The organism is Enterobacter sp. C6 (genome assembly GCF_008122455.1).
GTDB classification, from domain to species: Bacteria; Pseudomonadota; Gammaproteobacteria; order Enterobacterales; family Enterobacteriaceae; genus Enterobacter; species Enterobacter pseudoroggenkampii.
On the sequence record NZ_QPFW01000235.1, the window covers coordinates 1 to 56,710 of the forward strand.

The 56,710-nt window shown below is 56.8% G+C and carries 53 protein-coding genes, 1 other RNA gene and 1 other annotated feature; of the genes, 30 read left to right on the plus strand and 24 right to left on the minus strand.

The window, feature by feature from the left end:
* On the minus strand, positions 1 to 137 hold a 137-nt coding region (locus DOU50_RS15940; RefSeq protein WP_148769733.1), incomplete at its 3' end, for an SgrR family transcriptional regulator.
* 101 nt (positions 138 to 238) lie between these two features.
* Here DOU50_RS15940 and cof point away from each other — a divergent pair.
* Entirely contained in the window at positions 239 to 1,057 is an 819-nt protein-coding gene (gene cof, locus DOU50_RS15945) for an HMP-PP phosphatase (RefSeq protein ID WP_148769734.1), read from the plus strand.
* Positions 1,058 to 1,098: 41 nt separating this feature from the next.
* On the opposite strand, the gene DOU50_RS15950 is transcribed toward cof, so the two are convergent.
* Entirely contained in the window at positions 1,099 to 2,145 is a 1,047-nt protein-coding gene (locus tag DOU50_RS15950) for a PLP-dependent cysteine synthase family protein (protein ID WP_148769735.1), read from the minus strand.
* A 115-nt stretch (positions 2,146 to 2,260) separates the two neighbouring features.
* Between DOU50_RS15950 and DOU50_RS15955 the strand changes: the two genes are divergently transcribed.
* The 5 genes from DOU50_RS15955 to amtB all read left to right on the plus strand — a co-directional run bounded on the left by DOU50_RS15955 (position 2,261) and on the right by amtB (position 8,180).
* Complete coding sequence (locus DOU50_RS15955; protein ID WP_023310581.1) at positions 2,261 to 2,719, plus strand: Lrp/AsnC family transcriptional regulator; 459 nt, start codon at positions 2,261 to 2,263, stop codon at positions 2,717 to 2,719.
* Positions 2,720 to 2,749: 30 nt separating this feature from the next.
* Complete coding sequence (locus DOU50_RS15960) at positions 2,750 to 4,522, plus strand: SmdA family multidrug ABC transporter permease/ATP-binding protein (protein WP_148769736.1); 1,773 nt, start codon at positions 2,750 to 2,752, stop codon at positions 4,520 to 4,522.
* A complete protein-coding gene (locus DOU50_RS15965; protein ID WP_061715868.1) occupies positions 4,515 to 6,296 on the plus strand; it encodes a SmdB family multidrug efflux ABC transporter permease/ATP-binding protein in 1,782 nt (593 codons plus the stop codon). Before DOU50_RS15960 ends, DOU50_RS15965 begins: the two co-directional genes overlap by 8 nt.
* A gap of 220 nt (positions 6,297 to 6,516) precedes the next feature.
* Positions 6,517 to 6,855 (plus strand): P-II family nitrogen regulator, encoded by a 339-nt coding sequence (glnK, locus tag DOU50_RS15970; RefSeq protein ID WP_008503304.1) that lies wholly within the window; start codon positions 6,517 to 6,519, stop codon positions 6,853 to 6,855.
* 35 nt (positions 6,856 to 6,890) lie between these two features.
* Positions 6,891 to 8,180 (plus strand): ammonium transporter AmtB, encoded by a 1,290-nt coding sequence (amtB, locus tag DOU50_RS15975; RefSeq protein ID WP_061715867.1) that lies wholly within the window; start codon positions 6,891 to 6,893, stop codon positions 8,178 to 8,180.
* A gap of 191 nt (positions 8,181 to 8,371) precedes the next feature.
* Here the strand turns inward: amtB and tesB are convergent, their stop codons facing one another.
* Positions 8,372 to 9,232, minus strand: coding sequence for an acyl-CoA thioesterase II (gene tesB / locus DOU50_RS15980; RefSeq protein WP_032641972.1), 861 nt, complete (start codon positions 9,230 to 9,232; stop codon positions 8,372 to 8,374).
* A 200-nt stretch (positions 9,233 to 9,432) separates the two neighbouring features.
* Here tesB and DOU50_RS15985 point away from each other — a divergent pair, with 200 nt between their 5' ends.
* On the plus strand, positions 9,433 to 9,960 hold the full coding sequence (locus DOU50_RS15985) for a YbaY family lipoprotein (protein ID WP_024906833.1): 528 nt from the start codon (positions 9,433 to 9,435) through the stop codon (positions 9,958 to 9,960).
* A gap of 30 nt (positions 9,961 to 9,990) precedes the next feature.
* Here DOU50_RS15985 and DOU50_RS15990 read toward each other — a convergent pair whose 3' ends face one another.
* Entirely contained in the window at positions 9,991 to 10,302 is a 312-nt protein-coding gene (locus DOU50_RS15990) for an MGMT family protein (RefSeq protein ID WP_061715865.1), read from the minus strand.
* 170 nt (positions 10,303 to 10,472) lie between these two features.
* Here DOU50_RS15990 and ffs point away from each other — a divergent pair.
* The 3 genes from ffs (at position 10,473) to DOU50_RS16005 (ending at position 11,294) form a co-directional block, all read left to right on the plus strand.
* An RNA gene (gene ffs / locus DOU50_RS15995) (signal recognition particle sRNA small type) lies at positions 10,473 to 10,569 on the plus strand.
* A gap of 261 nt (positions 10,570 to 10,830) precedes the next feature.
* Complete coding sequence (locus DOU50_RS16000; RefSeq protein WP_023310587.1) at positions 10,831 to 11,082, plus strand: hypothetical protein; 252 nt, start codon at positions 10,831 to 10,833, stop codon at positions 11,080 to 11,082.
* Positions 11,079 to 11,294 (plus strand): hypothetical protein, encoded by a 216-nt coding sequence (locus DOU50_RS16005; protein ID WP_008503298.1) that lies wholly within the window; start codon positions 11,079 to 11,081, stop codon positions 11,292 to 11,294. The genes DOU50_RS16000 and DOU50_RS16005 overlap by 4 nt, the downstream gene beginning before the upstream one ends.
* Positions 11,295 to 11,377: 83 nt before the next feature.
* On the opposite strand, the gene DOU50_RS16010 is transcribed toward DOU50_RS16005, so the two are convergent.
* A complete protein-coding gene (locus DOU50_RS16010; RefSeq protein WP_148769737.1) occupies positions 11,378 to 12,799 on the minus strand; it encodes a PLP-dependent aminotransferase family protein in 1,422 nt (473 codons plus the stop codon).
* 86 nt (positions 12,800 to 12,885) lie between these two features.
* Between DOU50_RS16010 and DOU50_RS16015 the strand changes: the two genes are divergently transcribed.
* The 3 genes from DOU50_RS16015 (at position 12,886) to DOU50_RS16025 (ending at position 17,838) form a co-directional block, all read left to right on the plus strand.
* On the plus strand, positions 12,886 to 13,497 hold the full coding sequence (locus DOU50_RS16015; RefSeq protein WP_032646175.1) for a YczE/YyaS/YitT family protein: 612 nt from the start codon (positions 12,886 to 12,888) through the stop codon (positions 13,495 to 13,497).
* A gap of 78 nt (positions 13,498 to 13,575) precedes the next feature.
* Positions 13,576 to 14,646 (plus strand): LacI family DNA-binding transcriptional regulator, encoded by a 1,071-nt coding sequence (locus tag DOU50_RS16020; RefSeq protein WP_148769738.1) that lies wholly within the window; start codon positions 13,576 to 13,578, stop codon positions 14,644 to 14,646.
* 102 nt (positions 14,647 to 14,748) lie between these two features.
* Complete coding sequence (locus tag DOU50_RS16025; protein WP_148769739.1) at positions 14,749 to 17,838, plus strand: beta-galactosidase; 3,090 nt, start codon at positions 14,749 to 14,751, stop codon at positions 17,836 to 17,838.
* A 38-nt stretch (positions 17,839 to 17,876) separates the two neighbouring features.
* On the opposite strand, the gene DOU50_RS16030 is transcribed toward DOU50_RS16025, so the two are convergent.
* The gene (locus DOU50_RS16030; protein ID WP_148769740.1) at positions 17,877 to 18,683 is read right to left on the minus strand and encodes a nickel/cobalt efflux protein RcnA; all 807 of its coding nucleotides are present in this window, start codon (positions 18,681 to 18,683) and stop codon (positions 17,877 to 17,879) included.
* A gap of 133 nt (positions 18,684 to 18,816) precedes the next feature.
* Here DOU50_RS16030 and DOU50_RS16035 point away from each other — a divergent pair, with 133 nt between their 5' ends.
* Complete coding sequence (locus tag DOU50_RS16035; protein ID WP_024906840.1) at positions 18,817 to 19,089, plus strand: metal/formaldehyde-sensitive transcriptional repressor; 273 nt, start codon at positions 18,817 to 18,819, stop codon at positions 19,087 to 19,089.
* Here DOU50_RS16035 and DOU50_RS16040 read toward each other — a convergent pair.
* On the minus strand, positions 19,082 to 20,647 hold the full coding sequence (locus DOU50_RS16040; protein ID WP_148769741.1) for an EAL domain-containing protein: 1,566 nt from the start codon (positions 20,645 to 20,647) through the stop codon (positions 19,082 to 19,084). The genes DOU50_RS16035 and DOU50_RS16040 overlap by 8 nt on opposite strands.
* A 219-nt stretch (positions 20,648 to 20,866) precedes the next feature.
* On the opposite strand from DOU50_RS16040, the gene DOU50_RS16045 reads away from it, so the two are divergent.
* Together DOU50_RS16045 and ykgO are read left to right on the plus strand one after the other, a co-directional pair.
* A complete protein-coding gene (locus DOU50_RS16045; RefSeq protein ID WP_006176933.1) occupies positions 20,867 to 21,127 on the plus strand; it encodes a type B 50S ribosomal protein L31 in 261 nt (86 codons plus the stop codon).
* A 2-nt stretch (positions 21,128 to 21,129) separates the two neighbouring features.
* Entirely contained in the window at positions 21,130 to 21,270 is a 141-nt protein-coding gene (gene ykgO / locus DOU50_RS16050; protein WP_003859006.1) for a type B 50S ribosomal protein L36, read from the plus strand.
* On the opposite strand, the gene DOU50_RS16055 is transcribed toward ykgO, so the two are convergent.
* The gene (locus tag DOU50_RS16055; protein ID WP_148769742.1) at positions 21,267 to 21,977 is read right to left on the minus strand and encodes a GNAT family N-acetyltransferase; all 711 of its coding nucleotides are present in this window, start codon (positions 21,975 to 21,977) and stop codon (positions 21,267 to 21,269) included. The genes ykgO and DOU50_RS16055 overlap by 4 nt on opposite strands.
* A gap of 101 nt (positions 21,978 to 22,078) precedes the next feature.
* On the opposite strand from DOU50_RS16055, the gene DOU50_RS16060 reads away from it, so the two are divergent.
* The gene (locus tag DOU50_RS16060) at positions 22,079 to 23,539 is read left to right on the plus strand and encodes a PLP-dependent aminotransferase family protein (protein WP_148769743.1); all 1,461 of its coding nucleotides are present in this window, start codon (positions 22,079 to 22,081) and stop codon (positions 23,537 to 23,539) included.
* On the opposite strand, the gene DOU50_RS16065 is transcribed toward DOU50_RS16060, so the two are convergent.
* The 6 genes from DOU50_RS16065 to acrA all read right to left on the minus strand — a co-directional run bounded on the left by DOU50_RS16065 (position 23,511) and on the right by acrA (position 30,345).
* Positions 23,511 to 23,978: a YlaC family protein gene (locus tag DOU50_RS16065; RefSeq protein ID WP_148769744.1), complete on the minus strand. Its 468-nt coding sequence runs from the start codon at positions 23,976 to 23,978 to the stop codon at positions 23,511 to 23,513. The two genes, DOU50_RS16060 and DOU50_RS16065, sit on opposite strands and share 29 nt — an antisense overlap.
* Positions 23,979 to 24,095: 117 nt before the next feature.
* On the minus strand, positions 24,096 to 24,647 hold the full coding sequence (gene maa / locus DOU50_RS16070; RefSeq protein ID WP_090417995.1) for a maltose O-acetyltransferase: 552 nt from the start codon (positions 24,645 to 24,647) through the stop codon (positions 24,096 to 24,098).
* 205 nt (positions 24,648 to 24,852) lie between these two features.
* Positions 24,853 to 25,071 carry an HHA domain-containing protein gene (locus DOU50_RS16075; protein WP_010428174.1) on the minus strand — a complete coding sequence of 73 codons (219 nt, stop codon included), beginning with the start codon at positions 25,069 to 25,071 and terminating at the stop codon, positions 24,853 to 24,855.
* 27 nt (positions 25,072 to 25,098) lie between these two features.
* Complete coding sequence (gene tomB / locus DOU50_RS16080; protein WP_008499288.1) at positions 25,099 to 25,473, minus strand: Hha toxicity modulator TomB; 375 nt, start codon at positions 25,471 to 25,473, stop codon at positions 25,099 to 25,101.
* 509 nt (positions 25,474 to 25,982) lie between these two features.
* Entirely contained in the window at positions 25,983 to 29,129 is a 3,147-nt protein-coding gene (gene acrB / locus DOU50_RS16085; protein ID WP_024906846.1) for a multidrug efflux RND transporter permease subunit AcrB, read from the minus strand.
* Positions 29,130 to 29,151: 22 nt separating this feature from the next.
* Positions 29,152 to 30,345, minus strand: coding sequence for a multidrug efflux RND transporter periplasmic adaptor subunit AcrA (gene acrA / locus DOU50_RS16090; protein WP_048991485.1), 1,194 nt, complete (start codon positions 30,343 to 30,345; stop codon positions 29,152 to 29,154).
* 140 nt (positions 30,346 to 30,485) lie between these two features.
* Between acrA and acrR the strand changes: the two genes are divergently transcribed.
* Together acrR and mscK are read left to right on the plus strand one after the other, a co-directional pair.
* Positions 30,486 to 31,139: a multidrug efflux transporter transcriptional repressor AcrR gene (gene acrR / locus DOU50_RS16095; protein ID WP_024906848.1), complete on the plus strand. Its 654-nt coding sequence runs from the start codon at positions 30,486 to 30,488 to the stop codon at positions 31,137 to 31,139.
* A gap of 113 nt (positions 31,140 to 31,252) precedes the next feature.
* Entirely contained in the window at positions 31,253 to 34,600 is a 3,348-nt protein-coding gene (gene mscK, locus DOU50_RS16100) for a mechanosensitive channel MscK (RefSeq protein WP_048991483.1), read from the plus strand.
* Between the two features lies 1 nt (position 34,601).
* Here the strand turns inward: mscK and rsmS are convergent, their stop codons facing one another.
* Together rsmS and priC are read right to left on the minus strand one after the other, a co-directional pair.
* Positions 34,602 to 34,778 carry a pleiotropic regulatory protein RsmS gene (rsmS, locus tag DOU50_RS16105; RefSeq protein ID WP_048991481.1) on the minus strand — a complete coding sequence of 59 codons (177 nt, stop codon included), beginning with the start codon at positions 34,776 to 34,778 and terminating at the stop codon, positions 34,602 to 34,604.
* 14 nt (positions 34,779 to 34,792) lie between these two features.
* On the minus strand, positions 34,793 to 35,320 hold the full coding sequence (priC, locus tag DOU50_RS16110) for a primosomal replication protein N'' (protein WP_148769745.1): 528 nt from the start codon (positions 35,318 to 35,320) through the stop codon (positions 34,793 to 34,795).
* A gap of 50 nt (positions 35,321 to 35,370) precedes the next feature.
* Here priC and DOU50_RS16115 point away from each other — a divergent pair, with 50 nt between their 5' ends.
* The 9 genes from DOU50_RS16115 (at position 35,371) to DOU50_RS16155 (ending at position 44,740) form a co-directional block, all read left to right on the plus strand.
* Positions 35,371 to 35,748: a DUF454 family protein gene (locus tag DOU50_RS16115; RefSeq protein WP_090417986.1), complete on the plus strand. Its 378-nt coding sequence runs from the start codon at positions 35,371 to 35,373 to the stop codon at positions 35,746 to 35,748.
* A 151-nt stretch (positions 35,749 to 35,899) separates the two neighbouring features.
* Positions 35,900 to 36,451 (plus strand): adenine phosphoribosyltransferase, encoded by a 552-nt coding sequence (gene apt / locus DOU50_RS16120; RefSeq protein ID WP_006176947.1) that lies wholly within the window; start codon positions 35,900 to 35,902, stop codon positions 36,449 to 36,451.
* An 88-nt stretch (positions 36,452 to 36,539) separates the two neighbouring features.
* Positions 36,540 to 38,468, plus strand: a complete 1,929-nt coding sequence (gene dnaX, locus DOU50_RS16125; RefSeq protein ID WP_048030118.1) for a DNA polymerase III subunit gamma/tau — start codon at positions 36,540 to 36,542, stop codon at positions 38,466 to 38,468.
* Positions 37,798 to 37,862, plus strand: a sequence feature (DnaX frameshifting element). Its footprint overlaps the gene before it by 65 nt.
* Positions 38,469 to 38,522: 54 nt before the next feature.
* A complete protein-coding gene (locus DOU50_RS16130; RefSeq protein WP_003858972.1) occupies positions 38,523 to 38,855 on the plus strand; it encodes a YbaB/EbfC family nucleoid-associated protein in 333 nt (110 codons plus the stop codon).
* Complete coding sequence (recR, locus tag DOU50_RS16135; RefSeq protein ID WP_008499298.1) at positions 38,855 to 39,460, plus strand: recombination mediator RecR; 606 nt, start codon at positions 38,855 to 38,857, stop codon at positions 39,458 to 39,460. The genes DOU50_RS16130 and recR overlap by 1 nt, the downstream gene beginning before the upstream one ends.
* A gap of 110 nt (positions 39,461 to 39,570) precedes the next feature.
* A complete protein-coding gene (htpG, locus tag DOU50_RS16140; protein WP_024906853.1) occupies positions 39,571 to 41,445 on the plus strand; it encodes a molecular chaperone HtpG in 1,875 nt (624 codons plus the stop codon).
* Between the two features lie 195 nt (positions 41,446 to 41,640).
* A complete protein-coding gene (gene adk / locus DOU50_RS16145) occupies positions 41,641 to 42,285 on the plus strand; it encodes an adenylate kinase (protein ID WP_006809841.1) in 645 nt (214 codons plus the stop codon).
* A 125-nt stretch (positions 42,286 to 42,410) separates the two neighbouring features.
* Positions 42,411 to 43,373: a ferrochelatase gene (gene hemH, locus DOU50_RS16150; RefSeq protein ID WP_032646187.1), complete on the plus strand. Its 963-nt coding sequence runs from the start codon at positions 42,411 to 42,413 to the stop codon at positions 43,371 to 43,373.
* Positions 43,374 to 43,435: 62 nt separating this feature from the next.
* A complete protein-coding gene (locus DOU50_RS16155; RefSeq protein WP_045909745.1) occupies positions 43,436 to 44,740 on the plus strand; it encodes an inosine/guanosine kinase in 1,305 nt (434 codons plus the stop codon).
* 92 nt (positions 44,741 to 44,832) lie between these two features.
* Here DOU50_RS16155 and ybaL read toward each other — a convergent pair whose 3' ends face one another.
* The gene (ybaL, locus tag DOU50_RS16160) at positions 44,833 to 46,509 is read right to left on the minus strand and encodes a YbaL family putative K(+) efflux transporter (RefSeq protein ID WP_024906856.1); all 1,677 of its coding nucleotides are present in this window, start codon (positions 46,507 to 46,509) and stop codon (positions 44,833 to 44,835) included.
* A 229-nt stretch (positions 46,510 to 46,738) separates the two neighbouring features.
* Complete coding sequence (locus DOU50_RS16165; RefSeq protein WP_024906857.1) at positions 46,739 to 47,959, minus strand: MFS transporter; 1,221 nt, start codon at positions 47,957 to 47,959, stop codon at positions 46,739 to 46,741.
* A 169-nt stretch (positions 47,960 to 48,128) separates the two neighbouring features.
* On the opposite strand from DOU50_RS16165, the gene ushA reads away from it, so the two are divergent.
* Positions 48,129 to 49,781, plus strand: coding sequence for a bifunctional UDP-sugar hydrolase/5'-nucleotidase UshA (ushA, locus tag DOU50_RS16170; protein WP_148769746.1), 1,653 nt, complete (start codon positions 48,129 to 48,131; stop codon positions 49,779 to 49,781).
* Between the two features lie 119 nt (positions 49,782 to 49,900).
* Here the strand turns inward: ushA and ybaK are convergent, their stop codons facing one another.
* From ybaK to copA, 3 genes are all read right to left on the minus strand, one after another.
* Positions 49,901 to 50,380 (minus strand): Cys-tRNA(Pro)/Cys-tRNA(Cys) deacylase YbaK, encoded by a 480-nt coding sequence (ybaK, locus tag DOU50_RS16175; RefSeq protein WP_059311188.1) that lies wholly within the window; start codon positions 50,378 to 50,380, stop codon positions 49,901 to 49,903.
* 199 nt (positions 50,381 to 50,579) lie between these two features.
* Positions 50,580 to 51,374, minus strand: a complete 795-nt coding sequence (locus DOU50_RS16180) for a TraB/GumN family protein (protein WP_148769747.1) — start codon at positions 51,372 to 51,374, stop codon at positions 50,580 to 50,582.
* A gap of 50 nt (positions 51,375 to 51,424) precedes the next feature.
* Complete coding sequence (copA, locus tag DOU50_RS16185; RefSeq protein WP_148769748.1) at positions 51,425 to 53,923, minus strand: copper-exporting P-type ATPase CopA; 2,499 nt, start codon at positions 53,921 to 53,923, stop codon at positions 51,425 to 51,427.
* 108 nt (positions 53,924 to 54,031) lie between these two features.
* Here copA and cueR point away from each other — a divergent pair, with 108 nt between their 5' ends.
* On the plus strand, positions 54,032 to 54,442 hold the full coding sequence (gene cueR, locus DOU50_RS16190; protein WP_024906861.1) for a Cu(I)-responsive transcriptional regulator: 411 nt from the start codon (positions 54,032 to 54,034) through the stop codon (positions 54,440 to 54,442).
* On the opposite strand, the gene DOU50_RS16195 is transcribed toward cueR, so the two are convergent.
* From DOU50_RS16195 to DOU50_RS16205, 3 genes are read right to left on the minus strand one after another with little or no spacing between them, the layout of a single operon-like run.
* Positions 54,439 to 54,891 carry an NfeD family protein gene (locus DOU50_RS16195; protein WP_024906862.1) on the minus strand — a complete coding sequence of 151 codons (453 nt, stop codon included), beginning with the start codon at positions 54,889 to 54,891 and terminating at the stop codon, positions 54,439 to 54,441. The genes cueR and DOU50_RS16195 overlap by 4 nt on opposite strands.
* Entirely contained in the window at positions 54,888 to 55,802 is a 915-nt protein-coding gene (locus DOU50_RS16200) for an SPFH domain-containing protein (protein ID WP_024906863.1), read from the minus strand. Before DOU50_RS16200 ends, DOU50_RS16195 begins: the two co-directional genes overlap by 4 nt.
* 44 nt (positions 55,803 to 55,846) lie before the next feature.
* Positions 55,847 to 56,686: a hypothetical protein gene (locus DOU50_RS16205; protein ID WP_024906864.1), complete on the minus strand. Its 840-nt coding sequence runs from the start codon at positions 56,684 to 56,686 to the stop codon at positions 55,847 to 55,849.
* Positions 56,687 to 56,710: the final 24 nt, after the last annotated feature.

A 56,710-nucleotide genomic window follows, 5' to 3' on the forward strand; every position in this document is an offset into this window, starting at 1 on the left:
TGACGCAGCAGCGTTCGGACATGCCGTTCGCTACAAAAACAGCGGGCGGCCAGCTCGCTGATGGTGACCTGTTGCGTTGCACCCTGGGAAGGCTGCCACAGGCGGTGATACTGGTTGAGTCGATTGAGCTGGCGCATAAGAAACCCGGAACAATAATTATCATCTATTCACTATTACTTCCGTATATCTCACACGATACTGATGCACAAGTTAACCGCATCACATTTCGGGAGTAATCATGGCTCGGCTCGCTGCATTTGATATGGACGGTACGTTGTTAATGCCGGATCACCGTTTAGGGGAAAAAACCCTGAACACGCTGAAGCGCCTGCACGAGCGTAATGTCACCCTGACGTTTGCCACCGGGCGTCATGTGCTGGAAATGCGCCACCTGCTGGGGGCGTTTTCCCTCGACGCCTTTCTGATCACCGGCAACGGGACGCGAATTCACTCCGTAGAAGGCGACGTGCTGCACCGGCAGGATCTCAACCCGGAAGTGGCGGACATCGTGCTGCACAGCACCTGGGACACGCAGGCCAGCATCCACGTCTTTAACGATCGGGGCTGGTTTACCGGAAGCGACATCCCGGAATTATTGCACGCGCATGTTTACAGCGGCTTTAAATACCAGCTTATCGATCTGCGTCGGATCCCCGCCCATGCGGTAACTAAGATCTGCTTCTGCGGCGATCGCGACGATCTGTGCCGCTTACGGATTCAACTGAATGAGGCGCTGGGCGACCGGGCGCACCTGACCTTCTCGGCGGTGGATTGCCTGGAAGTGCTGCCGGTGGGCTGTAACAAAGGTTCCGCTCTGGCGGTTCTGAGCGACCACCTGGGCTTAACGCTGCAGGAGTGTATGGCGTTTGGTGACGCCATGAACGACCGCGAAATGCTGGGCAGCGTAGGTCGCGGTCTGATCATGGGGAATGCGATGGCGCAGCTGAAAGCAGAACTTCCTCATCTGCCGGTTATCGGCCACTGCCGTAATGAAGCGGTGTCCCATTTTTTGACGCATTGGCTGGACAACAACAACCTCCCATATTCCCCCGAATAGTGAGACCCTTCCAGCAAGCCAGACTTCGGTCTGGCTTTTTTTTATTTCACAAGCTGCACAATCTGCGCTTTCCACGGCGTGATGTCGCCAATGTTGGCCTGCACCCACTCCGCGTTGTAGTAGGTCTCAAGATAACGCTCGCCGCTGTCGCAGAGCAGCGTGACGATGGAACCGGTGCGACCCGCTTCGCGCATGCGTGCGGCAAGCTGCAGCGCGCCCCACATATTGGTGCCCGTGGAGGCGCCCACCTTGCGGCCCAGCTGCGTTTCCAGCCAGTGAGCGGTGGCCACGCTGGCGGCATCCGGCACGCGCATCATCTCGTCCACCACGTCGGGGATGAAAGAGGGCTCGACGCGCGGGCGGCCAATCCCTTCAATTTTGCTGCCTACCGGGCTGCGCAGGTCGGCATCGCGGTTTTGCCAGTAGTCGAGGAACACGGAGTTCTGCGGGTCAACCACCATCAGCTGGGTATCGTAGCCCTGACAGCGGATGTAGCGTCCGATCGTGGCTGACGTGCCGCCGGTACCGGCGCTCATGACAATGTACGACGGAACCGGATGCGGTTCGTGGGTCATCTGGCGGAAGATACTGTCGGCAATGTTGTTATTCCCGCGCCAGTCTGTCGCGCGCTCGGCGAAGGTGAACTGGTCCATATAGTGGCCGTTCAGCTCACGGGCCAGCATTTCGGAGGCGGCGTAGATTTCGCAGGCGCTTTCCACAAAGTGGCAGCGACCGCCGTAAAATTCGATCTGCTCGATTTTGCGTTTTGCGGTGCAGGAAGGCATCACCGCGATAAACGGCAGACCCAGCAGGCGGGCGAAATAGGCTTCGGATACCGCCGTTGAACCGGAAGAGGATTCAATAATGGTGGTACCCTCTTTAATCCAGCCGTTACATAAACCGTATAAAAACAGCGAGCGCGCCAGGCGATGCTTCAGGCTGCCGGTAGGATGGGTGCTTTCATCTTTCAGATAGAGCTGAATGCCGTCAAATCCCGGCAGGGAAAGGCGAATCAGGTGCGTATCCGCCGAGCGCTGATAGTCGGCATTGATTTCGCTGATCGCATGTTTAACCCAGGTGCTATTCATCGTCGTTATCCGTTTGTCATTTTGTGCCTAGCATAGCGAAAAGCACAGAAAAAATTGTTGCTATCTGGCCTTTAAAATAGAATGAAGGGAGAAAAATTTTCTCTGTGAGGTGGGTATGCTAGATAAAATTGACCGCAAGCTCCTTTCATTGCTGCAAAATGACTGTACCCTCTCTTTGCAGGCGCTGGCAGATGCCGTTAATCTGACCACCACCCCGTGCTGGAAGCGTCTTAAGAAGCTGGAAGATGACGGCATTCTTCTGGGGCGCGTCGCGTTATTAGATCCTGAAAAACTGGGGCTTGGGTTGACGGCATTTGTGTTGATTAAAACCCAGCATCACAGCAGCGAGTGGTATTGCCGCTTCGTCACTCAGGTGTCTGAGATGCCCGAGGTGCTCGGTTTCTGGCGCATGGCCGGCGAGTACGATTACCTGATGCGCGTCCAGGTGGCCGACATGAAGCGCTATGATGATTTCTACAAGCGGCTGGTGAACAGCGTACCCGGTTTGTCGGACGTCACCTCAAGTTTCGCCATGGAACAGATTAAATACACCACAGCATTACCTATTGAATAACTTCGTAAAATACCTTCAGGAACAAACCGCGTGCGATTATTTGCCCAATTAAGCTGGTACTTTCGTCGGGAGTGGCAACGCTACCTCGGTGCAGTAGCCCTGCTTATTATCATTGCCATCCTGCAGCTGATCCCGCCGAAAGTGGTGGGGTACGTCGTGGATGGCGTCACCGAACAGCATTACACCACCGCACGGGTGTTGATGTGGGTCGGCACGCTGGTGCTGACGGCGGTCATTGTTTATCTGCTGCGCTACGTCTGGCGCGTGCTGCTGTTTGGTGCGTCCTATCAGCTGGCCGTGGAGCTGCGTGAAGATTTTTACCGCCAGCTGAGCCGACAGCATCCTGAATTTTATCTGCGCCACCGTACCGGGGATCTCATCGCCCGCGCCACTAACGACGTCGATCGCGTGGTCTTTGCCGCCGGGGAAGGGGTGCTGACGCTGGTGGACTCGCTGGTGATGGGCTGTGCGGTGCTGATCGTGATGTCCACGCAGATCAGCTGGCAGTTGACCCTGCTCGCTCTTCTGCCGATGCCGATCATGGCGCTGGCGATCAATCGCTATGGTGAACAGCTGCACGAGCGCTTTAAGCTGGCGCAGGCGGCGTTTTCGTCTCTGAACGATCGCACCCAGGAGAGCATGACCAGCATTCGCATGATCAAAGCGTTTGGCCTGGAAGACCGGCAATCTGCGCTGTTTGCGGCCGATGCGGCGGACACGGGAGCGAAAAACATGCGCGTTGCGCGTATTGACGCCCGCTTCGACCCGACGATCTATATCGCGATTGGCATGGCGAACCTTTTGGCGATTGGCGGCGGCAGCTGGATGGTGGTGCAGGGCACGTTGACCCTGGGGCAATTAACCAGCTTTGCGATGTATCTGGGGCTCATGATCTGGCCGATGCTGGCGCTGGCCTGGATGTTTAACATCGTGGAGCGCGGCAGCGCCGCCTATAGCCGCATTCGCGCCATGCTGGCCGAAGCGCCTGTGGTCGTTGACGGCAGCGACGCGGTACCGGAAGGGCGCGGCGTCATGACCGTCGACGTCCGGCAGTTTATCTATCCGCATACGGAGAATCCGGTACTGGAGAACGTCAGCTTTACCCTACAGCCGGGCCAGATGCTGGGCATCTGCGGCCCGACGGGATCCGGCAAAAGTACCGTGCTGTCGCTGCTCCAGCGCCACTTTGACGTCACCGAGGGTGATATCCGCTTCCACGATATTCCCCTGACCAGGCTACTGCTGGATGAGTGGCGTGGTCGCCTGGCGGTCGTCAGCCAGACGCCGTTTTTATTTTCGGACACCGTGGCGAACAACATTGCCCTTGGACGTCCGTCGGCGACGCAGGAAGAGATTGAACATGTGGCGCGTTTGGCCAGTGTACATGAGGATATTTTGCGTCTGCCGCAGGGCTACGAAACGGAAGTTGGGGAACGCGGCGTCATGCTGTCCGGGGGACAAAAACAGCGTATCTCCATTGCCCGGGCGCTGCTGCTGAATGCGGAAATCCTGATCCTGGATGATGCGCTTTCTGCCGTGGATGGCCGTACCGAGCACGAAATCCTGCATAACCTGCGCCAGTGGGGCGACGGACGCACGGTGATTATCAGCGCCCACCGTTTGTCAGCGCTCACCGAAGCCAGCGAAATTCTGGTCTTACAACACGGGCACATTGCCCAGCGCGGGCAGCATGAAACGCTGGCCGAGCAGCCGGGCTGGTATCGCGATATGTACCGCTATCAACAGCTTGAAGCGGCGCTGGACGATGCGCCGGAGCAGGATGAGGAGGCCGCCAATGCGTAAGCTCGGAACGATGTGGCCGACGCTTAAACGTCTGCTGGCCTACGGCTCACCGTGGCGTAAACCGCTCTCGGTGGCCGTGCTTTTGCTCTGGATTGCAGCAATTGCCGAGGTGAGCGGTCCGCTGCTCATCAGCTATTTTATCGACAACATGGTCGCCAAAAGCTATCTACCGCTGGGTCTGGTGGCGGGTTTAGGCGTGGCCTACGTCGGCTTACAGCTGACGGCGGCAGGGTTGCACTATGCTCAGTCGCTGCTGTTTAACCGTGCAGCCGTGGGCGTTGTACAGCAGCTGCGTACGGACGTGATGGACGCGGCGCTTCGCCAGCCGCTCAGCGAGTTTGATATCCAGCCAGTCGGGCAGGTGATATCGCGCGTGACCAACGATACCGAGGTGATCCGCGATCTGTACGTCACCGTGGTTGCGACGGTATTACGCAGCGCGGCGCTGATTGGCGCGATGCTGGTGGCGATGTTCAGCCTCGACTGGCGCATGGCGCTGGTGGCGATCACCATCTTCCCGGCGGTGCTGATTGTTATGGTGATTTACCAGCGCTACAGCACGCCGATTGTGCGTCGGGTGCGCGCTTACCTGGCCGACATCAATGATGGCTTCAACGAAGTGATCAACGGCATGAGCGTCATCCAGCAGTTCCGCCAGCAGGCGCGCTTTGGCGAACGCATGGGCGAAGCCAGCCGTTCGCACTATATGGCGCGTATGCAGACGCTGCGCCTGGACGGTTTCCTGCTGCGACCGCTGCTGAGCCTTTTCTCGGCGCTGGTGCTGTGTGGGTTGCTGATGCTCTTTGGCCTGAGCTCAAACGGTACGATTGAAGTGGGCGTGCTGTACGCTTTTATTAGCTATCTGGGACGCCTCAACGAGCCGCTGATCGAGCTCACTACGCAGCAATCGATGCTGCAACAGGCGGTCGTCGCCGGTGAGCGCGTCTTTGAGCTGATGGACAGGCCGCGTCAGGCCTACGGCAATGATGAGCGACCTCTGCAAAGCGGGGCTATCGCCTTTGATAACGTCTCGTTTGCCTATCGCGAAGACCGTCTGGTATTGCAGGACATCACGCTTGACGTTCCGTCGCGCGGTTTTGTGGCGCTGGTGGGGCATACCGGCAGTGGTAAGAGCACGCTTGCCAGCCTGTTGATGGGCTATTACCCGGTCACGCAAGGTGAAATCCGCCTCGACGGACGCCCGCTTGCGTCTCTCAGCCACACAGTGTTACGCAAAGGCGTTGCGATGGTGCAGCAGGATCCGGTCGTTCTGGCCGATACCTTCTACGCCAACGTGACCCTGGGGCGAGACTACACCCAGGAGCAGGTCTGGGACGTGCTGGAAAAAGTGCAGCTGGCAGAGCTGGCGCGCGGGTTCAGCGACGGGATCAACACGAAGCTGGGCGAGCAGGGGAACAATCTCTCTGTCGGGCAAAAGCAGCTTCTGGCACTGGCGCGGGTGCTGATTGAAACGCCGCAGATACTGATTCTGGATGAAGCGACGGCCAGTATTGACTCCGGTACCGAGCAGGCTATCCAGCAGGCGCTGGCCGCGGTACGCGATCATACGACGCTGGTGGTGATTGCCCACCGTCTTTCCACCGTCGTCGATGCGGATACCATTCTGGTGCTGCATCGCGGACAGGCCGTGGAGCGCGGTACGCACCGCGAGCTGCTGGAAGCAAAAGGGCGCTACTGGCAGATGTACCAGCTGCAGCTGGCGGGCGAAGAGCTGGCCGCCAGCGTGCGTGATGAAGAGTCGCTTAGCGCCTGATGCACTAAAATGAGGCGGCGCGCTAACAGTCATTCCTGTTGGTGCAAAACTGAAACGCACCCTGCACCGGCATGGTGCGTTTTTTTTCACCCGGGCGTTTAACAGAACCGTGTAACGCTCATCACACCGTTGTTCCCCTTCGTTTTCATTTCTGGCACACCCCTTGCAATACCTTCTGCGTAAGCTGCGGCCATTACCGAATTCTGACTGGAGGGGATCTATGAAGCTGGTTACGGTTGTAATCAAACCATTCAAACTCGAAGACGTGCGCGAAGCATTGTCTTCAATGGGTATTCAGGGACTGACTGTCACCGAAGTGAAAGGCTTTGGTCGTCAGAAGGGTCATGCCGAGCTTTATCGCGGGGCGGAATACAGCGTTAACTTTCTGCCAAAAGTAAAAATTGATGTCGCGATTGCTGACGATCAGCTTGACGAAGTCATTGATGTCATTAGCAAAGCGGCCTATACCGGCAAAATTGGCGACGGCAAAATTTTCGTTGCCGAACTGCAGCGCGTCATTCGCATTCGTACCGGCGAATCTGACGAAGCGGCTCTGTAATTAACGCCTGGCACACAGTGATAGGGATCGAGAAAATGAAGATAGCAACACTTAAAACGGGTCTGGGTTCGCTGGCACTGCTGCCTGGCCTGGCGCTGGCTGCTACCCCTGCGGTGGTCGACAAAGCCGATAACGCCTTTATGATGATCAGCACCGCGCTGGTGCTGTTCATGTCCATTCCGGGCATTGCGCTGTTCTACGGCGGCCTGATCCGTGGCAAAAACGTTCTCTCCATGCTGACGCAGGTTGCCGTGACGTTCGCACTGGTCTGCGTGCTGTGGGTGGTTTACGGTTACTCGCTGGCGTTCGGCACGGGCAACGCGTTCTTTGGTAACTTCGACTGGGTGATGCTGAAAAATATTGAGCTGACCGCGCTGATGGGCAGCTTCTATCAGTATATTCACGTTGCGTTTCAGGGCTCATTCGCCTGTATTACCGTCGGGCTGATTGTGGGCGCGCTCGCCGAGCGTATTCGTTTCTCTGCCGTCCTGATCTTCGTGGTGGTCTGGCTGACGCTCTCCTATGTGCCGATTGCGCACATGGTCTGGGGGGGCGGTCTGCTGGCAACGCACGGTGCGCTGGACTTCGCGGGCGGTACGGTTGTACACATCAACGCCGCGGTAGCGGGTCTGGTGGGTGCCTACCTGATTGGCAAACGCGTGGGCTTCGGTAAAGAAGCGTTTAAACCGCACAACCTGCCGATGGTCTTTACCGGTACGGCTATCCTCTACTTTGGCTGGTTTGGCTTCAACGCCGGCTCAGCGAGTGCTGCGAACGAAATCGCCGCGCTGGCCTTCGTGAACACCGTTGTGGCCACGGCGGGTGCAATCCTCTCCTGGGTATTTGGCGAGTGGGCGGTACGCGGTAAACCTTCTCTGCTGGGTGCCTGTTCGGGTGCCATTGCCGGTCTGGTTGGCATCACGCCTGCGTGTGGTTATGTCGGTGTGGGCGGTGCGCTGCTGGTCGGCCTGGTGTCCGGTCTGGCGGGGCTGTGGGGCGTGACCGCACTGAAACGTCTGCTGCGCGTGGATGACCCTTGCGACGTGTTTGGCGTGCACGGCGTGTGCGGTATCGTCGGCTGTATCATGACCGGTATCTTCGCGGCGAAATCGCTGGGTGGTGTGGGCTACGCTGAAGGCGTCACCATGGTTCACCAGCTTCTGGTGCAGCTGGAAAGTATTGCTATCACCGTGGTGTGGTCTGCCGTTGTCGCTTTCATTGGCTACAAACTGGCGGATATGACCGTCGGTCTGCGTGTCCCTGAAGAGCAGGAACGCGAAGGTCTGGACGTCAACAGCCACGGCGAGAATGCGTATAACGCGTAATAAACAGCAAAACGGCAACCTGAGGTTGCCGTTTTTAGTGTTTGTTCCCTCTCCCCGTGGGAGAGGGCCAGGGTGAGGGCATCAGGCCGCACAAGGTAAAAGCAAAACGGCAACCTCAGGTTGCCGTTTTTAGTGTGTATTCCCTCTCCCCGTGGGAGAGGGTCAGGGTGAGGGCATCAGGCCGCACATAATCACCCGCGATTACGCATTACCCCTTCCTGCACCGTTGAAGCGACCAGCACGCCGTCCTGGGTATAAAACTCCCCACGCACAAACCCGCGAGCGCTCGACGCCGACGTACTCTCCACGCTGTAGAGCAGCCACTCATTCATGTTGAAGGGACGGTGGAACCACATCGAGTGATCGATCGTCGCGACCTGCATCCCTTTTTCGAGGAAGCCGACGCCGTGCGGCTGCAGCGCCACCGGCAGGAAGTTGAAGTCAGACGCGTAGCCCAGCAGATACTGATGCACGCGGAAATCTTCCGGCACGGTGCCGTTAGCCCGGATCCACACCTGGCGCTTCGGCTCGGCGGGGTGACCCTTCATCGGGTTATGGAACTCAACCGGCCGGATCTCCAGCGGTTTATCGCAGAGAAACTTCTCTTTGACCTGAGGCGGAAGCAGATGCGCCAGCGCACGGGCGATATCCGTTTCCGATTTGAGATCGTCTGGCGCGGGTGCCGGCGGCATCACTTTCTGGTGTTCATACCCGGGCTCCGGCGCCTGGAAAGAGGCGGTCATGTAAAAGATCGGCTTGCCGTTCTGAATGGCCGCGACGCGGCGCGCGCTGAAGCTGTTGCCGTCTCTCAGGACCTCAACGTCATACACGATCGGTTTCGCGCTATCGCCAGGGCGTAAGAAGTAGCTGTGGAACGAATGCACCAGACGGTCTGCCGGGACAGTCTCCTTTGCAGCGTACAGCGCTTGTCCAACGACTTGCCCCCCGAAGACCTGGCGTAAGCCGAGATCTTCGCTCTGTCCGCGAAAGAGTCCTTCCTCAATTTTTTCCAGATTCAGTAATGTCAGCAGATTGTTCAGTGCCTGACTCATAGTTGTCCTCAATAAACGCCGTAGCGAAAGATAGGCTGAGTATAACGCAGAAATGAAAGTGGTCCGATGGGTAGAATAATCTGAATATCAGGATGATTTCAGGCATTAATCAGTGAGTTGTGCCACACTTAACTACGTTATGTGATTGAAACGACATCGGATGGGATCGATCCCGCTGGTGCATTGATAAGGAGACTTCAATGAAACTCGTGCCCATGCTAAGTGGTGTAGCTATTGCGGTGGCGTTGTCCGCCTGTGCCGGTAAGAGCGCCCAGGTGCCAGTGCCAGCAGCAGACCCGAACGGGATTAATACCCTTTCGCAGCAATCCATTCAGCAGCCTAACGTTTCCGGTACCATCTGGATTAAACAGAGAGTTGCGCTGCCGCCGGATGCGGTATTAACCGTGACGCTGTCTGATGCTTCCCTGGCCGACGCACCGTCGAAAGTCGTGGCTCAGCGTGCCGTTCGTACTGAAGGCAAGCAGGCGCCGTTTAGCTTCGTGTTGCCGTATAACCCGTCGGACGTGCAGCCTAATGCCCGTATCCTGCTGAGCGCAGCGGTAACCATTAACGGTAAGCTGGTCTTCATTACCGATACGGTCCAGGAAGCGATTAACAACGGTGGGACCAAAATCGACCTGAACCTGGTGCCTGTGCAGCAGACCGAAGTGCCGGTCGCGCCGCAGACCAATCAGCCGTCCCTGCCAACCCCACCGACTCAGATGTAATGTGTATCCCCCTCTCCTTCGGGAGAGGGGTCAATATTCCCAGCGAAATTTCTGCAAATCGATCTGACCCGACCCTGACACCTGCACCCCCTCTGAAAGTAACGCCTGACGCTGACGCTGGAGATCCGGCCCGGTGAGCGAAATGGTGCCATGACGATTCACTACCCGATGCCAGGGCAACGTACTGCCTTCCGGCAGCCGTTTCAGGACGCCTCCAACCTGTCGCGCCGCGCGCGGTGAACCGGCCAGGCGTGCGACATCACCATAGGTGGTGACATAGCCTTCCGGAATTGAGGCAACGATTTGCCATACGCGCTGTGGAAAGGAGTCGTGTTCGTCCATACCTTCACCTGTGGGGAGTTTCTGGAAAGCTATGGTAAACCAGGATCTTCATGATTGCTGCGCCTGTTTGCGCAAGAAACCAGCATCCGGTTCCTGGCGGCTTGCAATTGGGCCCTCGCACAGGGATAATGCGCCAGCGCGTTGGTTATCAACGCTCTCAATGGGGGCTCTGTTGGTTCTCCCGCAACGCTACTCTGTTCACCAGGTCAGGTCCGGAAGGAAGCAGCCAGGGCAGACGACGTGTGTGCCGGGATGTAGCTGGCAGGGCCCCCACCCATTTCTGCCCTCATAAGATCTTCCTGCTTTACCTCTCCCTTTAAACCGCTATCCCGCAATAATATTATGCCTATATCGTGTAATATATATTTCATCCCGCTGAAATATTATTGTCATAAACCTGTAATAATAGACTGTCATTTTATAATTGGACGGTTATTTTCTTCCATAACTCAAAAAAATATATATCTGGATAAGATTGTTAACTTCGTGTATTAAATAAAGTACTTATTCCGAAGGGAAGTGACAAACATGGCTACAGCGGTATTAAACGTTAAGATTGATGATGCGCTGAAAGAAAGACTTCGCCACTATGCGGAAGTGAATAACGAGAATTTAAGCGTGACGACAGAGAAACTGCTGCTGCTGGCGTTCGAAGCAGTAGAAGAGGCGGGAGTATCGGAAGAGGATATTGATAATCAGCACACGGAAGAAGAGAGTGTTTCTCCTTTTACTCCTAAAGAAATCAAAGCTCTACGCAAACTTCTGAAGAAGAGAAAATGAAACAACAACTGTCAACTGCCAGTGACTACAAAGAGGCCTGCGATCTGTTGCGTTCAGGCTACGTGAAGCATGTACGTCTTGGCTGGAATGTCGGAAGTGATGAGTTCTTTCGTATTGCGTCTGACTGGTGTGATACCGGCGCAAAAATAAAGAAAGACGGTGAAAACTTCGTTATTTCACTGAAAGGTTTTCCTATTCCTGCTCAGCATTAACTCCTGACTAGTGAAAACTGCTGACTGTATCCGTGACAGTCAGCAGTTTTTATTTTTTATGATCTGCTTCAAAAATTTTAATATTAGATCACGCTGCGTTTTAACGATGGCACGTTTTTATTCAGGGCGAGCCATAGCGGTTTAATCCTCAGCAACGCCTGTTCAAGCTCTGTCGATTCGAGCGAGAAGGGCATCCGTAAATAGCGGTCAAATGCGCCAGATAAACCAAACCGCGTACCGGTTCCCAGATTGATCCCCAGAATTTCAGCCCGCGCGGCAAGCTGTGTCGCCAGCATGCCCGGCAACTCAATCCAGTAAGAGAGCCCGCCTTCCGCTTCATGGAATTTCCAGTCCGGGAAATGTTCGCGCAACAGTTCACCGCATCGATCGCGTCGTTCCGCCAGCATCATCCGGCGCGCGGGCAGAAACGTCTCGCTGTTGTTAATGAGCCACAGCATCGCCAGCTGTTCCAGCAGCGGCGAACCTAAATCCAGAGTATCCCGCGTCTGGGCAAGCGTGGCGATCGTGCGCGAGGAGGCGCGGATCCAGCCAAGGCGCAGCCCTCCCCAGAAGCTTTTTCCGGCAGAACCTAAGGTGATGACGGTGGCCTGCGGGTTAAAAGCGGCCAGCGGTGGCGGGGGAGGCGCGTCAAACCAGAGATCCACCATCGTTTCATCCACCACCAGCGCCGTGCGGGTTTGGGCAGCAATATCCGTGATGGCCCGACGGGTCGCGATATCCATACAGCGCCCGGTGGGGTTATGAAAATCTGGCATCAGATACGCCAGGCGAGGCGCCGTCTGGGCAAGCGTTGCCGCGAAGCCATCCGTATCCCAGCCGGTTTCCGGCAGCGACACCCCCACGGGCCGACACTGCGCACCCTGAATGGCGGCAATCGCCAGCGGATAGGTGGGGTGATCGACCACGACGCGATCCCCCGGCCCGGTCATCATCCGCAGCACCAGCGCGAAGCCGCTGACGGCGCCATTGACCACCATCACTTCGTCTGCCCGGGTAGGAAGACCCCGCGCGGTATAGCGCGCAGCGATGGCCTCCCGCAGCGTGGGCAGCCCAAGCTGATCGTAGCCCGTCAGCGAGAGATGCTGCGTAATGGCCGTGAGCGCATGGGCATAAGCCTGATGGATCTCCGGCCCGGCATTGAGGGCAGCAGTGGAAAGATCCAGTGCGGCACTTGCCGCTGAAAGGGTGGGAACGGCGCGCGTATCCGGGAGGAGCACGCGTGACCCGCTGCCGTGGCGGCTTTCAAGATAACCCTCCTCGCGCAGATGGGCGAGGGCGCTGCTGATGGTGGTTCGGCTCACGTCCAACGCGGAGGCCAGCTCACGCTCGCCCGGTAGCCGTGTATTCAGCGCCAGACGTCCATCAAGGATTAACAGACGCAGCGCGTCGGCCAGCTGTCGCCAGAGCGGGGTACGGGATGAGGCTTGCTGCCAGTGGCCTAAAAGGCGTACCAGAGACTGGCTTCCGAAGCGACGTGATGACATATGCAGTCCACTATTTGAAAACTGGACATTAATCATAGTGCCATTTTAGGTCAGGATGAAAGCCTGGTTCACTGGAGAAGATAAAAATGGTACGTCGTCTGCTACAACTCTATGTCGGTTTAGGACTGTATGGCCTTTCCACCGCAATGTTTATTCGTTCCGATTTGGGTGTCGATCCCTGGGATGTTTTTCACCTTGGGGTGGGGATGCAGCTGGGGATGACGATCGGGACGGTGATCATTGTGACCGGCGCTGCGGTGCTGCTGCTGTGGATCCCCCTGCGCCAGATGCCGGGCCTGGGCACCATCAGCAACGTGATTTGTATCGGTCTGGCGGCGGACGCCAGCATGGCGCTTATTCCGGAACTGGATTCGTTACCTGTTCGCATCGCTTTCCTGGTGTCGGGTATCGTGATGAACGCGATTGCGACCAGCATGTACATTGGCGCAGGTTTTGGTCCTGGCCCACGCGACGGCCTGATGACCGGCATTCATGCCCGTCTGGGGTGGTCCATTCGCAGCGTGCGCACCTCCATTGAGGTGTCCGTCCTGCTGATTGGGTGCGTGCTTGGCGGCACGTTTGGGGTGGGAACCGTACTGTATGCCCTGACCATTGGCCCGCTTATCCAGCTCTGTCTGCCCTGGTTCCGCCAGAAGCCGCGCGTTGCTGAAATCGTGCAGCCGGAGCGGGTTGTCTAATTTTGCGAAGCGCTCACATGTTTTAACGGCGTCGCTGTGCCACAATAATGGGCCACGACTCACGTGATGCCACAATGCATGAAAGCGATCACTCTCTATGATGTCGCCCTCCTTGCGGGGGTTTCTTATCAGACCGTTTCCCGCGTCATTAACGACGCGGAGCATGTCTCTGCCCGCACGCGGGAAAAGGTGCAGCAGGCGATGGCGGAGCTGCACTACGTGCCTAACCTGCGGGCACAGCAGCTGGCGGGTAAACGCACCCGCACGCTGGGACTCATCACCACCGATCTGGCCCTGCATGCGCCCTCGCAAATCGTGTCGGCGGTAAAATCCCGGGCGGCGGAACAGGGGGCGAGCGTCCTTATTTCCATGGTGGAGCAGCCGCAGCAGTGTCAGGCCGCGCTTCAGGCGCTGCTGGCACAGCGGGTAGAGGCGCTGCTGGTGAATGTGCCGCTTGACGATCCTGACGCCGAAGCGCTCAGTGCGCTGGCGTCGCCTGTTCCGGTGCTGTTCCTTGATGTCTCGCCTTCAGCACAGGTAAACAGCCTCGTGTTTAACGCCGGGCAGGGCGCGCATCTGGGCGTTGAGCATCTGCTTTCTCTGGGGCATCAGCGCATTGCGCTGCTGAGCGGGCCGGAGAGCTCGGTCTCTGCTCGGGCGCGTCTGGCAGGATGGAAAGCGGCTCTGGCCCGGGTGGGGCTTGAAGCCGCTGCGGTGGCCTGCGGTGACTGGAGCGCGGCCAGCGGTTATGAGAAAGGGCATGTGCTGCTGTCGGGTAGCGCATTGCCGGATGCCATTCTGGTGGCGAACGATCAAATGGCGCTCGGGGTGATGCGCGCCTGCGCGGAAAAAGGGGTAGCGGTTCCGGGCCAGATATCGGTGGTTGGGTTCGACGATACGGCTGACAGCGCCTGGTTTTCTCCGCCGCTGACGACCATTCGGCAGGCGTTTCGCGAGGCGGGCGAGCGCAGCGTGGAGTGGCTGCTGGCCCCCACCGAAGGCGAGACGTGCTGGCAGGTTCAGCTGCCGGTGACGCTGGTTACCCGTCATTCCACCGCGCGCCGCGCGCCGCAGCAGGCCGAACGCGAGGATCTGGCGCAGCAGCTCAGAAGCCTGGCCTTGCTTGCCGAGCAGCTTGCCCGCAAATAAAACTTTGTGATCGGACTCGCTACCCTGCGATTGGGCGCTTTACCGTCGCAGAGTGCCAGGGCATGTTAACCAAAATTGTGAGCGCTTCGCAAAGAGGTTGATATGTCTCATACATCTTCGCTGACCCTCAGCGACATCCTGGCCCGTCGGGACTGGGAAAACCCCGGCGTTACCCAGTGGAACCGTCTGGCCGCACACGCGCCGTTGCACAGCTGGCGTAATGAATCTTCTGCCAGAGATGACGCTGGTTCCCTCAGCAGGCGCTCCCTCAACGGGATCTGGCGGTTTAGCTACTTTTCAGCGCCGGAGCAGGTTCCTCAGGCATGGGTAACAGAAGATTGCGCGGATGCCATTGCGATGCCCGTGCCGTCTAACTGGCAGATGCAGGGGTTCGACACGCCCATCTATACCAATGTCACCTACCCGATCCCCGTCAACCCGCCTTTTGTGCCGCAGGAAAACCCGACCGGTTGTTACTCGCTCACATTCGACGTGGATGACGCCTGGTTTCAGAGCGGGCAAACCCGAATTATTTTTGATGGCGTGAACTCGGCGTTCCATCTGTGGTGCAACGGGCAGTGGATAGGCTATTCCCAGGACAGTCGATTGCCCGCCGAGTTTGACCTCTCGGCGGCATTACGCCCCGGGCAGAACCGCCTGGCGGTCATGGTCTTGCGCTGGTGCGACGGCAGCTATCTGGAAGATCAGGACATGTGGCGCATGAGCGGCATTTTCCGTGATGTCTCCCTGCTGCATAAGCCGGAGACGCACATTGCGGATTATCATGTGGTCACCGATCTGAATGCGGAGCTGGACCGCGCGGTGCTGAAAGTCGAGGTCGCGTTGACAGGCGCTGACTACGCGGAGTGCGACGTGGCGATAACGCTATGGCGCAACGGTGAACGCTGTGGCAGCACCACCCAACGGCCAGGCTCTGCTATTGTGGACGAGCGCGGCAACTGGGCCGAGCGGTTAACGGCGGCGATCCCGGTTACAGCCCCGGCGTTATGGAGTGCGGAAACCCCGGAACTCTATCGCCTGACGATCGCGCTTTTGGATGCGCAGGGCACCGTGCTGGAGACGGAAGCCTGCGATGTCGGCTTCCGCCGGGTTGACATCAGCAACGGCCTGCTGAAGCTCAACGGTAAACCGCTGTTGATCCGCGGGGTTAACCGGCACGAGCATCATCCGGAAAACGGCCAGGTGATGGACGAAGCGACGATGCGTCGCGATATCGAGATCATGAAGCAGCACAACTTCAACGCCGTGCGCTGCTCGCACTACCCGAACCATCCGCTGTGGTACCGGCTTTGCGACCGCTACGGGCTGTACGTTGTTGACGAAGCCAATATCGAAACCCACGGCATGGTGCCGATGAGCCGCCTTGCTGACGATCCGCGCTGGCTGCCCGCCATGAGCGAGCGCGTGACCCGTATGGTGCAGCGCGATCGTAATCATCCCTCAATTATCATCTGGTCGCTGGGCAATGAGTCCGGGCACGGTGCAAACCACGACGCGCTGTACCGCTGGGTGAAATCCACGGATCCGACGCGTCCGGTGCAGTATGAAGGTGGCGGCGCGAACACGGCGGCGACTGATATTGTCTGTCCGATGTATGCCCGGGTCGATCAGGATCAGCCCTTCCCGGCAGTGCCTAAATGGTCAATCAAGAAATGGATCGGCATGCCGGATGAAACACGCCCGCTGATCCTCTGCGAATACGCCCACGCGATGGGGAACAGCTTCGGCGGGTTCGCGAAATACTGGCAGGCGTTTCGCAGCCACCCTCGCCTGCAGGGGGGATTTGTCTGGGACTGGGTCGATCAGGCTCTGACGAAGCAAGATGAAGAGGGCAATTCGTTCTGGGCATATGGCGGGGACTTTGGCGATAAGCCAAACGACCGACAGTTCTGCCTGAATGGGCTGGTCTTCCCCGATCGCACGCCGCACCCGGCGCTGTACGAGGCGCAGCGCGCGCAGCAGTTCTTTACCTTTACGCGGGTTAGCACCTCTCCGCTGGTGATTGAGGTGCAAAGCGGCTACCTGTTCCGCTACACCGATAACGAAGTGCTGAGCTGGACGGTTGCCCGGGACGGGGAGGTGCTGGCTTCGGGCGAGGTGACGCTGGCGATAGCCCCTGGAGGCGCTCAGCGTCTGGAGATCGCTCTGCCAGAATTGAAAGCCGAGCCGGGGGAAGTCTGGCTGAATGTTGAAGTACGCCAGCCGCGGGCAACGCCGTGGTCACCGGCAGACCACCGCTGCGCGTGGGATCAGTGGCCGCTTCCCGCTCCACTCTTTATTGCTCCGTCAGTCCCGGCGGGCGAGCCGCCGGTGTTAACGCAAAGCGATCGCATCCTGGAGATCGCGCATGGTCAACAGCGCTGGCAGTTCGATCGCGCATCCGGAAACCTGACCCAATGGTGGCGAAATGGCGTGGAAACGCTGATGTCACCTCTGACGGATAACGTCAGCCGTGCGCCGCTGGACAATGATATTGGCGTGAGTGAAGCGACGAGGATCGATCCGAATGCCTGGGTTGAACGCTGGAAAGCGGCGGGCATGTACGATCTCACCTCGCGCGTTCTGTACTGTGAGGCAGAGCAGCATGCGGGCGAAGTTGTGGTCAACACCCTTCACGTCGGGGAGTATCATGGCAAAACGCTGTTCCTGAGCCGTAAAGTCTGGCGGGTGGATGACCAGGGGAGGCTGCACGGCGATATTCAGGTGGATATGGCGTCCGATATCCCGGAACCCGCACGTATTGGCCTGAGCGTTCATCTCGCCGAAACGCCGGAAAATGTGTCCTGGCTGGGGCTGGGGCCGCATGAAAACTACCCGGACAGAACGCTGGCGGCACAGCAGGGACGCTGGACATTACCCCTGGCGGAGATGCACACGCCGTATATCTTCCCGACGGAAAATGGTTTGCGCTGTGATACGCGGGAGCTGGTGCTGGGAACGCATCAGCTACATGGCCGGTTCCATTTCTCGGTGAGCCGCTACAGCCAGCAGAAGCTGCGCGAGACAACCCATCACCATCTGCTGCGGGAAGAGCCGGGGTGCTGGCTCAACCTCGACGCGTTCCATATGGGCGTGGGCGGCGACGACTCCTGGAGCCCCAGCGTTTCACCGGAATTCATTCTGCAGACGCGCCAGCTTCGCTATACCTTTAGCTGGCAGCAGAACCCGTAACGACCATTAAGATGCGGCCACAGGGCGTGGCCGCAGGCTTACGCCAGAATGCCGCTCAGACCGTGCAGGCTCATATAAATTCCTACTACGGTAATCAGCGCAGCGGAAATCCACGGCGCTTTACGGGAAAGCTCGTTAAACCCGGGCCAGCGTTTTGTCGCGTGCTTGAGGCTCAAGGCGGCAATCGCGCCTGAAGCCACCAGGGTTAATGCCAGACCAATACTGAAGCTGAATACCAGCGTTGCGCCGAGGGCAAAATGCTTCAGCTGCAGGCAGATCAGCAAAACGGTGATGGACGCCGGGCAGGGGATAAGCCCGCCGGTCAGGCCAAACATGACGATCTGTCCGGTGGTGACGTTTTGACCGCTAAAACGGCGGTTAATATCCTGCGCGTGCGCGCGCTGGTGGGCGTCCTGCCACTCTTCTTCAATTAGCGAATGTTCATGGTGATGATGATCATGATGGTGGTCATGGTGATCATGGTCGTGATGATGATCGTGTGGCTGGCTCTCTTTCCAGGTTCGCCACGCCATCCACAGGGCGATCGCAACGATCAACACCCCGGAGATCAGCTGGAACCAGGGTTCGGACGTATGCGCATCCCAGCCCCGACCAAACCATAATCCCGCCATAGCAACGAGCCAGACCACCGCCGTATGGGAGAGCGTGGCCGCCAGGCCTAGCAGTACCGCCTGTTTCAGCGTGCCGCGGATGGCCACGATAAAAGCGGCCATCATGGTCTTTGAGTGGCCCGGTTCCAGGCCATGCAGCGCGCCAAGCAGGATAGCGCTGGGAACAAACAGCCAGGCATTACCCTGCTGCAGGAGTGAAGCAAAATCGGTCATGGGGGATTCCGGCGTGGAAAATGTCTGCAAATACTACTCCCCCCCAGTAGTCTAATACTACCCCCCAGTAGAAAAATACTCAGGGGGAGTAGAGCGTGTTATGCTTTAAAAGCCAAAAATAAGGGATAGAGAGATGTCACATACCGTTCGCGACAAGAAAATGTTACTGACTCGCCTGAAGAAAATTCAGGGGCAGAGTAATGCCCTGGAGAAAATGCTCAACAGCGATCACGAATGCGCCGAGGTGTTACAGCAGCTGGCGGCGATCCGCGGGGCGGTCAACGGCATGATGATGCAGGTGATCGAAGGGCATTTAACCGATCATGTGGTGAAAGAACCTGAAGAAGCGCAGCGTGAAGCCGATCTTGGCGTGGTGCTGCAGGTGATCAAATCCTATCTTAAGTAGAATGCGTGCCGAGGTTATTCTCTGCCCAAAGGATAAATTCCATTTTCGGCAGCGCTTTGCTGTAGTACCAGCCCTGTCCGAACTGCACGCCGTGCTGGTGCAGCCAGGCGAGCTGCCCGGCGGTCTCGACGCCTTCCGCAACCATCGCCAGCTGCAGCGACTTCGCCATTTCAATAATGTGCGGCGTCACGTTTTTGTACTCCAGCGCATCCACGAATGATTTATCAATTTTTAGCGTGTCGACATCCAGATCCTGCAGGTAGCTCAGGCTGGAATAGCCCGTACCAAAATCATCTATATAGACAGGGTGCCCCGAACGACGGAATGCGGCGATAGCCGGCGCGCTGATTTTTGGATCGGCAAAGCCGCGCTCGGTGACCTCAAGGGCGATTTGGCTCGGGTGGACCTTCCATTTGTTCAGCAAGTGACTCAGCAGCGGCGGCAGCGTGCCGGAGGTCAAATCGGCGGGCGCGAGGTTGATGGAGATATGCTGATCGGGGTGAAGGTGCAGCCAGTTGCCCATATCCTCGAACACTTTTTCGATAACGAGCTGCGTCAGCTGGGAGATAAGCCCGGTTTGCTCAGCAAGGGGAATAAAAATATCAGGCGAGAGGCTGCTTCCGTCCGGCTGCGGCCAGCGCGTCAGCGCTTCTGCGCCGACAATTTTTCCGCTACACAGCGCCACGATGGGCTGATAGTGAACCACAAAATCGCGGCTGTTAATGGCGTCAAGCAGGCGGTTGCGCGGCGACTGAATGCGACGCAGTATCCGCAGGACAAAGAGCGCGGCAAGCAGGCTTATCAGGATGCCGAAGGGGAGCCATAAAAGCAGCTGCCGGTGCCAGGTTTCCGCCAGTGGTTTGAGCGTAGCCCATGCGACAACGGTAAACCCCAGTTCTGGTACAGGCTTCATAACGTACATTGAACCGTCGTACTGTATGCTGGTCATCTCCTGACCTTTGATCATGTCACGGATATGCGGATCGAGTGTATTGCTGCTGGCGAAGATACGGTGTGTTGTGCTTCCTACCAGGGCAGCATCAATCGCTATCTCGCCGAAAGGGATGACATCCACCAGTGAGGCCGGATCGACCAGGACAAGGTAATGACCTTGCCCCAGCACCGCCATGTAGCGATGAAACCCAAGATCGTTTTGCGTGGTCAGCCATGCGCTGTAACCGTCTTCGGTAATGCGCATCGGCGGGGGGAAAGGGGCGGCATGGCTGGTTTGCTCAAGAGAGGAGCAGAGCGGCCTGAGGTTGTCGATATAAATCACTTCCTGAACGTATCGCCACGAGAAAGCGACCCGTCGCATCTCCCTTAACTGCAACGGGCTGCACGGCACGCCCTCAAAGGCCTGCAGATGATTAAGCGCTTCTTTCGCCTGATCCACGACCTTGTCGGTGCGTATCAGCACGCGTGAGGCATAGTTTTCCAGCGCATCGACAAATTTATCTTCCGCCTGGCGATGGGCCAGCCAGATGCTCAGGCAAATGGGGACCAGCACGGAAAAGATGAGTACGCCAGTCACCAGACTGACCAGATGTCGGGTTTTCATGCTGTCGTGTCCTTCCTCGTATACCCGTTCCTGAGCACTGAGTTCCCTGCCTGAAGAGAAAGATTTTACCGCGAAATGATATAGTTATAGCACGTGGCTGGCCTGGTTTTCATTTTATCTCAGGTAAACCAGAAAATATCGTCAGAAGGAAGGGGTTGTTTTTAGAACCTGTCCTGGATATTATTTTGTTATGTTATAACAAAACATAAAGGATTGACGATGAAACCCAATATCCATCCAGCCTATCGCACCGTGGTCTTCCACGACACCAGCGCGAATGAATACTTCAAGGTTGGCTCAACCATTAAGACCGACCGCGAAATTGAACTCGACGGTGAAACATATCCGTATATCACCATCGAGGTTTCTTCAAAATCGCACCCGTTTTATACCGGTAAGCAGAAAACGTTCTCCACGGACGGTAGCGCAGCGCGCTTCCGCAAGCGTTTTGGCGGCTTTCTCAATGCGAAGCGGGGCTAACCATGCAGGTACTTAACTCATTACGCAGTGCAAAGCAGCGTCACCCGGATTGCCAGATAGTCAAACGCAAGGGACGCTTATACGTGATTTGCAAATCCAATCCGCGCTTTAAGGCGGTTCAGGGACGTAAAAAAAGACGCTAGACGCGCGTTTCTCGCCAGCTTTCCAGGGATCTTTTCTGTTTGCCATCGGCAGTAAAATTGTCGGTGGCAAGCCAGCGTTCAAAGGCGTTCGCCAGCGTCGGCCACTCTTTATCGAGAATCGAAAACCAGTCGGTATCCCGGTTGTGGCCTTTTATCACCAGCGCCTGGCGAAAGCGCCCCTCAAACTGAAAACCCAGGCGCAGGGCGGCTTTGCGAGAAGGTTCGTTCAGGCTATTGCACTTCCACTCATAACGCCGGTAGCCCAGGGTATCGAACACATACCGCATCAGCAGATATTGCGCCTCTGTTGACATGGGCGTGCGGCTTAAAAGAGGCGAGAAGTGAACGTGCCCCACCTCCACGACCCCGTTTTTAGGATCGATCCGCATCAGGGACAGCGTTCCAACGGGTGACTGAGTCCGGTTATCCATAACGGTAAAGTGTATGGGGTCGGATAACTCACTCACGCTCGCCACCCATTCGGCAAATTCCTCTGCGGTGGCATCGGGTTCACGCAGCAGCCATGTCCAGCTGCGCGTATCTCCGGCCAGGGAATAGGCGGAGAACAGCGCGTTGGCATGCTCCACGCGCAGCGGCTCAAGGCGACAATAGTGACCCTGAAGGACCACCCGGGACGGGTGCTGACGGGGTTGCCAGTCGGTAAGCGCTTCGCCCACCGGCTGTCCGAACTGATTGAATGTCTTCATCTTCATTTCCGTGACGTTGAAAAGAGTTTCAGACTAGTGAATTGCTGGTTCCTTAAAAAGAACCACTGCGCTATGTTTTGATGGTGCCACGAGGAGGCGAGATGAATATACCGGGTGATGAATTTTATACCTTGCTCAACGCAGCCCTGAAAACACGCGGGGAAGAGACGCTCCAGCGTGCGCTCTACCTTGCTCTGCGGGAGGCCATACTGTGCGGAAGGCTACGATCCGGCAGCCAGCTTTCCGGTTCGCGAACGCTTGCCCTGCAGCTCTCCCTTTCCCGGAATACCGTCAATGCGGCGCTGGACCAGCTCACTCTCGAAGGGTATTTGCAGCGTAATCGCCAGGGAACGCGGGTGGCACAGTTAGCTCACCGTTCCGTCACCCGGACAATGCCGGACCCTGCCATCACGCTCGCAAAACGGGTCGGGCTGCTGCCTGCGCCAGTGCCCCGGGACACGCCTGTTCTGGCGTTTACCCCAGGCACGCCGGCCATCAACTATTTTCCGCTGCCGCTGTGGCGGCGACTGTACGATCGCGTGATGCGGGAGGAGGGAAATGCTCTGCTAGGGTATGGCGACCCGGCCGGCGAGCCGTCGCTGCGGGCCGCGATTGCCCGACATCTTGCCCTGTCCCGGGGTATTGACTGCGACGCCAGCCAGATTGTGATAACCGAAGGCGCGCTTGAAGGCGTCAACCTGTGTACGATGCTGTTGAGCGAGCCGGGGGATATCGCCTGGGTAGAAAACCCCGGCTATAGCGGGGCAAAAAGCGCGTTTGTTAAAACCGGCCTGGCAATGACGGGAATACCGGTTGATGACGAGGGAATGTGCTGGGAAGGGCTGGATGCGCCTGCACCCTCACTGATTTTTACCTCACCTTCGCACCAGTTCCCTTACGGGAGCGTGCTCAGCGCGCGGCGGCGGCTGGCGCTGCTGGAACTGGCCGGGCAGCACAACGCGTGGATCATTGAAGATGATTACGACAGCGAGTTCCGTTATGCCGGTGAGCCCGTACCGGCGATGCTGGGAATGGTCAACAATGCGCCCGTTGTGTATCTGGGGACGTTCAGTAAAACGCTGTTTCCGTCGCTCCGAATGGGGTTCATGGTGTTACCGCCAGCGCTGGCGAAAGCGGCTCGCCCGGCCATCGGCTCGCTGTTGCGCGGTGGGCATCGTGCCGAACAGCGCACGCTGGCGCTGTTCATTGAGGACGGTCATTACGCTCGCCATCTTGCCGCCATGCGTCGGCTCTACCGTAAACGCTATCGCCAGCTGCGGGAGGTGCTGGGCGCAGAGCTTCATGCGCCGCACCGTATTCTGGCCGGTGAAGGCGGGATGCATCTGACGCTGGCGATAGACGATATTGATGACCAGAAACTGGTGGAGCAGGCGAGGGCGTTTCAACTGGCCCCCGCTGCACTGAGCGGGTACTACCTGGAGGCGAAGCAGGGGCAAACCGGTCTGGTTTTAGGTTACGGCAATACCTCTGCTTCTCAGTTTGCCCCGGGGATCCGACGTCTGCAGGCGCTCATTACGCAGCAGCAGGGCGGGAAAGGCTAAAGACATCATAGAAAGAGAGCTGTCCTTTAGTGGAGACCATTTTCTGCAGCTTCTCTTTTTGCCCGGCTTCAACCGCCGGAGAATGCAGGATGTTTTCGATCAGTTCCGCTGGCACGAAACGCGTGTTGTACCATTCGCCGTTGTAGCAGACCCGGAAATCGAGCACGTCGATATCTTCGTAACGGTAGCGCGGATTCACGTCGAAAAAGAAAAAGGCGTTAAAGACGACAAACAGTACAACCAGCAGCCAGACGGAGTCCACCAGCGTTTCGGATGTCAGCATTACAATAAGCGTCGCCAGCCAGGCGGCATACATGGCGACAAACAGTCCAGGATGTTTGCGAATAAAGCTAATGCTAAAGTGTGGGCGATTGTCGCGCTTTTCGCGGAGGTTAAGATCGTCGATGGTGGCGGTAAGCAGGCGCTGTATCTCGGTCATTTTTTGCCTTCATGAGAGTTGACAATACAGGGTGTCTGCCAATTTTAGGGGAGCCATCAGGCTGAAAAAAGTAACAGTCTGGCGCTAAAAGACCATAACAGTTGGCTCCCCGTAACCTCACAGCGTTTTAATGATTTTGGCCGGGTTGCCGCCAACGACGACGTTAGCCGGGACGTCTTTCGTCACGACGGCGCCGGAGGCCACCACGACATTATCACCAATGGTGACGCCAGGGTTAATGACCGCCCGGCCACCAATCCAGACGTTATCGCCAATGCTGACAGGTTTTCCAAACTCCACGCCGCTATTGCGTTCCTCCGCATCCAGCGGGTGGGTTGCCGTATAAATATGAACACCCGGCGCGAGCATGCAGTTATCGCCAATATGAACAGGGCAGACATCCAGCATTACACAGTCGAAGTTAGCGTAAAAGTTTTTGCCCAGATAAATGTTATATCCATAGTCGCAGCGGAAGCTCGGTTCTATATAAGCGCCTTCGCTTTGTCCCAGAAGTTCCGCCAGAATGTTCTGGCGTTCTGTTTTTTCATCAGGTGCGGTGTGGTTATAGCGATAGACCAGATGGCGGGCTCGCAGTCGGTCGGCCCGTAACGTCTCATCGCCGGGACGATAATGTTCACCGGCAATCATCTTCTGTTTTTCTAAGCTCATTGGAAACCTCGCTGGATGTGATTACCGCAGGGTAATCTGAACAGGCCAGGAGGGGAACGTTCCCGAAAAGCCGATGTGACTGGCGTCACAACATTGCTGCTGAAAAACACGTTTTACACGGAGACCTGGCCTGGGCACAGGGAGTATAACGGGATAGGTAAAAACTGAGAACGAGGCGTAGAACTCTACAGACACCCTTCAAAGATTAACGGACAAATTTCCACACAGAAGTAGGGATTTTGTCATACAGCTTATTCATTGTCAGCTCGGCAAGACGATGGTCAGCGGCTGAATAAAATACCGCCAGCTCATTATCCGAAAGCTCGTATTTATTCTTTTCAATGACGCGCTCAAGCGTGTCAATTGACTGACAACGTCGTAAGCGCATCAAATAATCGACTTTTGTGAGTGGTTTATCAGACATAAATTCACCTTAGTAATTGTAATAATTTTAACAGGAAAGACTAACCGGGTTAGCTCTGCTCACGTTGACGAAACAGCGGAATAGCCGGTTCCCCGATTTACGCCATTTTTGCAAATCCTGGGCGTTAATGCCGTAACTGCTGAACAACATAAAGGTGTCGTCCAGGTATTCATCAATTTGCTCAATGAGCTTATTATCTTCATTGTACTTAATTTTATAATTAAGTGCGAAGGTTGCGATATGCTCTATCAGCTCATTCAACTGTAAATTGATAGCAGACGTTGGGTCGTTTACCCAGCCATGGTTGCTTTCATCAAGGTTGGCAAGGCAGTCATGGTACAAGGATTCGCAGAGAAATTTCAACTGCGCGATATCATGCCTTTTTGGCGAGTACTCGTCCATAGCGCATCCCCTTCTGAGTGATTTCTTACTCACCGAACATCATTGTCGGGATGGATACAACTGACTTAGCTACATGAGTGCTGTGTTCCTGATAACCTAACTATAAGCCACTCCTTCCTGGATTTCATCGCGCGATTACGAAAAATTACAAATAAAACCGCAGACATGCGAGCAAGTACGCAAATGGTCATCCCGGACTCAACTTTTTATCCAAATTAACGAGGGTGCTTTATCGCTTCCTTACGTTTCATCGGCTTAGCAAAATGATGAGAAAAGTTCAGATTCAGACTTATCTTTGTAAGAACTTCTTATTAGGAATATTCCTAATAACTTAAGCGGAGAAATGAAATTAAAAAAATCCTGAATTCACCGATTAAGTTATCAGTTAATTATGATATGTCTATTTAAGATGGCAGAAAATAAATAGAACCACAATAAGCGTAATTTATGATTTTTTCTGAAAATGAAAAAGGCCGCTAATGCGGCCTTTTTATCATGTGAAACCGGTATCAGTGAGGTTCTACCGAATGCGTGTGTTCAATATCCTCATTCTTCCGGCTGAAGCGGCGGCGAACCACCACGAAGAACACCGGTACGAAGAAGATAGCGAGTACGGTTGCGGTAACCATACCACCCATAACGCCTGTACCGACCGCGTTCTGCGCACCGGAGCCAGCACCGGAACTGATAACCAGCGGCAGTACGCCGAGGATAAACGCCAGTGATGTCATCAGGATTGGGCGCAGACGCATACGAACAGCCTCAAGCGTCGCCTCAATAAGGCCTTTACCTTCTTTCTCCATCAGATCTTTGGCGAATTCAACGATAAGTATCGCGTTCTTCGCCGACAAGCCAATGGTTGTCAGCAGGCCTACCTGGAAGTACACGTCGTTGGTCAGTCCGCGGAACGTTGCCGCAAGCAGCGCACCGATAACCCCAAGCGGTACCACCAGCATAACGGAGAACGGAATTGACCAGCTCTCGTACAGCGCTGCCAGACACAGGAAGACGACGATCAGTGAAATCGCGTACAGGGCAGGGGCCTGGTTTCCGGACAGACGTTCCTGATAGGACATACCGGTCCAGTCGTAGCCGATACCCGAAGGCAGTTTACTCGCCAGCTCTTCCATCAGATTCATGGCTTCACCGGTGCTTCGGCCCGGCGCGGCCTGACCCAGGATTTCCATCGATGGCAGACCGTTATAGCGTTCCAGACGCGGCGAACCGTATTCCCAGCGTGACGTTGAGAACGCCGAGAACGGTACCATCTGACCATTGCTGCCGCGCACGAACCAGCTGTTGATATCGTTTGGCAACATACGGTATTGCGCCTCTGACATCACGTACACTTTCTTCACGCGGCCACGGTCGATGAAGTCGTTAACGTAGCTACCGCCCCAGGCGGCGCCCAGCGTGGTATTAATGTCACTGATGGATACGCCCAGCGCCTGGGCTTTCTCCTGGTCGATGTCGATTTTATACTGCGGCGTATCTTCCAGGCCGTTTGGACGCACGCCGACCAGCAGGTCAGGGTGCTTAGCCACTTCGCCAAACAGCTGGTTACGTGCCTGCGTCAGTTTTTCGTGACCCAGACCGCCCTGGTCAATCAGCTGGAAGTCGAAGCCGGTCGCGGTACCCAGTTCAACAATCGCTGGCAGGTTAAAGGCGAAGACCATCGCATCTTTAATCTGTGAGAAGGTGCCCATTGCACGGCCGGTGATGGCTTCAACCTTGTTCTTTTCGCCCGGACGTTCAGACCAGTCTTTCAGAGAAACGAAGGCAATACCTGTGTTCTGACCACGACCCGCAAAGCCAAAGCCGTTAACCGCAAACACGGATTCAACGTTGTCTTTCTCTTTGGTGAGGTAGTAGTCCGTCACTTCATCCAGCACTTTCTGGGTACGCTCTTGCGACGCACCCGCAGGAAGCTGTGCCATTGTCAGGAACACGCCCTGGTCTTCATCCGGCAGGAACGAGCTTGGCAGACGAACGAACAGGAACGCCATCCCCACCACGATGATGATATAGAGCAGCAGGTAACGACCGGTGCTGCGCAGGATGTTGCCCACGCTGTCGGTGTAGTGGTGCGTGCTCTTGTCAAACATGCGGTTAAACCAGCCGAAGAACCCTTTATGCTCGCCGTGACCGCCTTTCTGAATCGGCTTCAGCATGGTGGCACACAGCGCAGGCGTCAGGATCAACGCGACCAGCACCGACAGCGCCATCGCGGAAACGATGGTAATTGAGAACTGACGGTAAATCGCACCGGTAGAGCCCCCGAAGAAAGCCATCGGGATAAATACCGCAGACAGCACCATCGCGATACCGACCAGCGCGCCCTGGATCTGACCCATTGATTTACGGGTCGCTTCCTTCGGCGGTAGACCTTCTTCCGCCATCACGCGCTCGACGTTCTCTACCACGACGATGGCATCATCCACCAGCAGGCCGATGGCGAGCACCATCCCGAACATCGTCAGGGTGTTTATCGAGTAGCCAAATATCGACAGGATCGCAAAGGTCCCGAGCAGAACAACCGGCACGGCAATCGTTGGGATAAGCGTCGCGCGGAAGTTTTGCAGGAACAGGTACATCACCAGGAACACCAGGATGATCGCTTCTACCAGCGTTTTAACCACTTCGTGAATCGAAATTTTGACGAACGGCGTGGTGTCGTACGGGTAAACGATTTTCAGACCTGACGGGAAGAACGGTTCCATCTTCTTCAGCTCTGCGCGGATCGCCGTGGCGGTGTCCAGGGCGTTAGCCCCTGTCGCCAGTTTGATACCCAGACCGGAAGCCGGTTTACCGTTGAACTTCGCGATGATGTCGTAGTTCTCACCGCCCAGCTCGACCTTAGCCACGTCGCGCAGGCGAACCTGGGAACCGTCCTGATTCACTTTCAGCAGAATTTTGCTGAACTCATCGGCAGAGGTCAGACGGGTCTGTGCGATGATCGAGGCGTTAAGCTGCTGGCCTTTCACCGGCGGCGTACCGCCTAGCTGACCGGCTGCCACCTGGGCGTTCTGAGCTTTAATCGCATTGATCACGTCAACGGGGGTCAGCTGGAAGTTGTTCAGTTTGTTCGGATCCATCCATATACGCATCGCGTACTGTGAACCGAACAGCTGAACGTCACCCACACCGGAAGTACGGCTGATGGCGTCCTTCATATTGGCACCCACGTAGTCGGAAATATCCTCCTGCGTCATGGTGCCGTTGGTGTTGATAACGCCGACAACCATCAGGAAGCTGCTGGACGATTTCTCGACGCTCACACCCTGCTGTTGTACTTCCTGCGGCAGCAAAGGCATCGCCAGCTGCAGTTTGTTCTGCACCTGAACCTGCGCAATGTCAGCATCCGTACCTGACTGGAAGGTCAGGGTGATCTGAACTGTACCGGTAGAGTCACTGTTTGAGGACATGTACATCAGGTTATCGATACCGTTCATGTTCTGTTCGATAACCTGAGTGACGGTGTCCTGCACCGTTTTCGCATCAGCCCCAGGGTAGGTTGCGGAGATGGTCACCGCCGGTGGCGCAATCGTTGGATATTGCGCGACAGGCAGCTTCAGGATCGCAAGTCCCCCGGCCAGCATGATGATAATGGCGATCACCCACGCAAATATGGGGCGATCGATAAAGAAATTAGGCATGTCTTAACGGCTCCTGTTTAAGTTAAGACTTGGTTTGTTCTGACTGGCCAGCGGCCGAAGCTTGTTGTTTATCGTCAGATTTCACTTCCTGTGCTTTAACCTGCGCGCCAGGACGAACTTTTTGCAAACCAGAAACAATCACGCGATCGCCATCTTTCAGACCTTCCGTCACCAGCCATTTATCGCCAATCGCCTGGGTGGCGGTGATATTGCGCGTTTCGACTTTGTCATCTGCACCTACAACCAGTGCGCTCGCATCGCCGCGTGGCGTTCGGGTCACACCCTGCTGTGGAACCAGAAGGGCGGTTGGATTCGTTCCTTCTTCCAGACGCGCGCGAACGAACATACCTGGCAGCAGGTTTTTGTCAGGGTTCGGGAAAATCGCACGTAAGGTGATGGAACCGGTGGTCTGGTCGACCGTCACGTCAGAGAATTCCAGCGTACCTTCCTGCGGGAACTTGATACCGTCGTTGGTAATCAGCTCCACTTTGGCTTTGCCGTTTTCCTGTTTCAGGGTGCCGTTAGCCAGCTCCTGTTTCAGGCGTAGGAAATCATTGCTGGACTGCGTCACGTCAACGTAGATCGGATCAAGCTGCTGCACGGTCGCCAGCGCGGTGGTCTGACCGTTCTGCACCAGTGCCCCTTCCGTGACGGAAGACTTACCAATACGACCATTGATAGGGGAGGTCACTTTGGTATAGGCCAGGTTGATGCGCGCGGTTTCGACCGCCGCTTTGGCTGCCACTACGGCTGCGTTAGCCTGCTGCGCATCTGCCAGGGCGGTATCGTAATCCTGTTGGCTGATGTACTTGGTACCGAGCAGTTTTTGATAACGATTCACCGTCAGCTGGGCAATTTTGGCTGCGGCCTGTGCTTTCGCCAGGTCGCCTTTCGCGCTTTCATAATTTGCCTGATAGGTTGCGGGATCAATCTGATACAGAGACTCACCGGCCTTCACATCACCGCCTTCGGTGAAGTTACGTTTCAGGATAATGCCACTAACCTGAGGACGCACTTCCGCAATGCGGTAAGCATTTGTACGGCCTGGTAACTCGGTGGTGATTTGTAGAGGTTCAGATTTGAGCGTCACGACGCCTACTTCTGGCGCCTGCTGAGCTCCTTGTTGAGCTGGTTTGTCGTCACATCCTGTTAGCGCTAAGCTGCCTGAGAGCATCAGAACGACTGCCAGAGGCGTTAACCCTCTGTTTTTGTTCATATGTAAACCTCGAGTGTCCGATTTCAAATTGATCAAGGGTCCTGAGTCTAAAACCCGTTGCTGCGTTTATATTATCGTCATGCTATGGTACATACATTCACAAATGTATGTAAATCTGACTCCTGTAAATTCACCCACCTATGGCACGAAAAACTAAACAACAAGCGCTGGAAACCCGACAACACATTCTGGATGTGGCAATACGTTTGTTCTCTCAGCAGGGTGTTTCGTCAACCTCGCTGGCACAAATTGCTCAGGCTGCCGGTGTGACGCGGGGAGCGATTTACTGGCATTTTAAAGATAAGTCAGATCTGTTCGGTGAAATCTGGGAGCTTTCAGAGTCCAGCATTAGCGATCTCGAGAGTGAGTATCGGGCAAAATTCCCTGATGATCCACTCTCAGTAATGAGAGAAATATTAGTATATATCCTTGAAGCGACGGTAGTTGAAGAACGTCGCAGATTAATGATGGAAATAATTTATCATAAATGCGAGTTCGTGGGCGAAATGGCGGTGGTGCAACAGGCGCAACGCAGCCTCAGCCTCGAAAGCTATGACCGTATCGAACTGAACCTGAACCTGTGTATGCAGGCAAAGCTGTTACCGGCCAATCTCTTGACCCGCCGGGCGGCTATCCTGATGCGCGGCTACATTTCAGGTCTGATGGAAAACTGGCTGTTTGCCCCGCAATCCTTTGACCTCAAAGAGGAAGCCCGCAGCTACGTGGCGATTTTACTGGAAATGCTACAGCTCTGCCCGTCGCTGCGCAGCGACGCGCCATCGCTAACTGCCTGAGTCATTTCCAGGATTTATCTCAGAGGCTCACGTTCGCGCTATTCTGCTTCCGGCGAGCGTGATATTCTTCACGCCGGACTATTTTCGGTCATCTTCTGACATCATTCACAACTATGCTGCCCATCAATCGCTCGCAACATCCTGTTTTTGCATTGCTCTTTGCGATGCTGTTTTTCTTTGCCACGGCGCCGCTGACCTGGGCCCGCGCCGATAACAGCAATGACATTCCCTCGCGTGGCGATGTTCAGTCGCAGCTCGACGCGCTGAACAAACAAAAAGAGCTCTCTCCTCAGGATAAGCTCATCCAGCAGGATCTGACGGAAACGCTGGAAACGCTGGATAAAATTGAACGCGTCAAAGCCGATACCGCCCAGCTTCGTCAGAAGGTGGCGCAGGCTCCTGAAAACATGCGCAAGGCGACGGAATCGCTGAACGCCCTGAGCGACGTCGATAACGATACCGAAACGCGCAAGACGCTCTCGACGCTCTCTTTACGTCAGCTGGAGTCGCGCGTCGCGCAACTGCTCGACGACCTGCAAACCGCGCAGTCCGACCTCGCGACCTATAACAGCCAGCTTGTCTCCCTGCAAACCCAGCCGGAACGCGTGCAAAACTTGATGTACTCCGCGTCTCAGCAGCTGCAGCAGATCCGCAACCGTCTGAACGGCACGACGGTGGGAGAGGGAACGCTGCGCCCGACCCAGCAAACCCTGCTGCTGGTTCAGCAGACGTTGCTCAATGCACAAATCGAACAGCAGCGTAAAAGTCTGGAAGGGAATACGGTGCTGCAGGACACCCTGCAAAAACAGCGCGATTACGTCACCGCCAACATTAATCGTCTTGAACACCAGCTTCAGCTGTTGCAGGAGGCGGTTAACAGCAAGCGCCTGACGCTGACGGAAAAAACCGCCCAGGAGGCCGTATCGCCTGATGAGACCGCCCGCATTCAGGCGAATCCACTGGTGAAACAGGAGCTCGACGCCAACCACCAGCTTAGCCAGCGCCTGATACAGGCGACGGAAAAGGGTAACTCACTGGTTCAGCAAAATATCAAAGTGAAGAACTGGCTGGATCGCGCGCTGCAGGCTGAGCGCAACATCAAAGAGCAGATCGCGGTCCTGAAGGGCAGCCTCCTGCTGTCGCGTATTCTCTACCAGCAGCAGCAGACGCTCCCGTCCGCTGATGAGCTGGAAGACATGACCAACCGCATCGCGGATTTGCGTCTGGAACAGTTTGACGTCAACCAGCAGCGCGATGCCCTTTTCCAGAGCGATAGCTTTGTCGCCAAAATTGAAGAGGGCCATTCCAGCGACGTGAACCCGGAAGTGCACGACGCGCTGCTCCAGGTCGTCGATATGCGTCGCGAGCTGCTGGACCAGCTCAACAAACAGCTGGGTAACCAGCTGATGATGGCCATTAACCTGCAAATCAACCAGCAGCAGCTGGTGAGCGTCTCGAAAAGTCTGCAGGAGATCCTGACCCAGCAGATTTTCTGGGTAAACAGCAACAAACCGATGGACTGGGACTGGATTAAATCCTTCCCTGAGACGCTGAAAACGCAGATTAAGAGCATGAAGATCACCGTAAACTGGGAGAAAGCCTGGCCTGCGGTGACGATTGCCTTGCTCGCGGGATTACCGCTGCTGCTGATTGCTGGCCTGATCCGCTGGCGTCTGGGCTGGCTGAAAAAATACCAGGCGAAGCTGGCCTCCGAAGTGGGGCAACTGCGTAACGATAGCCAGCTTCATACGCCAAAAGCGATTCTGATCGATCTCATTCGCGCCCTGCCGGTGTGCCTGATTATTCTGGCTGTGGGCCTGATTCTGCTCACCATGCAGCTCAACGTCAGCGATCTGCTGTGGGCGTTCAGTAAAAAACTGGCGCTGTTCTGGCTGGTGTTTGGCGTGTGCTGGAAGGTGCTGGAAAAAGACGGCGTGGCGGTGCGTCATTTCAACATGCCTGCGCAGCTGACCAGCCACTGGCGTCGCCAGATTGTGCGCATCAGCCTGGCCCTCCTGCCGCTGCACTTCTGGTCGGTTGTTTCTGAGCTTTCCCCGCTGCATCTGATGGATGATGTGCTGGGCCAGCTGGTCATCCTGCTGAACCTGCTGCTGATTGCGATCCTGATGTGGCCGATGTGCCGCGACAGCTGGCGTGATAAAGAGTCCCACAATATCCGTCTGGCCACCGTGACCGTGCTGGCGATCATTCCGCTGGCGCTGATGGTGCTGACGGCAACGGGCTACTTCTATACCACGCTGCGTCTGTCCGGGCGCTGGATTGAAACGGTCTATCTGGTGATCGTCTGGAACCTGCTCTATCAGACCGTACTGCGCGGCCTGAGCGTGGCGGCCCGCCGCATCGCCTATCGCCGTGCCATTGCGCGTCGTCAGCATCAGGTGAAAGAGGGGGCCGAAGGTGCGGAGCCGCAGGAAGAGCCGACCATCGCGCTGGAGCAGGTTAACCAGCAGACGCTGCGTATCACCATGCTGGTGATGATCGCCCTGTTTGCGGTGATGTTCTGGGCTATCTGGTCCGATCTTATTACCGTTTTCGCCTATCTCGACAGTATTACCCTCTGGCAATACAACGGCACCGAAGCGGGCGCGGCGGTCATGAAAAGCGTGACCATGGGCAGCCTGCTGTTTGCGCTGGTGTCGTCGGTGGTGGCCTGGGCGCTGATCCGCAACCTGCCAGGCCTGCTCGAAGTGCTGCTCCTGTCACGTCTGAATCTTCGCCAGGGGGCGTCCTACGCCATTACGACGATCCTCAACTACGTGATCATTATTGTTGGGGCGATGACGGTCTTTGGTTCGCTTGGCGTCTCGTGGGATAAACTGCAGTGGCTGGCGGCCGCTCTCTCGGTCGGTCTTGGTTTTGGCCTGCAGGAGATCTTCGGTAACTTTGTCTCCGGCCTGATCATCCTGTTCGAACGTCCGGTACGTATCGGCGATACCGTTACCATCGGTACCTTCTCCGGTACGGTCAGCAAGATCCGTATTCGTGCCACCACCATCACCGACTTCGATCGCAAAGAGGTGATCATCCCGAACAAAGCGTTCGTGACCGAGCGTCTGATCAACTGGTCGCTATCGGATACGGTGACGCGCGTGGTGATCCGCCTGGGCGTGGCCTATGGATCGGATCTGGATAAGGTGAAAGAGGTGCTGCTGAAGGCGGCGTCTGAGCATCCGAAAGTGATGCACGATCCGGCTCCGGCGGTCTTCTTCACCACCTTTGGGCCGAGTACGCTGGATCACGAGCTGCGTTTATACGTGCGTGAACTGCGTGACCGCAGCTACACGGTGGATGAACTTAACCGTTCTATCGATCGTCTGTGCCGTGAAAACGATATTAATATCGCCTTCAACCAGCTTGAGGTTCACCTGCGTAACGAGAAAGGTGATGAGCATACGGAAGTGAAGCGCGACATTAAGGGCGACGACCCGACTCCGGCTTAATCTATTTTCCCTCTCCCTGTGGGAGAGGGTTAGAGTGAGGGGGAAGTTTCCCCTCAAAATCCCGCCGTACAATCTCCAGTGCCTTAAGCACCGTTTCGGCGGGGATCTCATGATTCTCCAGCAGCATAATCAAATCGACGGCCAGCTTGACCTCATCGGGTGCATTTTCCAGTGACATGGGTGTGGCTCCTGTTAACGGGTCAAACGTTCAATGACGCGCTCAATCTCATCCAGCGCCTGACGGCAGCGGACGATGCGTCCTTCCAGCGCGCTAATCTCGCGCATCAATAGCTGCTGCTCTTCCAGCGTTTCGCTGTTGTTCAGACGCACCTCGCGTTCGCGCTTCATCTCAAACAGTCGGCGTTCAAACTCCTGGTTCTCCAGCCGCTTGCGCTGCCATTTACCGAGCCCCGGGGAGGCGCTGTCCCAGGCGCGCAGCGGCCAGGCGGCGATTTCACGATGCAGCGCGGTGATCTGCTCGGTGAGATGCGCCGCAAGCCACGCCACCTGTTCCTGCTGTTCACTCTCAACCGCATGGCGAAGCTCGTCGAGATTCGTCTGCGCTTCCGCCAGGTAATCCTGAATGACGGTGCTGCGGGTACGAAAAAGCTGTCGGTCAAAGCGCGGCTTCAGCGTGGCGTGCCCCATTAGCGGTGTAGCCTGCTCCCGCAGAGCAATTAGCTGATTTTGCAGCCTCTCAAGAAGCAGTGCTGTTTTCAAGGCGCTCTCCAGTGGTAAAGTAGCCGTTCAGTTTGATAACGATTCGCATTATGAAGCGTACTATTTTAATCATCATTGGCTGGCTCGCGGTAGTGCTTGGCACGCTGGGTGTGTTTTTACCCTTACTGCCGACCACGCCATTTATCCTGCTGGCGGCCTGGTGCTTCGCCCGCTCGTCGCCGCGTTTTCACCACTGGCTGCTCTACCGCTCATGGTTTGGCGGCTATCTGCGGCACTGGCAAAAACACCGGGCCATGCCGCCCGGCGCGAAGCCGCGCGCGATCGCAGTGATCCTCATCACCTTCGCTATTTCATTATGGCTGGTGAAAATGATGTGGGTACGTATTCTGCTGCTGGCGATCCTGACCAGCCTGCTTTTCTTTATGTGGCGGATCCCCGTGGTTGATGAAAAGCAACAAAAGCACTGAAGCCTCATCATGGCTGTTGCAATTATCACGCGCAGCCAGTAAATTCGACCGTTTTCGAGCACAGGTGCGCCTGGTCAAAGGTTAAACAATTGTTGCCTTGGCCGACTCGTTGCGCGCTGTGAGTAACACTGTTTTATTTAGGCACAAACCGATGACCGCAACTGCACAGCAGCTTGAATATCTGAAAAACAGCATCAAAAGCATCCAGGACTATCCAAAGCCTGGCATTCTTTTCCGTGATGTCACCAGCTTGCTGGAAGACCCGAAAGCGTACGCGCTCAGCATTGAACTGCTGGTCGAGCGTTATAAAAACGCCGGGATCACCAAAGTAGTAGGTACCGAAGCCCGTGGTTTCCTGTTTGGCGCACCGGTTGCGCTGGCAATGGGCGTGGGTTTTGTGCCGGTGCGTAAGCCGCGCAAGCTGCCGCGTGAAACCATCGCAGAAAGCTACGAGCTGGAGTACGGCACCGATCAGCTGGAGATCCACGTTGATGCGATCAAGCCGGGCGACAAAGTGCTGGTGGTCGACGATCTGCTGGCAACCGGCGGCACCATTGAAGCGACCGTGAAGCTGATCCGTCGTCTGGGTGGGGAAGTGACCGACGCGGCCTTCATCATCAACCTGTTCGATCTCGGCGGTGAACAGCGCCTGGAAAAACAGGGTATTACCAGCTATTGCCTGGTGCCTTTCCCGGGTCACTAATCCCGGTTTTCACAACCTCGCTCAATGGGTGAGGTTGTGATAGCATTCCCCTCCATAAATTCACCTTCCAGCGTTGCAGAGCCTGCCCATGAGTTATCAGGTGTTAGCCCGTAAATGGCGACCACAAACCTTTGCTGACGTTGTCGGTCAGGAACATGTGCTGACGGCCCTGGCGAACGGCTTGTCGCTAGGTCGCATCCATCACGCCTATCTTTTTTCCGGCACCCGCGGCGTCGGTAAGACCTCTATTGCCCGTTTGCTGGCAAAAGGTCTCAATTGCGAAACCGGGATCACCGCCACGCCGTGCGGCGTGTGTGATAACTGTCGGGAGATCGAGCAGGGGCGTTTTGTCGATCTGATCGAGATCGATGCCGCTTCGCGCACCAAAGTGGAAGATACCCGCGACCTGCTGGACAACGTCCAGTACGCCCCGGCGCGCGGCCGCTTCAAGGTCTACCTGATCGATGAAGTGCACATGCTGTCGCGCCACAGCTTCAACGCCCTGCTGAAGACGCTGGAAGAGCCGCCCGCGCACGTGAAGTTCCTGCTGGCGACCACCGATCCGCAAAAGCTGCCGGTCACGATTTTATCGCGCTGCCTGCAGTTCCACCTGAAGGCGCTGGACGTTGAGCAGATCCGTGCGCAGCTTGAGCATATTCTTGATGAAGAGAAGATTGTCCACGAACCGCGCGCCCTGCAGCTGCTGGCCCGCGCGGCGGACGGCAGCCTGCGTGATGCATTAAGCCTGACCGACCAGGCGATTGCCAGCGGTGACGGCAAGCTCTCCACCGAGGCGGTCAGCACCATGCTCGGCACGCTGGATGACGATCAGGCGCTGTCGCTTATCGAAGCGATGATTGCCGCTAACGGCGAACGCGTGATGTCGCAGGTGAACGCGGCCGCTGCCCGCGGTATTGAGTGGGAAGGGCTGCTGGTTGAGATGCTCAGCCTGCTGCACCGCGTGGCGATGCTGCAACTTTCTCCCTCCGCGATTGGTGCGGATATGGCGGCCATTGAACAGCGGATGCGTGAGCTTGCCCGCACCGTGCCGCCTGCCGACGTCCAGCTTTATTACCAGACGCTGCTGATTGGCCGCAAAGAGCTACCGTTTGCGCCGGATCCGCGTATGGGCGTTGAAATGACGCTGCTGCGCGCGCTGGCGTTCCACCCGCGCATGCCGCTGCCGGAGCCGGAAGTGCCGCGACAGTCTTTCGCGCCGGTCGCGCCCACGGCGGTGATGTCGCCGCAGCAGGTGCCGCCGCAGCCGACGCCGCCACCGCAGCAGAACGTACCGCTGTCGGATGCCACCAGTTCGGTGCTTGCCGCGCGCAGCCAGCTGCAGCGTGCCCAGGGAGTAACCAAACCAAAAAAGAGTGAACCGGCAGCGCCAGGAAGAGCGCGGCCGGTGAACAACGCCGCGCTTGAACGACTGGCCTCGGTAACGGAGCGCGTACAGTCGCGTCCGGCACCGTCCGCGCTCGAGCAGAAAGCCCCGGTGAAAGAAGAGGCTTACCGCTGGAAGGCAACCACCATCACCGAAACCGTGAAGGAAGAGGTGGCTACGCCGAAAGCGCTGAAAAAGGCGCTGGAGCATGAAAAAACGCCGGAGCTTTCCGCGAAGCTTGCCGAAGAGTCCATTGCGCGCGATGCCTGGGCCGCCGAGGTCAGCAAACTCCAGCTGCCGAAGCTGGTCGAACAGGTCGCGCTGAACGCCTGGAAAGAGCAGGACGGCAATCAGGTGCGTCTGCACCTGCGTCCGGGCCAGCGGCACCTCAATTCCCCTGGCGCGCAAAAGGCGCTGGCCGAGGCGCTTGCCGCTTTACAGGGGGCACCGGTTGAATTGACTATCATTGAAGATGATAATCCGGCAGTGAAAACGCCGCTCGAGTGGCGCCAGGCCATTTATGAAGAGAAGCTCGCGCAGGCGCGCGAGGCGATTATTGCGGATAACAACATTCAGACCCTGCGCCGGTTCTTCGACGCCGATCTGGATGAAGAGAGTATTCGCCCCATTTGATCGTGAGTCTGACTTACGGTTGTAATCCTTAAACGTGAAAGAAGAGAGAAGCCTATGTTTGGTGGAAAAGGCGGTCTGGGTGGCCTGATGAAGCAGGCTCAGCAGATGCAGGAAAAAATGCAGAAGATGCAGGAAGAGATCGCTCAGCTGGAAGTCACGGGTGAATCCGGTGCCGGTCTGGTCAAGGTGACCATCAACGGTGCGCACAACTGCCGTCGCGTTGAAATCGACCCGAGCCTGCTCGAAGACGACAAAGAGATGCTGGAAGATCTGGTTGCAGCCGCATTTAACGATGCCGCTCGCCGTATCGACGAAACCCAGAAAGAGAAAATGGCCTCCGTGTCCAGCGGCATGCAGCTGCCGCCTGGCTTCAAGATGCCGTTCTGATGCAAACCAGTCCGCTGCTCACGCAGTTAATGGAAGCACTGCGCTGCCTGCCGGGCGTTGGCCCGAAGTCGGCGCAGCGCATGGCGTTTACGCTATTGCAGCGCGACCGCAGCGGCGGGATGCGCCTGGCGCAGGCTTTAACCCGCGCCATGTCAGAAATCGGTCACTGTGCGGATTGCCGTACCTTTACCGAGCAGGACGTGTGTAACATCTGTACGAACCCGCGTCGTCAGGAAAACGGCCAGATTTGCGTGGTGGAGAGTCCGGCGGACATCTACGCCATCGAACAAACCGGGCAGTTTTCCGGCCGCTACTTCGTGCTGATGGGGCATCTCTCCCCGCTGGACGGTATTGGTCCGGATGATATCGGTCTTGACCGCCTTGAACAGCGTCTTGAGTCCGAAACCATCAAAGAGGTGATCCTCGCCACCAACCCGACGGTGGAAGGGGAGGCAACCGCCAACTACATCGCCGAGCTGTGCTCGCAGTACGGCGTTGACGCCAGCCGCATCGCCCATGGCGTGCCGGTCGGAGGCGAGCTGGAGATGGTGGACGGCACCACGCTGTCGCACTCTCTGGCCGGACGTCACAAGATTATTTTCTGACCAAACGGAGGCTGCGCGCGCGGCCTCCGCTTGAAAATTTCCCCCCGTATCCCCATCTCTCACTCAACGTTTTAAAACCCCATTAAATGGCATTGTTGAGGTCGACATAGATGAAAGGACAAGAAACCCGTGGTTTCCAGTCAGAAGTAAAACAGCTTCTGCACCTGATGATCCATTCCCTGTATTCCAACAAAGAAATTTTCCTGCGTGAGCTGATTTCCAACGCATCCGATGCGGCGGACAAGCTGCGCTTCCGCGCGCTGTCTAACCCGGATCTGTACGAAGGCGACGGCGAGCTGCGCGTGCGCGTCTCGTTCAATAAGGAGAACCGCACCCTGACCATCGCCGATAACGGCATCGGGATGAACCGCGACGAGGTGATCGACCACCTCGGCACCATCGCCAAATCCGGCACTAAGGCGTTCCTGGAGTCCATGGGCTCGGACCAGGCGAAAGACAGCCAGCTCATCGGCCAGTTCGGTGTCGGTTTCTACTCGGCGTTTATCGTGGCCGACAAAGTTACCGTGCGCACCCGTGCGGCGGGCGACAGCGCTGAAAACGGCGTGCTGTGGGAATCCAAAGGGGAAGGCGAATACACCGTTGATGACATCACCAAAGCGGATCGCGGCACCGAAATCACCCTGCACCTGCGTGAAGGGGAAGACGATTTCCTGAACGACTGGCGCGTGCGCTCCATCATCAGCAAATATTCCGATCATATCGCCCTGCCGGTCGAGATTGAAAAACAGGAAGAGAAAGACGGCGAAACCGTGGTTTCCTGGGAGAAAATCAACAAGGCGCAGGCGCTGTGGACGCGCAACAAGTCTGAAATTAAAGACGACGAGTACAACGAATTCTACAAGCACATCGCCCACGATTTTACCGACCCGCTGACCTGGAGCCACAACCGTGTGGAAGGTAAGCAGGAGTACACCAGCCTGCTGTACATTCCGGCACAGGCGCCGTGGGACATGTGGAACCGCGATCACAAGCACGGTCTGAAGCTGTACGTGCAGCGCGTCTTTATCATGGACGACGCCGAGCAGTTCATGCCGAACTACCTGCGCTTTGTGCGCGGCCTGATCGATTCTAACGATCTGCCGCTCAACGTCTCCCGTGAAATTCTGCAGGACAGCACCGTCACCCGTAACTTGCGCAACGCCCTGACCAAACGTGCGCTGCAGATGCTGGAAAAACTGGCGAAAGACGATGCGGAAAAATATCAGACCTTCTGGAAACAGTTCGGCCTGGTGCTGAAAGAAGGCCCGGCAGAAGACACCGCGAACGTTGAAACCATCGCCAAACTGCTGCGTTTCGCCTCAACGCATACCGACTCCTCCGCGCAGACCGTGTCGCTGGAAGAGTACGTCTCCCGCATGAAAGAAGGGCAGGAGAAGATCTACTACATCACCGCCGACAGCTACGCGGCGGCGAAGAGCAGCCCGCACCTGGAGCTGTTGCGCAAGAAAGGCATCGAAGTGCTGCTGCTTTCTGACCGCATCGACGAGTGGATGATGAACTACCTGACCGAGTTCGACGGTAAATCCTTCCAGTCTGTGGCCAAAGCCGACGAGTCCATCGACAAGCTGGCGGATGAAGTGGACGAAAGCGCGAAAGAAGCTGAGAAGGCGCTGGAGCCGTTCGTTGAGCGCGTGAAAACCCTGCTGGGCGACCGTGTGAAAGAGGTGCGTTTCACGCACCGTCTGACCGACACCCCAGCCATCGTCACCACCGATGCCGACGAAATGGGCACTCAGATGGCGAAACTGTTCGCGGCGGCGGGCCAGGCGATGCCGGAAGTGAAATATATCTTTGAGCTTAATCCGGATCATCCGCTGGTGAAACGCGCGGCGGATACCCAGGACGACGCCCGCTTTGCCGAGTGGGTTGAACTGCTGCTGGATCAGTCCCTGCTGGCCGAGCGCGGCACGCTGGAAGATCCTAACCTGTTCATTAAACGTGTGAATGCGCTGCTGCTGGCGTAATTGACCACGCCTCCCCTGGTCTTCTCCCTCTCCCCGTGGGAGAGGGCCGGGGTGAGGGCACCAGACCGCACCCTCCCAAATAATCTCCCCCCGTTAACCGTTTCAGCCTTCCTGCCTTCCTTGAGCGATGCCCGTTCTGGTGGTATTGTTTAGCGCTTTTGAAAAATTGAAACGACTTTTGAGGGGATTTTCGCAATGCGTATTATTCTGCTTGGCGCTCCGGGCGCGGGTAAAGGAACTCAGGCTCAGTTCATCATGGAGAAATACGGTATTCCGCAAATCTCCACCGGTGATATGCTGCGCGCCGCTGTTAAATCTGGCTCCGAGCTGGGTAAACAGGCGAAAGACATCATGGACGCAGGCAAGCTGGTGACCGACGAGCTGGTGATTGCTCTGGTCAAAGAGCGCATTGCTCAGGAAGACTGCCGTAACGGTTTCCTGCTGGACGGCTTCCCACGCACCATTCCTCAGGCTGACGCCATGAAAGAAGCGGGCATCAACGTGGACTACGTTCTGGAGTTCGACGTACCGGACGAGCTGATCGTTGACCGTATCGTTGGTCGTCGCGTACACGCTGCTTCTGGCCGCGTTTACCACATCAAATTCAACCCGCCTAAGGTTGAAGGCAAAGACGACGTGACCGGCGAAGAGCTGACCACCCGTAAAGACGATCAGGAAGAGACCGTGCGCAAGCGCCTGGTGGAATACCATCAGATGACCGCGCCGCTGATCGGCTACTACACCAAAGAAGCGCAGGCGGGTAACACCAAATACGCTAAAGTTGACGGCACCAAAGCCGTGGCTGACGTACGTGCAGAGCTAGAAAAAATCCTCGGCTAATCGCATTTCTCTCACCCGGGCCCTCCGGGTGAGAAATATTCTCATCTTACCTATTACAGCAATGGGTTTCGTTTAAACGCATTTCCGCTACAATTGACAACCTATCAAATGGTTAAGAGGCGTGAATGAGTCAGGCGAAAACCGGCATCCTGCTTGCCAATCTGGGCACCCCAGAAGCACCTACATCAGACGCGGTAAAACGCTACCTGCGACAGTTTTTAAGCGACACGCGCGTCGTGGATTTCCCGAGACTGCTGTGGTGGCCTCTGCTGCGTGGCGTCATTCTGCCGATTCGTTCTCCGCGCGTCGCCAAACTCTATCAGTCCGTCTGGATGGAAGAGGGCTCGCCGCTGATGGTTTACAGCCGCCGTCAGGAAAAAGCGCTGGCCGCCCGCCTGCCGGACATGCCCGTCGCGCTCGGCATGAGCTACGGCAAACCCTCCCTGGAAAGCGCGGTAGAATCCCTGCTGGCGCAGGGCGTGGACCATATCGTCGTGTTGGCACTCTACCCGCAATACTCCTGCTCGACGGTGGCTGCCGTCTGGGACGAGCTGGCCCGCATTCTGGCGACCCGCCGCCGCATTCCGGGTGTGACCTTTATTCGCGACTACGCGGATAACGAGCTCTACATCAAGGCGCTTGCCAACAGCGCGCGCGCGTCGTTTGAAAAGCACGGCGAGCCGGATCTGCTGCTGCTTTCCTATCACGGGATCCCGCAGCGTTTCGCTAACGAGGGTGATGATTACCCGCAGCGCTGTCGCGATACCACCCGCGAGCTGGTCTCCGCCCTTGGCCTGCCGCCGGAGAAGGTGATGATGACCTTCCAGTCGCGCTTCGGCCGCGAGCCGTGGTTGACGCCGTACACCGATGAAACCCTCAAAATGCTCGGTGAGAAGGGCGTGAAGCATATTCAGGTGATGTCGCCGGGCTTCTCGGCAGACTGTCTGGAAACGCTGGAGGAGATCGCGGTGCAAAACCGGGAATTTTTCCTGGAGGCTGGCGGCGAAAAGTACGAGTACATTCCGGCGCTTAACGACTCGCCTGAGCATATCGACATGATGGTCTCACTGGTGACGAACAGCCGCTGATCGCACTCCGGGCCGGGTTTGTGCTACCATTCCCGGCCCATATTCTTCGTACAGTTCAGACCATGAAATTTCCCGGTAAACGCAAATCCAAACACTACTTCCCCGTCGATGCCCGCGATCCGCTCCTGCAGCAAATCCAGCCAGAAAATGAAACCAGCGCGGCGTGGGTCGTCGGTATCGATCAGACGCTGGTGGACATTGAGGCGAAAGTGGATGATGCGTTTGTCGCCCGTTACGGTCTGAGCGCCGGGCACTCGCTGGTGATTGAGGATGACGTTGCCGAAGCGCTGTACCAGGAGCTGGTGCGCGAAAACCTGATTACTCATCAGTTCGCCGGCGGTACCATCGGCAATACCATGCACAACTACTCCGTGCTGGCCGACGACCGTTCGGTACTGCTCGGCGTGATGTGCAGCAACATTGAAATCGGCGGCTACGCTTACCGCTATCTGTGCAACACCTCCAGCCGTACCGATCTGAACTATCTTCAGGGCGTCGACGGCCCGATTGGCCGCTGCTTTACGCTGATCGGCGAATCCGGCGAGCGGACCTTTGCCATCAGTCCTGGGCATATGAACAAGCTGCGCGCGGAAAGCATTCCCGAAGAGGTGATTGCGGGCGCCTCGGCGCTGGTGCTGACCTCCTACCTGGTGCGCTGCAAGCCGGGCGAGCCGATGCCGGAAGCGACCATGAAGGCGATTGAGTACGCGAAGAAGTACGACGTGCCGGTCGTTCTGACGCTGGGCACCAAATTCGTGATTGCCGATAACCCGGAGTGGTGGCAGGCGTTCCTGAAAGAGCATGTCTCGATTCTGGCGATGAACGAAGAGGAGGCCGAAGCGCTGACCGGCGAAAGCGATCCGCTGCTGGCGTCCGATAAAGCGCTGGACTGGGTGGATCTGGTGCTCTGCACCGCGGGCCCTGTCGGACTGTATATGGCCGGCTTCACGGAGGAAGAGAGCAAACGCAAAACCCAGCACCCGCTGCTGCCCGGCGCGATTGCCGAGTTCAACCAGTACGAGTTCAGCCGCGGCATGCGTTATAAAGATTGCATTAACCCGCTGCGCATCTACTCTCACATCGCGCCATATATGGGCGGTCCGGAGAAGATCATGAACACCAATGGCGCAGGCGACGGCGCGCTGGCCGCGCTGCTGCACGACATTACCGCCAATGCCTACCACAAAACCAACGTGCCGAATTCCAGCAAGCATAAGTTCAGCTGGCTGACCTATTCGTCGCTGGCGCAGGTGTGCAAGTACGCCAACCGCGTAAGCTATCAGGTGCTGAACCAGCACTCACCGCGCTTAACGCGTGGCCTGCCAGAACGGGAAGACAGCCTCGAAGAGGCGTATTGGGATCGGTAAATGTAAAAAGGCAACGTAAGTTGCCTTTTTTAATGTTTGTTCCCTCTCCCCGTGGGAGAGGGCCAGGGTGAGGGCATCAGACCGCACCAAACTTACCCCGTCACCGCCTCTTCAACCGGCGGTTTTTCCAGCAGCGTCAGCATCGTGTTAGCAATCTCGCGCTCGCCCATCACCACCTTATCTGCACCGCGCTCGGTAATGTACTCCACCTCGTCGTCATAGTGCGCCCGGGCGATAATCTCAATTGTTGGGCACTTCGCGCGTGCGGAAGCCACAATCTCACCCGCTTCATAGCCGTTAGGAATGGTCAGCAGCAGCCAGCGGGCGCAGTCCAGATGCGCCAGATTCATGATCTCTTCGTTCGCCGCATTGCCCAGCACCGCACGAATACCGCGCTCGCGCAGCTCGTCGACGCGGGTGCGTGAGGTCTCAATCACCACCAGCGGAATGCCCTGTGCCATCAGCTTTTCACCGAGCAGGCTGCCCACGCGGCCAAAGCCGACCAGCAGAGCGTGGTTGCAAATATCAACCGGGATCTGCTTCTCTTCTTCGATGGCCTCTTCGAGCGTCTGCTCTTCCAGCGTTTCGGTTTTATCGAGGTATTTTTCCAGCAGGGCAAACAGCACCGGGTTCAGCATGATCGACAGGATCGCCCCCGCCAGCACCAGGTTTTGCCCCGCCTGCGGCAGCAGGTTCAGAGCCATGCCCAGACCGGCCAGAATAAAGGCGAACTCACCGATCTGCGCCAGGCTGGCGGCAATGGTCAGCGCCGTCCGCGGCGAGTGGCCAAACATCCGCACCAGGAAGAAGGCGGCAAGCGACTTACCAAAGATGATGATCGCCAGCGTGCCCAGCACGGCCAGCGGTTGATGGATCAGGACCATCGGGTCAAACAGCATCCCGACGGAGACGAAGAACAGTACGGCGAAGGCATCGCGCAGCGGTAGCGTATCGTGCGCAGCGCGGTGGCTCAGCTCGGACTCGTTCAGTACCATCCCGGCGAAGAACGCACCCAGAGCAAAGGAGACATCAAACAGCTCAACGGCACCAAAGGCGATGCCCAGCGCCAGCGCCAGCACGGAGAGGGTAAACAGCTCGCGTGAGCCGGTCGCCGCGCTGCGGGACATGATCCACGGCACCAGACGGCGGCCCACCAGCATCATGATGGCGATAAACGCCACAACCTTACCGATGGTGATGCCCATATCCAGCGCCAGCGAGGCGAAGCCGACGTTGTCTTTTTCCATCATCCCGGCGACGGCAGGCAGGAGTACCAGCGTCAGGACCATGACCAGGTCTTCCACAATCAGCCAGCCAATCGCGATCTGCCCGCGCTGGCTGTCAATCAGCTGTCTCTCCTCAAGCGCGCGCAGCAGCACCACGGTACTGGCGGTTGAGAGACACAGCCCAAATACGATGCCGGTCATCAGCGACCAGCCCAGTACGGCCGAAAGCGCCATCCCCAGCAGCGTCGCCACCCCTATCTGGGCGATCGCTCCCGGTATGGCAATCGACTTTACCGCCATCAAATCCTTCAGGGAAAAATGCAGACCGACGCCAAACATCAGCAGAATCACGCCCAATTCCGCCAGTTCAGGTGCCAGTTTGGTATCCGCAACGAAACCTGGCGTGAACGGTCCCGCCAGAACACCTGCCAGCAGATAGCCGACAAGAGGAGAAATACGCAGTTTATTGGCAATCATGCCGAGGATAAAAGCGAGCACAAGTCCACCAACAATGGTGGTGATAAGCGGTGTGGCGTGGTGCATTCCGTCTCCTTTCGTTGTGGGTGTTCCTTTTTGGCGAAAACCAAAAAACCGAGTAATAGTTTATGACAATTTTTACCCTTATGTTTATGAATAATTGTTGAAGTTTGAATAAAACAGCAATATGCACGTAAAAAAGCGCATTTTGATAAATTCAGAGAGGGGATGAAGAAGAAACCCTTATGGCATCAGGGTGTCAGGTAGCCAAAGTAAAACTTTGGCTACCCGTAATTCAGGCTTTATGCCGGTTATCAGGCAGGAATATGGTTAACATCCCAAGAAGCGGTAGGAAAGCGCAGATTTTATAAACCAGGAAGATGCTGGTGTGATCCGCAACCATCCCTAACACCGCTGCGCCAAGCCCGCCCATGCCGAAGGCGAAACCGAAAAAGAGTCCGGAAACCATACCGATACGGCCAGGCAGCAGCTCCTGGGCATAAACCAGAATGGCGGAAAACGCAGAAGCGAGGATAAAACCAATAATCACGGTTAAAATCCCCGTCCATTCAAGGCTCGCGTACGGCAAAATAAGGGTAAACGGCGCCACGCCGAGGATAGAGCCCCAAATGACATATTTACGCCCAATCTTATCGCCAACAGGCCCGCCAATGACCGTACCGGCCGCAACGGCGAACAGGAAGGCAAACAGGTGGATCTGCGCGTTTTGTACCGATAATCCGAATTTTTGCATCAGATAAAAGGTGTAATAGCTGCTGATGCTCGCCATATAGAAGTATTTCGAGAAAATCAGCACCAGCAGCACAGAGACGGCCAGGATAACCTTATTGCGCGGCAGGGGATTAATAACCTTCGCTTTAGGTTTCCCTTTGTTCACGCGATGCTGCGCGGCATACCAGCGGCTGATTTGCGCCAGCACGATAATCGCCAGCAGTGCGGCCAGCACAAACCAGGCCACGTTGCCTTTGCCATACGGCGCGATGATCACCGCCGCCAGCAATGGGCCCAGGGAGCTACCAAAGTTACCGCCCACCTGGAAAAGTGACTGCGCCAGGCCGTGACGACCACCGGACGCCATCCGTGCCACGCGGGAGGACTCCGGATGGAACACGGAAGACCCGGTGCCCACCAGCGCGGCGGCGATCAGCACGGCTTCAAAACTCCCGGCCATGGCCAGCAGCACCAGCCCGCTTAAGGTAAAGCACATGCCAACCGGCAGCGACCACGGCATCGGGTATTTATCCGTCCAGTAGCCCACCACCGGCTGCAGCAGCGACGAAGCCAGCTGGAAGGTCAGGGTGATCATCCCGATCTGCACGAAGGTGAGTGAGAACTCAGACTGCAGCAGCGGGTAAATCGCCAGAATCAACGACTGGATCATGTCGTTGAGCAGGTGCGAGAGACTGATTGCGCCTAAGACTTTAAAGGAGGTGCGCGATGCAGGCGGCGACGCCGGCGCGCCCGGAGCGGGCTGGGTTGATTCACTGATTGCCATAGAGAGAAGTACCACGTCTTTAGTTATTAGAGATGCAGGGTGTAATTATTATCCGACTAACATACCCGCCCGGGACATTTGAAGAAAGTCGCAATTATGAAAACTTATTTGTCTATTCTTATTAGTCACTGTAATTTCTGCCTTTGTCTATTGGTCAGGGAGAGAGAAGATGAAGTTAATGAAGCGGGGCGTCGCGCTGGCGCTCATCGCGGCGTGGGGGCTGGTAAGCCTGCCCGCGCAGGCGTATGAAAAAGACAAAACCTATAAAATTACCATTCTGCATACCAACGACCACCACGGTCACTTCTGGCGCAGTGAATACGGCGAATATGGCCTGTCGGCACAAAAAACGCTGGTGGATGGCATTCGCAAAGAGGTGGCGGCTCAGGGCGGCAGCGTACTGTTGCTCTCAGGCGGTGATATTAATACCGGCGTGCCGGAATCCGATTTGCAGGACGCCGAACCCGACTTTCGCGGCATGAATCTGATTGGCTACGACGCGATGGCAGTCGGTAACCATGAGTTTGATAATCCGCTGACCGTGCTGCGTCAGCAGGAAAAATGGGCCAAATTCCCGTTCCTCTCCGCCAATATTTATCAGAAAAGCACCGGCGAACGCCTGTTTAAGCCGTGGGCGCTGTTTAAGCGTCAGGATCTGAAGATCGCGGTCATCGGCTTAACCACTGACGATACGGCGAAAATTGGTAACCCCGAGTTCTTTACCGATATCGAATTCCGCAAACCGGCAGACGAAGCGAAGCTGGTGATTCAGGAGCTGCAGCAAAACGAAAAGCCGGACGTGATTATCGCCACCACGCACATGGGGCACTACGACAACGGTGAGCACGGCTCCAATGCGCCCGGCGACGTGGAGATGGCGCGCAGCCTGCCCGCGGGCTCGATGGCAATGATTGTGGGCGGTCACTCACAGGATCCGGTGTGTATGGCCTCGGAGAACAAAAAGCAGGTGGACTACGTGCCGGGCACGCCGTGCGCGCCGGACCGTCAGAACGGTATCTGGATCGTACAGGCGCACGAGTGGGGCAAATACGTGGGTCGTGCAGATTTCGAGTTCCGTAACGGCGAGATGAAGCTGGTCCACTACCAACTCATTCCGGTCAACCTGAAGAAGAAGGTCACCTACCCGGACGGGAAAAGTGAGCGCGTACTTTACACGCCTGAGATTGCAGAGAACCAGCAGATGCTCTCCCTGCTGACGCCGTTCCAGAACAAAGGCAAGGCGCAGCTGGACGTGAAGATTGGCACGCTCAATGGCCGCCTGGAAGGGGACCGCAGCAAAGTCCGCTTCGTGCAGACCAACATGGGCCATCTGGTGCTGGCGGCGCAAATAGCGCGCACCGGCGCTGACTTTGGCGTAATGAGCGGCGGTGGCATTCGTGATTCCATCGAAGGCGGAAACATCACCTATAAAGACGTGCTGAAGGTACAGCCGTTCGGCAACGTGGTGGTGTATGCGGATATGAGCGGGAAAGAGGTGATTGAGTACCTGACCGCCGTGGCGCAGATGAAGCCAGATTCCGGGGCCTATCCGCAGTTTGCTAACGTCAGCTTCGTCGCGAAAGACGGCAAGCTTAACGACCTGAAGATCAAAGGCGAACCGGTTGACCCGGCTAAAACGTACCGTCTGGCGACGTTAAGCTTTAACGCCACGGGCGGCGACGGCTATCCGCATATTGATAATAAACCGGGATACGTGAATACCGGCTTTATCGATGCCGAAGTGCTGAAGCAGTTCATCGAGCAGAATTCACCGATTGACGTGAATGCGTATGAGCCGAAAGGCGAGGTGAGCTGGCAGTAGAGCTGTGCGGCCTGATGCCCTCACCCTAACCCTCTCCCACCGGGAGAGGGCGCGAACACAAAAAACGGTAACGCCTGTTACCGTTTTGCTTTTACCTCGTAGCCGCCACCCGGCTTTTTTTACTCCCGGCGGGCAATATCCGCAAATTTAGCGTCCAGCATTTTCGCCAGATCGCCCGCCGCCAGCTCGATATCCAGCCCGCGTTTGCCGCCGGATATAAAAATGGTCTCAAATTCCTGTGAGGGCGCATCGATCAGCGTCGGCAGGCGTTTTTTCTGTCCGAGCGGGCTGATCCCACCCACCAGGTAGCCCGTGGTGCGCTGCGCCACCATCGGATCGGCCATATCCACCTTCTTCGCCCCCAGCGCTTTGGCGACCTTCTTCAGATCCAGCTGTCCTGCCACGGGAGTCACCGCGACGGCGAGGTGCTTCATATCGCCGTTCACCGCCACCAGCAGCGTTTTATAAACCTGGTCAGCGTTCAGCCCCAGCTTGCGGACCACTTCATCGCCAAAGTTGGTCTCGTTCGGATCGTGATCGTAAGTGTGGATCCGGAAAGAAATGTTGTTTTTTTCGAGTAATTTAACGGCGGGAGTCATAGCTATCCTTCTTACGACAGACAAATCATGCCAACAGCATACGCCTGACGTTTGTCTAAAAAATAGCACCATCTTGCGCAATAGTATTGGCAGTGATGGTCACTTTGAGCGACAATCGGCTCAACCGAAGGTCTCCTTCGGCATAATAAAAACGATGAAATTCCTCTTTGACGGGCCAATAGAAATATTGGCCATTTTTTTATTTTAACAGTGACGGCAAATTCCCTTCTCCGTACAAATGTAACGCCCCAACCGCCACCACGTAATGCCCGGCAGGTAAAGCATGCAGCGTCTGCCGCCAGGCTTTGTTGCGCGCATTCATCAGCACATCATACAGCGATTCGCTGAACGTCGACGGTAACGCCAGCTTACCGTCCTCAGGCGGCGCATCCAGCCACCAGCCAATCATGGTCTGCAGCAGGCGCGCGTTGGTGTGCCAGTGGGTCAGCGTATCATCCAGCAGCATCAGACCGTCGTCGGGAAGCTGCCGCAGAAGCGCAATCTGGCTGTCCGTTCCTTCCAGCTCGATGATGGGCAGGCTGCGCGCCCTTGCCGCGTTCAGCAGCTGGTAATCGATGCCGTAATCACCGCGCAGGCCCAGGCGCTGCGCCTGCGTAGCCTGTAATACCATCGCGATTTGCCAGAGCGGCAGGGTGTCAATCATGGAGAGCGAGACGCCCGTCTCATCTGCCACGCGCGTCAGTTCCGCAAGCTGGGTTTCATCCAGGCGCTCCGCCAGGGTGAGATCGCTCTCGAGCCCGGCAAACGGTGACTCCTGACCCGAAATGTCCGCTTCAACGACCAGCGCGTCGGCGTGTTTCAGCAGTTTTATCAGGCCGGGTGGCAGGGGAGACATATTCTGCGTTCCCATATGGATGCTGCCGACCAGGTGCAGGTGTTGCCCGCCGGGAAGCGAGATATCCAGACCGGGCCAGGCGTAACGGCGGGGAAAGAGGGCGCGAAACGATGTTTTTATACGATGAAACAGACCCATACGCGCTCCATGAACGGAAAGGTTCATGCTAGCGCGTACGGGTACAAGGTTCAATCCTTCGGTTTAAAGCGCAGCAGGCGGTTGGCGTTGCTCACCACGGTGATGGAGGAGAGCGCCATCGCCGCACCCGCGACCACCGGGTTAAGCAGCGTGCCGGTCAGCGGCCACAAAATACCGGCAGCAATCGGGATGCCGAGTGAGTTATAGATAAACGCCCCCAGCAGGTTCTGCTTCATGTTGCGCAGCGTGGCTTTTGAAATGGCCAGCGCGTCGGCAACGCCCATCAGGCTATGGCGCATCAGCGTGATGGCAGCGGTTTCAATGGCGACATCGCTCCCGCCACCCATCGCAATCCCCACGTCAGCCTGGGCCAGCGCCGGGGCATCGTTGATGCCGTCGCCGACCATCGCCACCTGACGGCCCTGACTTTGCAGTTTCTTGATGGCGTCCGCTTTACCGTCCGGCAGTACGCCCGCAATCACCTCATCAATTCCGGCTTCTTTCGCGATGGCGTTGGCGGTGGTCGGGTTATCCCCGGTCAGCATTACCAGACTGTAGCCGGCACGGTGCAGGCGCTGCAGGGCGTCCACGCTGTCCTGGCGAAGCGGATCGCGCACGGCCAGCAGCGCGGCGGCTTTGCCATCCACCGCCAGCAGAACCGGCGTGGCGCCCTGAGACGCCTGCGCTTTCAGCTCGCTTTCCAGCGCGGTGGTATCAATACCGTTTTCATTGAGCAATGCCTGGTTGCCCAGCAGCAGCACGTGGCCTTCTGCTTCGCCGCTGACGCCGAGCCCGCGCAGGGTGCGAAAATTGCTGACCTGCGGCAGGGCAGACTCACTCGCTTTATCGAGAATGGCGCGCGCCAGCGGATGGCTGGAGCCTTGCTCCAGCGCGGCGGCGAGGCGCAGCGCGTTCTCTTCCGTAATGCCGACCGTGTAGACGGCCACCACCTGCGGTTTGCCTTCCGTCAGCGTGCCGGTTTTATCAAACACCAGCGTGTCGAGAGTGCTGGCCCGCTGCAGCGCGTCCGCATCCCGCACCAGTACGCCAAATTCGGCCGCACGGCCAACGCCGGAGATGATCGACATCGGCGTCGCCAGACCAAGGGCGCAAGGACAGGCGATGATCAGTACCGTGGTGGCGATCACCAGGGTATAAACAATCTGCGGCGCGGGGCCGAAGACATACCAGATCGCCGCGCTCAGCAGGGCAATACCGACCACCACCGGCACAAAAATGGCCGAGATTCTGTCAGCAAGCTGGCCAATTTCCGGCTTGCTGCTCTGCGCCTGGCGCACCATGCGGATAATACGCGACAGCGTGGTGTGGCTGCCGACGGCGCTGGCGGTGAACAGCACGCTGCCGTCCTGTACCACCGTACCGGCATGCACGGCGTCGCCGTCTGATTTCTGCTGGGGGATAGGCTCGCCGGTCAGCATCGCTTCATCCAGCCAGGCTTCGCCCTGGGTTATCTTACCGTCAACGGGAACGCGGTCCCCCGTGGTCAGACGCAGCGTCATGCCGGGCTGAACCTCGGCCAGCGGAACGCTTTTTTCACCTTCATCCGTGACCACGCGGGCCGTCGGTGGGGTTAAATCGAGCAATCTTTCCAGCGCTTTCGAGGAGCGCTGACGGGCGCGGGCTTCCAGCATATGACCTAAGTTAATCAGGCCGATAATCATCGCGCTGGCTTCATAATAGAGATGCCGTGCTTCCATCGGGAACCACTGGGGCCAGACGTTCACGCTCATCGAATAGAGCCATGCTGCGCCGGTACCGAGCGCCACCAGCGTATCCATCGTCGCGGTGCGGTTTTTCAGGCTTTTCCAGGCGCTGGTATAGAAATGTCCGCCTGCAAACACCATCACCGCAAGGGTAATCAGACCAATCACCAGCCACAGCGTGCGGTTGTCGTCGGTAACCATCATGTTGTCGCCGAGCATACCCCAGACCATCACCGGAATACCGACCAGCAGGGCAACGATGGCCTGCCAGCGGAAGCGCTTCATGGTGGCGATAGCCGTTTCCTGCTGGCGCTCGCGGCGCTCGGCATCATCTTCGATGGCCTCCGCCCCGTAGCCCGCTTTCTCAACGGCTTGCACTAAATCTGCGGCGGAGGCGCTGCCCATCACCAGCGCAGTACGCTCCGCAAGATTGACCCGTGCCTGCGCGACGCCCGGTACGGCCTGCAAGGCGTTTTGTACCCGGGAGACGCAGCTGGCGCAGCTCATGCCGTTGATCAGCAGCTGTTGGCTGTCATCAATATCATCAGCTACCGGAAGCTCAGGAGTGGCCGCTGTCAGTGCTTCCGACGGGGATGATGACTCTGCCAGCGGTTTAGCCTTTGGGTGGCTTAACTCCGCCCCGTAACCGGCCTGCTTGATGGTATCGATCAACGCATCCGCGCTGGCGCTGCCGGTCACGGCGGCATGATCGATAGTCACCTCAGCGCTTTCAACGTCAGGGCGCTGTTCCAGGCTTTCTTTAACGCGTTTGACGCAGTGGCCGCATGAGAGGCCGTCCAGCGTCAGGTCAATAGTGTGAGACATAACAAAACTCCCGTATAATATTTTGGTCAGTTGTTGACCGGAGTAACGCTTTTTACTAACTGTTATGAAGGTTAAACCTTCCATCAAGGGGAAGGTCAAGGGGGAAATGTGAATATCAGTGATGTGGCAAAAAAAACCGGCTTAACCAGCAAGGCAATCCGCTTTTATGAAGAGAAGGGGCTGGTCACGCCGCCGCTGCGCAGCGAAAACGGCTACCGCAGCTATACGAAACTGCATATTGATGAGCTGACGCTACTGCGCCAGGCAAGACAGGTCGGGTTTAATCTGGAAGAGTGCGGCGAGCTGGTTAACCTGTTCAACGATCCGAAGCGTCACAGCGCCGACGTGAAAAAACGCACGCTGGAAAAGGTGGCCGAGATTGAACGTCATATCACCGAGCTGCAGGCGATGCGCGAACAGCTGCTGCAGCTCGCGGAGTCCTGTCCGGGGGATGACAGCGCCGACTGCCCGATAATCGACAATCTTGCCGGCTGCTGCCACCGTAAGGCCTCTGCCTAACAGGCTTTCACCCGCAGGGTAATGCCTTCCACCGCAATGACCTCAACCCGCGTGCCGGCGCTGAGGTCGTCGTCGGCGACCACCGGCCACGAGCTGTCGCCCACCCGCATATGCCCCCGCCCGTTTACCAGGGCGGTATCGAGCGTAAAACGTTTGCCGACAATTTGCTGCCCGCGCTGGTTAAGGTGCGCGTCGACCGGTTTCTGCTCGTTAACCCGCCGGTTGAGCCAGCGCCACCACAGCCACGCGGCCACCAGCGTGAGCACGGCAAACAGTGCGCCCTGCCACGCCCACTCCAGGGGAAGGATCCAGACCAGAAGGCCCGTAATGACGGCGGCAACACCGCTCCAGAGCAGGTAGCCGTTGCCGCCCAGCATCTCCGCCGCCAGCAATAAGCCACCGAGGCTTAGCCAGAAGGCATGAGGATGTGCAACGATCAGCTCAATCATTTTTTACGCTCGTTTCCGCTGTCCTTGATCAGTTCGGCAATACCGGCGATAGAGCCCATCAGGCTGCTGGCATCCAGCGGCATCATCACCACTTTGCTGTTGTTCGCCGAGCCAATCTGTTTCAGGGCGTCGGTATATTTTTGCGCGACAAAGTAGTTCACGGCCTGGATATCACCGGCGGCAATCGCCTCAGACACCATTTGGGTGGCGCGGGCTTCCGCTTCGGCCGAACGTTCACGCGCTTCAGCCTGTAAGAATGCGGACTGACGATCGCCTTCCGCTTTCAGGATCTGCGACTGTTTTTCACCTTCCGCTTTGAGGATCTCCGCCTGACGCACCCCTTCAGCTTCCAGAATATAGGCGCGCTTGGTTCGCTCGGCCTTCATCTGGGCGTTCATGGAGGCGATCAGCTCCGCCGGCGGGCGCACGTCGCGGATCTCGATGCGGGTGACCTTGATCCCCCACGGGTTCGTTGCCTCGTCGACAATGTGCAGCAGGCGGGTGTTGATGCTGTCGCGCTGGGAAAGCATCTCGTCCAGCTCCATCGAGCCGAGCACGGTACGGATGTTGGTCATCGTCAGGTTAACGATCGCCAGCTCCAGGTTGCTCACCTCATAGGCCGCTTTTGGCGCATCAATCACCTGAATAAAGCAGACGGCGTCGATGGTGACGTTGGCGTTATCTTTGGAGATCACTTCCTGGGACGGAATGTCCAGAACCTGCTCCATCATGTTGATCTTGCGACCAATTCTGTCCATGAACGGAACAATCAGGCTTAAGCCAGGCTGGAGTGTGTTGGTGTATCGACCGAAACGCTCAACGGTCCACTGATAACCCTGAGGGACAATTTTGACGCCGGCGCCCACGATAACCAGCGCAACGAAAATAAGGACAGGAACAACGATAAGCATAAAAACCTCCTGTTTTGCATGCTGTGACGAGTGAAAGTGTGTGTTTATTGCTCGTAAGTATAGGTAAAGTCAGAAATGAATCCATCACCCGCTTCGGCAATGGCTTTCGATAATCCCTCGTAGTAATTCTCCAGCCCCAGCGCTTCGATACGCTGGATCTGTTCGCGAATGGGGGCGCAGAACAGTACGGCATTCCCCGCTTCAACGCGTTTGTTATTCGGTGGAAGGTCGCCCGCGATGGCTTTAAACCAGGTTCTGATGCCCTGCTTTAAATTATGCGGCGCTTTTGTCAGATTATCCATGCCCGTCAGGACCTGCAGGGTAGGGAACTCATCGGCCAGCACGGCGGTTTTCATTCGTGCAAAGAACTGACGGAACAATTCAAACGATCCCAGATCTGTCACGCGTGGTTTGGTGGTTTTACCGTTCTTATTGCCGATTTTACCTGCGGCCGGAACCGCATTCACCTTTTCCAGCTCCAGCCCAAATAACAAATTACAGTGCGCGCGGCGTTCTTTCAGCGGGTAGGACATCAGCACGTCAATGAACTGAGTGGCTTTTACATCCGCAAGATTGTGGTTGATAAGCCACTGGGTGCGTGAAAATTCCGCCGGAGAGACGAACCAGTCGGGTACGTCATTGAAACGTTTTGATTTTCCCTTACCGTCAAATTCAAGGAAGTGTGTCCCGTTGTCGAAGGCGAAATAGCAATTTTTGAAGCTGCCGATCGTGGTGTTCACGATGAGCGCCTTCTTAACAAAATCCACCACCTCTGCACCAATGACAAAACGCGTGAGTTCCGACGATTTGATGACTTCCATTAATGTTTCGACATCAGGAACACCAGGCTTCAGGGAAGGAAACTCATAAAAGATATGTGCCATGTCGCATACTTCCTGTAGTGATGG

Coding starts and splice junctions, on each gene's coding strand:
- cof (WP_148769734.1), top strand. CDS start 239: ATGGCTCGGCTCGCTGCATTTGATATGGACGGTACGTTGTTAATGCCG.
- DOU50_RS15950 (WP_148769735.1), bottom strand. CDS start 2,145: ATGAATAGCACCTGGGTTAAACATGCGATCAGCGAAATCAATGCCGAC.
- DOU50_RS15955 (WP_023310581.1), top strand. CDS start 2,261: ATGCTAGATAAAATTGACCGCAAGCTCCTTTCATTGCTGCAAAATGAC.
- DOU50_RS15965 (WP_061715868.1), top strand. CDS start 4,515: ATGCGTAAGCTCGGAACGATGTGGCCGACGCTTAAACGTCTGCTGGCC.
- glnK (WP_008503304.1), top strand. CDS start 6,517: ATGAAGCTGGTTACGGTTGTAATCAAACCATTCAAACTCGAAGACGTG.
- amtB (WP_061715867.1), top strand. CDS start 6,891: ATGAAGATAGCAACACTTAAAACGGGTCTGGGTTCGCTGGCACTGCTG.
- tesB (WP_032641972.1), bottom strand. CDS start 9,232: ATGAGTCAGGCACTGAACAATCTGCTGACATTACTGAATCTGGAAAAA.
- DOU50_RS15985 (WP_024906833.1), top strand. CDS start 9,433: ATGAAACTCGTGCCCATGCTAAGTGGTGTAGCTATTGCGGTGGCGTTG.
- DOU50_RS15990 (WP_061715865.1), bottom strand. CDS start 10,302: ATGGACGAACACGACTCCTTTCCACAGCGCGTATGGCAAATCGTTGCC.
- DOU50_RS16000 (WP_023310587.1), top strand. CDS start 10,831: ATGGCTACAGCGGTATTAAACGTTAAGATTGATGATGCGCTGAAAGAA.
- DOU50_RS16005 (WP_008503298.1), top strand. CDS start 11,079: ATGAAACAACAACTGTCAACTGCCAGTGACTACAAAGAGGCCTGCGAT.
- DOU50_RS16010 (WP_148769737.1), bottom strand. CDS start 12,799: ATGTCATCACGTCGCTTCGGAAGCCAGTCTCTGGTACGCCTTTTAGGC.
- DOU50_RS16015 (WP_032646175.1), top strand. CDS start 12,886: ATGGTACGTCGTCTGCTACAACTCTATGTCGGTTTAGGACTGTATGGC.
- DOU50_RS16020 (WP_148769738.1), top strand. CDS start 13,576: ATGAAAGCGATCACTCTCTATGATGTCGCCCTCCTTGCGGGGGTTTCT.
- DOU50_RS16025 (WP_148769739.1), top strand. CDS start 14,749: ATGTCTCATACATCTTCGCTGACCCTCAGCGACATCCTGGCCCGTCGG.
- DOU50_RS16030 (WP_148769740.1), bottom strand. CDS start 18,683: ATGACCGATTTTGCTTCACTCCTGCAGCAGGGTAATGCCTGGCTGTTT.
- DOU50_RS16035 (WP_024906840.1), top strand. CDS start 18,817: ATGTCACATACCGTTCGCGACAAGAAAATGTTACTGACTCGCCTGAAG.
- DOU50_RS16040 (WP_148769741.1), bottom strand. CDS start 20,647: ATGAAAACCCGACATCTGGTCAGTCTGGTGACTGGCGTACTCATCTTT.
- DOU50_RS16045 (WP_006176933.1), top strand. CDS start 20,867: ATGAAACCCAATATCCATCCAGCCTATCGCACCGTGGTCTTCCACGAC.
- ykgO (WP_003859006.1), top strand. CDS start 21,130: ATGCAGGTACTTAACTCATTACGCAGTGCAAAGCAGCGTCACCCGGAT.
- DOU50_RS16055 (WP_148769742.1), bottom strand. CDS start 21,977: ATGAAGACATTCAATCAGTTCGGACAGCCGGTGGGCGAAGCGCTTACC.
- DOU50_RS16060 (WP_148769743.1), top strand. CDS start 22,079: ATGAATATACCGGGTGATGAATTTTATACCTTGCTCAACGCAGCCCTG.
- DOU50_RS16065 (WP_148769744.1), bottom strand. CDS start 23,978: ATGACCGAGATACAGCGCCTGCTTACCGCCACCATCGACGATCTTAAC.
- maa (WP_090417995.1), bottom strand. CDS start 24,647: ATGAGCTTAGAAAAACAGAAGATGATTGCCGGTGAACATTATCGTCCC.
- DOU50_RS16075 (WP_010428174.1), bottom strand. CDS start 25,071: ATGTCTGATAAACCACTCACAAAAGTCGATTATTTGATGCGCTTACGA.
- tomB (WP_008499288.1), bottom strand. CDS start 25,473: ATGGACGAGTACTCGCCAAAAAGGCATGATATCGCGCAGTTGAAATTT.
- acrB (WP_024906846.1), bottom strand. CDS start 29,129: ATGCCTAATTTCTTTATCGATCGCCCCATATTTGCGTGGGTGATCGCC.
- acrA (WP_048991485.1), bottom strand. CDS start 30,345: ATGAACAAAAACAGAGGGTTAACGCCTCTGGCAGTCGTTCTGATGCTC.
- acrR (WP_024906848.1), top strand. CDS start 30,486: ATGGCACGAAAAACTAAACAACAAGCGCTGGAAACCCGACAACACATT.
- mscK (WP_048991483.1), top strand. CDS start 31,253: ATGCTGCCCATCAATCGCTCGCAACATCCTGTTTTTGCATTGCTCTTT.
- rsmS (WP_048991481.1), bottom strand. CDS start 34,778: ATGTCACTGGAAAATGCACCCGATGAGGTCAAGCTGGCCGTCGATTTG.
- DOU50_RS16115 (WP_090417986.1), top strand. CDS start 35,371: ATGAAGCGTACTATTTTAATCATCATTGGCTGGCTCGCGGTAGTGCTT.
- apt (WP_006176947.1), top strand. CDS start 35,900: ATGACCGCAACTGCACAGCAGCTTGAATATCTGAAAAACAGCATCAAA.
- dnaX (WP_048030118.1), top strand. CDS start 36,540: ATGAGTTATCAGGTGTTAGCCCGTAAATGGCGACCACAAACCTTTGCT.
- DOU50_RS16130 (WP_003858972.1), top strand. CDS start 38,523: ATGTTTGGTGGAAAAGGCGGTCTGGGTGGCCTGATGAAGCAGGCTCAG.
- recR (WP_008499298.1), top strand. CDS start 38,855: ATGCAAACCAGTCCGCTGCTCACGCAGTTAATGGAAGCACTGCGCTGC.
- htpG (WP_024906853.1), top strand. CDS start 39,571: ATGAAAGGACAAGAAACCCGTGGTTTCCAGTCAGAAGTAAAACAGCTT.
- adk (WP_006809841.1), top strand. CDS start 41,641: ATGCGTATTATTCTGCTTGGCGCTCCGGGCGCGGGTAAAGGAACTCAG.
- hemH (WP_032646187.1), top strand. CDS start 42,411: ATGAGTCAGGCGAAAACCGGCATCCTGCTTGCCAATCTGGGCACCCCA.
- DOU50_RS16155 (WP_045909745.1), top strand. CDS start 43,436: ATGAAATTTCCCGGTAAACGCAAATCCAAACACTACTTCCCCGTCGAT.
- ybaL (WP_024906856.1), bottom strand. CDS start 46,509: ATGCACCACGCCACACCGCTTATCACCACCATTGTTGGTGGACTTGTG.
- DOU50_RS16165 (WP_024906857.1), bottom strand. CDS start 47,959: ATGGCAATCAGTGAATCAACCCAGCCCGCTCCGGGCGCGCCGGCGTCG.
- ushA (WP_148769746.1), top strand. CDS start 48,129: ATGAAGTTAATGAAGCGGGGCGTCGCGCTGGCGCTCATCGCGGCGTGG.
- ybaK (WP_059311188.1), bottom strand. CDS start 50,380: ATGACTCCCGCCGTTAAATTACTCGAAAAAAACAACATTTCTTTCCGG.
- DOU50_RS16180 (WP_148769747.1), bottom strand. CDS start 51,374: ATGGGTCTGTTTCATCGTATAAAAACATCGTTTCGCGCCCTCTTTCCC.
- copA (WP_148769748.1), bottom strand. CDS start 53,923: ATGTCTCACACTATTGACCTGACGCTGGACGGCCTCTCATGCGGCCAC.
- DOU50_RS16195 (WP_024906862.1), bottom strand. CDS start 54,891: ATGATTGAGCTGATCGTTGCACATCCTCATGCCTTCTGGCTAAGCCTC.
- DOU50_RS16200 (WP_024906863.1), bottom strand. CDS start 55,802: ATGCTTATCGTTGTTCCTGTCCTTATTTTCGTTGCGCTGGTTATCGTG.
- DOU50_RS16205 (WP_024906864.1), bottom strand. CDS start 56,686: ATGGCACATATCTTTTATGAGTTTCCTTCCCTGAAGCCTGGTGTTCCT.